The organism is Gimesia sp., from assembly GCF_040219335.1.
Classification (GTDB): Bacteria; Planctomycetota; Planctomycetia; order Planctomycetales; family Planctomycetaceae; genus Gimesia.
Map to the genome: position 1 here is coordinate 1 of NZ_JAVJSQ010000015.1, position 57,671 is coordinate 57,671.

A 57,671-nucleotide genomic window follows, 5' to 3' on the forward strand; every position below is an offset into this window, starting at 1 on the left:
GCAGTTTCCGCGATCAGGCGGACTTCTGTGACGGCGAGAATGACATCGTCTGTGATCGTCCGCCCCGCAGCGAAGGAAACGGCTACTACTATTAAGCGATCGCGGAACAGCAGTTCTGCTCACAGATAATGTTTCCTCAACAGGAAGCAGGCATGCATCGAGGCGGAGGTCTCCACCTCAGGCACCCTGATCAGCGAATCTGGTCAGGGTGCTTTTTTTATGCGCGGTAGAGATCAGGTAATCCAGGAGCGGCTCTGGTGCGGCTGAGCTGACTGCTCGATTTGATGTGGAGGATGCACGATCGGACCCGACTGTGGTTGACGGGGCTCCTGGGGAGTGCTTTCCAAGAGACGTTCCATCAGTTCGTACCAGGACTCCCGGTGAATTTCCAGAACTCTGATAGCGTTATTGATATAGCTGGCTTCCTGTTTCACATCGGCATGATTCAGATTTTCGTACACGAACACGAACAACGCCTTGAGCTGTTCGATCATTTCGGGTTGTTGACCGGAATCGAGTCCCCCGATCAGTTCAGCAACCAGATCGCGACTGCGGTCCAGGGCAAAGTGAGCCTGTTCAAACTGTCTCAATTCTGTGGCCTCCAGGGCTTTTCGAGCAAAACGCAGTGCGCCGTCGACCACCATCAGATGCAGCTGGTGTGGTTTCGCGGTTAAAACCTGATTCTCCAGGTAGTCATTTCCATTCATCTCCTGTTGGCCCTTCGTTCTTTTGTACTTCAGTCGTTTTTATAAATTCGTATTACTTATCGGAAGATGCATTAAGCCTGTTCAAAGCGGTTTGCTGTGAGTTCAACTGATTCACAAGCGTTTCCTGCAGAGTGAACTGCTCGATCAGGCGTTGTCGTCGTGCTTCCAGAATCTCGTTCAGTTCCGCAACCCGGGTGTTGAGAGACAGGGCAGAAGCTTGTAGAGAATCTGTTTGTGCTTTCAATGTGCCGGTGAACGGGTCAGTCATTGAGGTGATGACTTCATCCATCACCACCGCAAAGCCATGATCTTCCTGCTGGAAGAATTCCGTGATCGCAGTGGGGTCGTCGGCCAGCTTCTGATCCAGCGTGCTTTCTTTGAGTTGCAGTTTGCCGCTGCTGTTGAACACGATCCCCAGCTCGGACAGGCTCTTGATCGAGTTGTTGCTGACGGAAAGTTTTTTCGTCAGCAGACCTTCCAGTCGGGAAGTGATGTTAAAGATCAGGCTGTTCCCGTTGAGAACCCCGCGCTGGTTTGTCTCTGGATCAAAGCCTGTCAGGCTATCAGTCGCATCGACAAAACTGTTGTAGGAGTTCACAAAGCTTTTAATCGTGGTCTTGATACCGGATGTATCGCGGGCCACATTGATTGTGGACGGTGCGTCTCCGACCGAGAGCAGATCGATTTCCAGTCCGGTGATGGCATCATCGAAACTGTTGGTTGATGAAGTCAGCAGGAAGGATGTCTGGGGGTTACTGCCGATACGGATCAACGCGTCTTTGGCTTCGACGGAGGTCGAGAACCCGAAATCATAGTCGCTTTCCAGAATCAACTCGCCGCCTGTACCACTGCGTGAAGATGTGATCGACAGCCGCGATGAATTAAAGGCGGTTCCATCGTCGATGATCGTAGCGGAGGCCACTCCAGAGGCATTGAACTTCTCGGCGATGTCTGCCAGGGTGTCGGTTGCTTCGATGGAAATTTCCGTGGTCTGTCGACTGGTAACACCGGTAGTTCCGGAACCCAGAATACCCAGGCTGGCTGCGACCGAACCTCCTGAAACTTCTTCGATCTTTACATCAAATGAGCTGCCTCCCGTGCTTTCCACGATGAAGCCGTCGCCGGTGTCGTTCAGGCGGGCATTGATCTGGGCGCCCGCGGTCCCTGCGGCATCGTTGATCTTCGTGAGGACATCGCCGATGGTTTTAGTGGTCTCTGTATCGGACAGGTCAACTACGAAGCTGGTACCATCACGGTCGATAATGCGGATACTACCCGAAGGGATCTCGGTCCCGTTTTTTCCGTAGGTTTCCAGTGATGTATTCTGATTGACGTATCGCAGGTCGAGCGAGCCGGAGTCGACCGTGTGTTTGTTATCTGCCAGCAGCGTGTCGATTTTGAGTGTGCTCGCGAGGTTGCCACTCACGTCCTGAATTTCAATCGATGTGCCCGAGGCGGCGGAAGTATCCTTGATGGAAATACCGGTTCCCGCCTGATTCAGACTGGCTTCAATCTGAATACTGCCGTTGCCATTGATGAGATCGATTACCTCGTTCAGCGTTTTTGCGGAAGAGAAATCGATGGTGGCATTTCCTCCCGCCCCATCTTCGATGTATACCGACCCGGCATTTAAAACCGGTCCCCCGGACTGGACTCCCCCATTCAGATTTCTGAGCAGGACTGAATTCAGCCCGCCGCTGAGTGTGCCCGTGATGACGCCGCCTGTACCCGTCGTTTCGATATCCAGTTCCCGGGCCGCCAGTGATCCATTCAGAGCACTGACGGTGAAAGATCCTGCCCCGCCGGTATTATCGGTCAGGGTCAGTTGTCCGCTACTGGAGACGGCTGCAGTAACATTACCACCGTTGGAAGCATGATTATTGATCAGATCGACCACGTCACCGACCGACTGAGCTGTATCCAGGTTGATATCAAAGGTACTGCCATCAGAAGCGAGGATCTGAAAATCATCCAGTCCGCTGACAGTTGTGATACCGTTACCGTCGTTGGTTTGTGACAGTTTGAATTCTTCGGTGATGCGGTAGACAGAATCACCGTCAAAAGAGGGACCAACGACAGATTTCAGAATTCCCAGGTCGGCTGCTGTTTTTCCGCCAGCCACTTCACTGATTTTCAGAGTTCCCGAACCCGAGCTGGTATCGCTGATGACCAGGTGATCATTCTGGATGCTGGCAACCACCGAAGTGGCTGACTGGTTGATCTGATTGACGACATCGTCAATGGTCAGTGTTTTGGAGAGATCAACGATTTCGGTCTGACCGTCACGGTCTGTGATCCGAATGCTGCCGCGCTGCACCCCCGCGCCGTTGTTGAGTTCTTCCAGTAACCTGGACTGATTCAGTTCCCCGCCGTTGGAAATTGTAATCGTGGTCGCGGTCCCGATGGGGGTGGTGTCAGTATCGGGGAAACCATCGGATATGACCTGGTGGTTAGTGGCGGTCTGCAGACCCTGTAGCTGGTAAGTGGCTGCGGTGGCGGTGCTGTTGGCAGCGACGCTGAACTGCTGGGTATCGGAGCTGGTGGCCTTCAGGGTTTCGAAGGTGCTTTTCAGATTCAGTTTCTGAGTTGCGGTCTTGAGAGTCAGCAGGTTGGCTTCGAGGGTTTTGATGCCCCCTTCCGTCGCTTCGAACGCCTGCGCACGGCTGGACAACTTCACCAGCGCGTTTTTCTGCACGCCGATGATCGCATCTACAATTTCATTGATATTTAATCCGGTTGCCAGACCGACACCGGAACTGATGCCTGACATGTTAGTAAATCTGTCTGATTCTACTGAGGTTCGTCATTTTCAAAATCTGTCCGCGCAGGGGATACTACAGACTCACAATATTTATCGGTTAGTTAAAACCTGCTGCTTGAGTCGGCCTGTTTTATCTCAGCCTGTGGAACTTGATCTCAGGTTGAGTTGAGGGGTTGTGTCGGCTGTACTGGCTGACAATGCTGAAGTGATGTAATAAAGCACAGCCTATTCCGGGTAACCAAACTGTGTTACTAGAGGTTTAAAGAACCGGTTTACCATGGCCTGTTCTGATTGAGAAAGTTCATCGCGCCATTTCCCGATCTGCAGTGGTTGTACAACCGAAGTATCCGCGGTATGTTCCTGGTCGATGCGGACCGTCTGTCCCACTACCGGTTCATCCGATTCAGATGAGGCTGGTTGTACAGACAGCTCGCGAACTTCTTCCGCAATACGGGCAACAACATCCAGTTTTAAGAGAACTCCCAGTTGGGTCGCCATCTGGAAGATCAGGGCTTCTGAATGAGTTGCGATATGTTCATAAGGGATGACCATAATGCCCGGCAGGGGCAGTGCATGGTGGATTTCCTGGTACGCGGAAACGGTGGCTTCTACGGCATCTGAAAAAGAAGTCTGATGCAACTGCATCGAAGTGCTGACCACATCCCGTGGATCACGATAGTGGTAAAATGGACGGACAGCACCCTGTTGTGCTGCCTGGATCGCCTCTTCTGTTAACAGATCAAACTTGAGAATCATGCGCTCATGAACATTCATCGTACCGATAATCTGATTCAATTCTTCGATACACGCAGGTTCCTCAACCCGGAAGGTATGGTTCTGGCTTTCCCAGATTTTTTTAAAGACGGCCTGTGACCAGTCCGTACCGGAGTTGGGGATACCGAAATTGAAGATAATCATGTTCTAATCCTGTTTCAGAGCGAGTCTTGAAAATGCCTGCTTACTGGTTCTGATCTGCGTCGATCGAGTCGAGACGTCGTTCTTTTTGTGAGAGAAACTGAGGGCGGGGAATCTGTGAGCCACCGCGGGTTTCTTCACGACGGTAGGGATGGTTATCATCGAAATAGTTGATCAGTTGTCCCTGATACTCGATCAGAATCGTCTCACAGGGAATCTGATTACGCTGAATTTCGAGAACGATGTCCGCGGCCCGCCACTGTGTGGCGATCAGAATGACATCGACCGGATGATCCAGTAACCAGTCGCGGAAGTGAATTTCCTGTCCCGTGCCCGGCACGAATGTGCCAGCTTTATTCATGTCGGAATCGATGACGGTAGGGAAACGTTGCATATCCAACTGGTGCTGGTTGATAAAGGCGGCTGCTTTACCGGTCCCTCCCCAGATGGCAGTCCGTTTGCCGGTATTGGCCAGCTCTTCGAACTGAACTGCCAGTTGAGCAGCTGACTGTCGGGCCTTCTTCTGGAAGGCGATCGCCTGACGTGCCAGTTCGACCTGGTGCTGCTGTGGTTCGAAACTGGCCATACCATAAATGACTTCACCATTGTAGCTGGTTTCGATCAGATCCACATGAGTGGCACAACGGGTCAACAACCGTTCCAGTGACTGTGAAGTGAAGTGAGAATTGTGTTCGTAGAAGAAGTCCACGGTACGACCGGCTGCCAAAACGCCGTCGATACAGGGAACTTCGATAAACAGACGCGTTGCACAATCCGCGACATTGGCGGCGAAGGCCACTTCCTGAGCGAAGCCCAGAGGGTTCATCAGGTGTTCGAAGACATGCCGACTGATAATCAGATCGGGCTGGAGTTCAGCCAGATGTTGTCCGGGTTCAAACAGCATGGTGCGTGCTTCAATCAGTCCCCCCTCGGTTTCGATTTCCGCGTTGGGATCGAAGCCAATGAACTTTCCAGAAGGAATTTTCTTTGCCAGCGAACGGATGAGGTGTCCTTCCCCGCAACCGATTTCGACTACTGTCGGGTTCTCGGGGAGGCTGGCAGCGATCAGATCACAGACTTTCTGCAGGTGCTCAGACCAGATGGCCCCTTTGTTGAACATCAGGTTGGGTTTGTCGGAGTAGGGAACCTTCGCATAATCGAAGGCCGCATTCGAGATATGGCCACAGTCCACACACCGCATAAAATCATGCGGCAGGCGTTCCATGGCCTGTGCTTCTTCCGTGCTTTGAGGCCAGGCCAGTGTGGTTAAAGGCAGCAGTCCACCATCGTAGAACTGAACTGCGATGTGATAACTGCAGGCCGGGCAGGTATAGTTTCGCATAGCCGTATCGTAAATGTTAGAACGATCTAAGTTTTCTGACGGCTGTGATTCAGCATCCATGCCATGGTCCTTTTCAGTATCCGAACAGGTCAGAGTATGTGAGTTTGAACGATCTGTAATGTGGTTTTGCAGTGCGGTCTCGAAAAAACTTCCCAGTTCCCGCACCGCACTGATGTCTTCAAAAATAAGCTGACTTTTAGCAAGTATTTTGAGACGGAGTTGATCGCGGAAGTATTCATCCGAACCGATCCGGCAAGCCAGATCGATATACTCTTCAACCGAAGAGACGATACAGTCCGTGAGTCCCATTTTCTTATACATCGCCAGGGTGACGCGACCTCGCATATAGCTGGAGGGCAGTGTCACAATTGGTGTGCCGATTGCCATTGACTGGTACGATGTATTCCCGCCTCCGAAGTGCAACGGGTCGAGCATGACATCGGAAATATAAATCAGATTCAAAAAGTCGGGTGTCGACATGCCACGCAGAAAGAGAATCCGGCCTACCACGTCGGGGAAGGATTTCTGGAACCGTTCAACGAGCAGATCCTTCCACCGGGAGGTCTGGTCTCGAATCATCACAATGCGTGCCTGCGGATCTTTTCGCAGGATCCCGGCCAGTACCTGATCGAATTCCGGATGAATCTTAAACAGTGTCTGCGGACAGGCATAGACGTGATCGTCATCGGACAGTCCGAACGCAGCCCGTGGTTTGATTTCATCAGGCAGGCCGGGGCGATAATAGTAAGAAGGCAGACTTTTGAGCCGGACCAGCTGCTCTGTGTAATGTTCGTCAGCGTCTTCGGGTTCAATCAGTTCGCTGGAAATGAAGTAATCGATTGTTTTCAAGCCGGTAGTAATGGGATGCCCCCATGTGACGCATTGAACGGGGGCATGCCGCGTCGTGGCCAGCGAGAAGATAAACGGGTCCATACCGATGTCGGCATAAAAGAGGACATCCAGTTCCAGGCTTTGCAGCACCTGGTTGGCCTGCCTCAGATCGACTCCCAGAAAGACATATTCATCCGAATCATTCCGGATTTCTTTTGCGGTATCGTCCGTATATTTCGTGGGAGTGATCGTGATCACATGATATTTTTCCCGATCGAAATTGCGAATGATCCCTTTCATCAGAGAGCCAATAGTGTGATTGTAGAACAGGCTGGAAATGAATCCGATCCGGATGCGTCCGTCTCTGTGGACAGTCGGTTCTTCGGGGGACCAGCTGAGAGTGTTCCTGATCTGGTACAGCTCTGCCATGCGTTCGATAATCGGACGATCATTGAATCCCTGGTACGCGAGGTAGAAGGTTCCAGGTGTGAGTTTGATCGAAGTGTCGATGCACACATTCTCCACATGTAGTGTTTCGATCTGCTCTTCGAACGACTCCCGTACTTCCTGGATCGCTTCCAGAGAGGCGGGGATCGGGGGCAGCAGACTTGCGAGGGCGAGCTTGTATTCGGGGAGCTGATTGAGTTCGTACGCCTTTTCCAGCGCCTCCCGGGCTTCCTCAAACATACCCATGGTCTGGTAGACTGTAGCCAGATTGCAGTATGACGGCACATAGGTGTCGTCATATTTGACGGCTTTGAGGAAACTCTTGAGTGCTTTTTTGACTTTCCGCTGCTGGTTCTGGACATGTCCCTGGTAGTTCCAGAGCACCGCGTTTTCCGGATGGTGTTCCAGGCCGGCGGCAACATGTTTTTCCAGTTCTCTGTTCCGCAGCTGTCGGGAATAGAGTTCCAGCAGGTTTAGTCGTGACTGCAGGTGTTCGGGTTCGAGGGCCACCAGTGATTCAAAGTAACCGACGGCAGAACCAATTTTGTTCTGTCGCATCCTGACGGAGCCCATCCCGAACAGAGACGCTGTATTGGTGGGGTCGCTTTGATAGAGACTCTGGAAAATATCATAGGCATAGTCGAGATCGCCGATCGTAGCGACCAGTGAACCGAGATGAAAAGCGGCACCAGGGTGGTTTGGGTGTTTGCCGAGGACTTCCCGGTACACGATCATAGCATCCTGAATCTGCTTCGATTCTTCCAGTGCTTTTCCGATATGGAACTGGATCTCGATGTTGTCCGGGTTGAGGCGCAGCGCTTCACGAAAACAGGAGAGTGCCTTCTCGAAGTTTTCCTGTTCCGCGTACAGAATGCCCAGGTTATTGAGGATCTCCCAGGAATCCCGCTGTAAGGCTGCTGCTTCTCTCAGGATCTGAATCGCCTGCTCATTTCGATTTTGTGCTGAGAGGAAGACTGCATAGTTTTTGAGCGTATCCAGATTTCCGGGGGCGAGTTCCAGAGCCACCTGATATTCGTCTTCTGCTTCTGGATCTTCTGCTTTCGCCAGGGTGTTCGCCAGATTGAAATGCGAGAGATGCAGTTGCGGAGCCAGTTCCACGACCTGGCGGCAGGTTGAAATCGCTTCTTCGAGCTGATCCGTTTCTGCAAGCAGATTGCCCAGGTTGATCAATGCTTCCCGATAGAGGGGCTTGAGCTCCAGCGCACGCCGGTATGCCTGGATTGCCTGTTCCTGTTTTCCGGCCAGGGCCAGGGTGATGGCCAGATTGTACACAAAAGCGGCATTCTCTGGTTCCAGCTCCCGCGCACGTTCGTAGTTTCTGATTGCGTCGTCCAACCTGCCCAGTCCTTTGCAGGCCGCGCCCCGGTTGGAAAAGAATGAGCCGATTCCATCATTCTGGCAGATCGCTCGGGTGATGAAATCGATGGCTTTCTCGAACTGTTGCAGATGCAGATAAACCACACCCAGCAGGTGTAATGCGTCGACCTGTCCCGGGTCATGCTGCAGCACTTCGCGGTAGAGTTGCTCTGCCAGAGGCAGATTCCCCGCCTGATGCTGCTTGACTGCAGTAGTCAGTAATTCCTGAGGTGAAGGCATGACATCTTCTTTCAATCACGAAGCTGATTGAAACGGTTTTCAATCTGAGCTGAGACTGGCAGCCTGATCTGGATGGGCAGGCTGAGTTTTCCGGTTATTCTGTCTGTATCGGCTAAGCCGGGTGGCAAGATAAGCAGTTTCTAGAACCGGAAGCAAATCCGCCTGAAACAGGGGAAAACACTCCGCATTTGATCGGAGATCAGGCAGGATGGGTAAATGAGAAAAGCACTATCCGCCTTGCGATGGATAGTGCTTTTCTGTTTCGTATCAGATTGTTTTCAGTCGGTAATCGACTTACTCAGGGCTTATCTGAGCAGACTCAATACCTGCTGTGGGTTCTGGTTGGCAATCGAGAGAACCGAAATACCAGCCTGGTTCAGAATCTGAGCTTTGGTCATGTTTGCGGTTTCGACAGCGAAGTCGGTATCCACGATCTGACTACGGGCTTCGGAAATGTTTTCCAGAGCCACACCCAGTGATGAAACGTTGGTTTCGATCACGTTTTTCTGAACCGCACCCAGACGACCACGGAGAGTCGATACACGGTTGATCGATTCTTCGATGATGTTCACCAGGTCGGAACCGGGAACAGAAGGACCGACGTCCAGGAGGCTCTTACCACCGCCCGAACCGATTTCAAACAGCTTACCGGAAACACCACCCAGACGGGCTGTGTTAACCGCTTCGATTCCAATACCAATCTGACCAGCGGCAGAGACGTCCTGACCGATCTGGAACAGCGAACCACCACCGGTGATGGTGAGGCTGGCCGTATTGTCAGCCACGTTGGCAGTGGAGGTAAATGAGAACGAAGCATCGAGCTGCTGCGAACGGATGTTGGCAGTCAGACCGGAACCCTGGGCAACCTGCCCGTTGATCCGAGTCACGATGTCCGAGCCAATGGCCCGTTTCAGGGCATTGCCGTCGGTGATATTGTCCACTGTGTCGAAGCTACCGTTGAGTACATTCACATCGACGAATTCATCAGCACCGTAGTTATCGGCACTGAAAGTCAGGTAAGCGTTGGTTCCGCCGGACAGGGCAGCAGCAGCTTCCACTTCGACGACACCTGAACCATCACCTTCTGCGGCACTGGAGATCAGTGCATTAGCGTCTGCGTTACCATCGAGTAGTGATTTGATCGATGTTGCATTGGATGTGATCGTACCAGTACCGTTTGTAGCCAGGCTGACCACAATCGTAATATCAGTGTTGGTATTATTGAATGTGATGTTGGCTGAAGCACTGTTGGAAGACGGGTCAACAAACTGAACGCGGATATTCTGTCCGGTATCGCCGAGAACACTGTCTGAAGTCCGGGCATCGGTGAAGGTCAGACCGGAGTTCGTCGCGTTGGCGTTGTTGAAGGACAGGTTGCTGGCAACCTTGTTGGTTTTCGTTGCAGTCACACCGGTAATGTCACTCACGCCGTTCACAGCGTCTTTGACGTTATCCAGTGAGCTGGAAGCACCCAGGAACAGCACCTGGCTACCGCTTTTACCACCCACTTCGATGGTGGTTGCGCTGGCCAGACCGCCGTCAACGGCACTGTAATCCAGGCTGGCCTGAGTGGCAGCGGTTACAACGGTGGCATCCAGTGTGATGGTGCTGCTGGTTCCGAATACGGCTTCGTTGACCTGGTAGTCAGACAGTTTGGCAGCATCGGTGGCAGAAGCCTGTGTACGGAAAGCTTTGCTTCCATCGATCAGCTTGTCGCCAGCGAATGAGGTGTTCGCTGAAATACGGTTGATGGCTGATAACGCTGTATCGATCTGGAGCTGATTCGCTTCGATTTCGTCCTGAGACAGAGCGCCTTTGTTCAAACCTTCCTGAACCAGACCACGAACCTGGTTCAGCAGGTTGGTGACTTCGCCCAGAGCCGAGTCAGCGGTGGCAATCACGTTGCTGGCACGGTTTGAGTTTTTGATGGATTGTTCAATCGCGGAAACCTGTGAACGCAGGGTTTCACTGGCAATCAAACCGGAGGGGTTATCTTTACCAGAGTTAATTTTCAAACCGGTGGACAGACGGGTCAATGAGGTGTCCAGCAGGTTGGTAGACTTATTCAAACTACGTAAGCCTCTCAGCGCGGCTACGTTAGTATTAATTCGTGTCATGGCAAACAGCCTTTCTCACTTGTAATGAAAGCTCCCTAGGGGTTTTCAAGGTTAGAGCTACTATATGATTCAGGTTCTCGAGCAGTGCTGAAACCGCCCGCAAACATTAGTTTTCGTTCCTGTCATATCCGAGAAATGTGGATCAATGTCATCTGTCGTGACAGGATGCCTCGAACTGATGTGGCTTATCTTTCCATAACAAAACCATTCCAGATTCAGATGATGCAATGAATGTACAGAGGGAAACTGCGCATTCACGCTCCTTAACTATCGGAATGTTACTTTGGGTAAATTAAGCGACTCTGGTGTTTTTTTGAAAATAAACCGATCTCTCCGTTTTCCCATGCAGGAAGGGATGACCTGTAACTGTTATCCGATCCTTCATCAAAAGTTCGGCTGCACCTGCCGTAACGTGAGAGAGGAAAATGGTGATCATGACAGGCGAAGCGACAGAAAGACCGAGCCAGTCGTCATGATCGTTACGTTTTGCCTGACAGGACGTTGCCTCGGCAGCGAAACGGGCAGGGTTGGACTAACCGTCATATTTTGACAGGCTGCTCGAAAACTGACTCCGCTCAGCTTGATCTGAATAGACTTTCAGAGAGGAGAAAGAGTCAGTCATTCAGCGAGTGACAGACGCTGCCGGCTCGTGTGGATCTCCTTTAAAAGCGGATGGAGAAGTCGTCGTTTTGAAACACCACGAAGTATCCGCTGCGCGCTGCCAGGAAAAACTCTGGGCCGGGAGCGACTCTGGTTGGTGTTGTCTCGACGATTCAACATGTCGAATTGAGGGAGCGCGGATTGACTTACTTACTGGTCGCACTGATCGCAACAATTGCCAGTGGTTCGTTGGTGATTTATTAACGGCGAGAGAGGAATCATTAATCTGTTTCCAGGCAGCGTGCGTTTGCGTTAATACGAATCACGTTCAAAGGCGAAGGTGACAACTTTTTATGCCTGCTATCGCAGAGTTATTGATTATACGGGTTAATGCTGGTTCTTCTGATGAATACAGGTCGTAACAAATGAACTTAGTTCGCGCTATCACTGAAACAGTTCATGCGAAAAGTCTTTGCTTATTGCTCAAGATCGCTGATCGGCAATGACGATCCATTTTTCATATCTTACCAAAAGCGAATCCGCAACCGCAGGTGGTTGAATAGTCAGACAGACGATGTCGCAACGGTTGATGGAATAAATAAGAAGAATCATAGTTCACCTGCACCGGTCCATTCGCTTGCCAGGATTAAATCATCCTCAGCAGACCATAATCATAAATCGCATACCTTAGGGAGCAGCATCGCATGCCTTTGTGTCCCCAACACATCAGTCAGCAGGTTAAGGAAGCCCATTCACGATTAGGAGGATCACTTGTAAAAATTCAGAAAGCCCGTCATGACTCAGCAGTTGAATCTGAAAATCTGAAATCCATGTTCCAGTCCTGGGAACAGAAGTGGATGCATCGTCGCGAACTGATTGCCAGTCGCATTCAGACCATTGAAGCCCAATTGCAAGAACTGGCGGAATCTGAGCTGCCCATGCCCCAGTTCACCATTTTTGACGATCCCGGGGAATAACCCCGGGGCACTGTTCCCTGTGCCTATTCACTTCTAAGCTGGTGCACGACCCTGCTGATCCGGCGGATTGCTTCCTCGATTTCCTCATTTGTATTGAGGAACGAGAGACTCAGCCTGAGAGCAGACTGATAGACCGGCTCGGGACAGCCCATCGCCAGCAGAACCGGAGCGGGATCCCGGGAACCGCTGGCACAGGCACTGCCCAGGGAACAGGAAATGCCCGCCAGGTCCAGGGAGATCAGCAGCGCCTCCCCGTCCAGTCCAGGGAACGAAATATTCAATGTGTTCGGTAACCGGTGCTCCAGCGAACCATTGATCACGACCGGCGGGCAATGTTCCTGGAGGCCCTGTTGCAGGCGATCGCGAAGGGCGGCCATCTGTTCTGATCGCTGTCTGTGATCGCGGATGGCACACTCCAGTGCCCGTGCCATCCCCGCGGCCAGGGCAACAGGTTCCGTACCCGCCCGCTTGCCTCGTTCCTGATGACCGCCGGTGATCTGGGGGAGTAATCGTGCATTCTCTTTCACGATCAGTGCACCCACGCCTCGCGGCCCATGAAATTTGTGAGCTGCCAGACTGACTGCGGTCGCGCCGGAACCGTGGAAATGGAACGGGATTTTTCCAATCGCCTGCACGCCGTCCAGGTGCAGGGGAATCCGGTATTTCTCGCAGAGCGTTGCCAGTGGAGCGACATCCTGAATGACGCCGGTTTCATTATGAGCCAGAATCAGTGTCGCCAGTTGAATCTGCTGCCAGTCGAATTCTTCCAGAGCTGCGACATCAATCCGACCATCTGATTCCAGGGGGATGACTCTCTGCCTGATACCCCGTGGCGCCAGTCTGCGGATGGTATTGACGGTCGCCGGATGCTCTCCCGCGGAGAGTGCAATTTCACCCGCCGTCCCGGGGAGGAAACCCTGGATCGCGAGGTTAATCGATTCGGAGCCTCCGCTGGTAAAGATAACTTCCTGGGGATCAGCGCCCACCAGTGAGGCCAGCAGTTCTCGGGCATCTTCCAGGACGCGTCGCGACTGACGTCCGTCTGCATGGGCACTGCCTGGATTGGCATAGTGAGTCCGGTATTCCGTAGCTACCAGGTCAATGACTTCTTCCAGCGGTGGTGTGGTCGAGTTGTTATCCAGAAAAATCCGTTGTGCAGCGGGAATCGACATGACGGGCCTGTATTCAGGTTACCTGTAACATCAGGCAAAAATGGAGACGTACTCTCGTATTGTTTTACTTAGCGGTGTTAAGCCGTGCTGATTGTCTGATCTCAGCCTTTGGCTGCTTCCTGGGCCTGAACTTTCAGCTGATTGGGAACATGTTCGATCAGCATATCAATAATATCGTCGGTGCCCAGTCCCTGGCTGTCGGCCTGGAAGGTGGTCACGATCCGGTGCCGCAGGACAGCGTGTGCCACCGATTTGATGTCTTCGGTGGATACATGGAAGCGGCCTTCCAGAATGGCCCGGGCCTTTGCTCCCAGAATCAGGAACTGACCCGCACGCGGACCGGCTCCCCAGGACAGATATTCTTTGACGAATTTCGGAGCCGAATCTTCCCCGGGACGTGTAGCTCGTACCAGATCGCGGGCATACACAAAGACATGCTCGGCGACAGGCACTTTCCTGACGACCTCCTGCAGAGCCAGAATCTGACGACCGGTGAGAGCCGCTTCCAACTCGGGTTTCTGATTGCCGGTAGTCTGTTTAAGGATCATCAGTTCTTCGGCAGCGGTGGGATAATTCACCACGACGTTGAACATGAAGCGGTCCAACTGTGCTTCGGGGAGGGGGTAAGTCCCTTCCTGTTCGATCGGGTTTTGCGTGGCCAGTACGAAGAATGGCTCGGGGAGTCGGTAGGTATTGGAGCCTACGGTGACATGGCGTTCCTGCATCGCTTCGAGCAGAGCGGCCTGCGTTTTGGGAGGCGTTCGGTTGATTTCGTCAGCCAGCAGAACGTTCGTAAACAGTGGGCCCTGCATGAACTGGAAGCTGCGATGACCGGTTTCGGGATCGTCCTGCAGCACGTCGGTGCCCGTGATGTCGGAGGGCATCAGGTCGGGGGTAAACTGGATGCGGCGGAACGAGAGATGCAGAATTTTGGCGATGGTGCTGACGAGCAGGGTTTTGGCGAGTCCCGGTACGCCCACCAGCAGGCAGTGACCGCGGCTGAAGAGTGAAATCAGGATTTCGTCGACCACTTCGGTCTGGCCGATGATCACTTTGCCGATTTCGTCCCGCATTAACAGGTAGGCGTTCGCCAGACCGCGAATAGCCTGGGTCTCCAGATCTCGTTGTGCGTCTTCGTCTTCCTGAACCATCAGATGCTCATCAGGGTTGGTCATGTCCACCACAGCCTTATCAAGAAAAATCCAAACTGCTATAAACGCTGTTTATTGTTTATACTTATCAGTAGAACCGATTGGAAGGGGCCGTTTGTCACCTCAGCCCGGTCGGGCGAGATCAGGCCTGGCAGTTCTGATCGGGTTTGATTGTTAAGTACTGCTATTATCCTCATTTAGATCGAAAAAGCGAGTAAAAACGTGTCCCAGTCTCAAGTAGCTTATCTCGTATTTGATGTCGAAGCGATCGCCGATGGGGGCCTGATTTCACGGGTCCGTTATCAGGGCGAAGGGCTCTCACCCGGAGAGGCACTGGCGAAATATCAGGAAGAGCAGATCGAGGCAACGGGCAGCAACTTTATTCCGGCTACATTTATGCTGCCGATTTCCGTGGCGGTGGCCAAGCTGTCAGCCGACTATCGTCTGCAGGATTTGACGGTGCTGGATGCTCCCGAGTATCGCCCGCACGTGATTACGGGCAAGTTCTGGCAGGGTTGGCGACATTATGGACAGCCGACGTTTGTGACCTTCAATGGCAGGGGCTACGACCTGCCGGTGCTGGAACTGGCCGCATATCGCTATGGAATTGCGTTACCGGAATGGTTCAACGTCGACGCCCGCAGCTTCGATCAGTCACGTAATCGTTATAATACAAACGCGCACATTGATCTGATGGACACGTTTACCAACTTCGGCGCTGCCCGCATGACGGGGGGGCTGAATCTGCTGGCGAATCTGATCGGCAAGCCGGGCAAGACCGGCATCGACGGTTCCAAGGTGCAGGAGATGTACGATGCAGGGCAGGCAGATGAAATTAATGACTATTGTCGTTGTGATGTCCTGGATACCTACTTCGTATTTCTCAGATCACGGGTGTTGACCGGTCATTTGAGCCTGGAACAGGAACAGGACATCGTTACCGAGGCTTACCGTTACCTGGAACGCGAGGCAGGGGAAAACGAAAGCAAAGCATATCAGCATTATCTGGAGCACTGGGGTGACTGGGAGCCCCCCGAGGAATAACGGCGGATACGATTTTATTTCGCGTAGTGCACCTGGACGTCCGACAGCAGAAATTCAGAGATACGATCATTCCTGGTCTCACTGATGCGGATGGGCAGGGCCTGTCTGCTGCTGAATTCCAGTTCTACACTTTCCCAGTCGGGCCGGGGGGCATCCGGATGAGGCTTGAGTTTCAAGGTCACAAACCAGGGAGACGCTGCTTCGGCGGACTCTGCATCCAGCTCAATGGTGAATGATTCGATCTGAAAGGATTTCTGATCGACATCAATCAACCAGCCGGGCAGTACTTCCTGCAACGCCTGTTTTTCACTGACCCGCGAGTCTGAAGCACTACCGTAAGTCGACAGCACCTTCCCGTCAGTTTGTCGCTGATTGCGTTTGAAGATGGTAATACCGTTACCCAGCCGTACAGAATCGATACGGGATGTTTCTGTAAGCCAGCGTGTCACCAGTTTCTCGATCTGCAGGCGTTCTGTTGGATTTCGTTCGGTGTCATTGTCACTGGTAAAAGCAACCCGTTTGATCGGGGACTGACCCGCTGGCATCGGTTGTGCAGCGGGGAAAACCGCTTTCGCGACGGTCTGTCTGACGAACTGCGGTTCCGGGCTGGTGTGAATCCGGGTGGTCGGAGTGACTTTCAACGCCGTCAGCTCAATCGAGGCGAACCGGTCTTTCTGGGCTGACTCTCGTGTCAGGAACGTCAGCGATTCCGGCAGCATGGAGCGGGCGTTGATCTGGATTTCAAAAGGGCGACAGAGTCGGCGGGTGAGTGTGTCCTGTGGTTGTCCCTGCAGGACTATTCTGCTCTGAGACTGACTCATCAGCTTCCAGCGGTATTCGGTTTTCAGTTTTGCGAGGGAAATCGGTTGTTGAAACTCAGAGAACAGTGCGAGTTCGTGTCCACTGAAATAAGCCTGGTTTTGCTGTTTGAACTGTTCGACCGCGGACTGTGGTGTGACCGGAGACAGAAAACGCGAAGCGGCCGACCATTGGGTGAGAATGGTATTTACTGGAGTCTGCTCCTCGGCGGCACGAACACGCGCAGAAGAGACGACCAGTAGAATGAGGCTATACGTAAAGATGGGATGACGATGCATCGCTGAACTCTTGGAAAATCAAGGAAAATGAGACTGTGAGAGGGGCAGGGGACATCAGAGGTGCTGACAGAGGTGAGCCGAAATGTAGCACAAAGGCGGATTTGCGGGAACGGCAATCTGCGTTCAGTCTCAGACAAAAAGGGGGGGCTGCGCGCAGTGTCTCTAAGATGTTCGGAGATAGAGGCTTAGCGGGACCGTTATGTCACTGTTTAACGGCGGCAGGTTTCTTCTGAATCTGCTGAACAAGCTTGCGGAAGTCGGGCAGATTCTGCAATTCTGCCAGATCGGGATCTTTCTGCATCCACTCGGCATCGTCAAATCCGAGTTGGGAAGAGAGTGCCAGGTAGTGGATCGCTTTTTTCTGATAAGCGGCGATCTGCTGTTGGACGGCGGGAGTTTGGGGCTGGTCTTTGAGGTTGATCAGCGCCCGACCGAATACGCAGGCAACGTTATAGTGGAAGAGGGCGTTCTGCTCGAACTTTTTCAACTGGCTTTCGACAAACTGAATCGCTTTGTCTTCCTGGTGATTATAGACCATGCAGATCGCCAGTCCGGTGATGGCCTGTGAGTCGTGCTTATCCAGTTCGAATGCATTCTGAAAATCTTCCTGTGCTGCCTTCCAGTCCTGCTTCATCAGGTGGGAATGTCCGCGGCCCGTATAGGCCTGTAACAGGACTTTCTCTGTTTTCTCGTCCGACTGATCGGCCTTTTTCTCCGTTAGCAGGACCCGGTTGAAGACCTGGATTGCCTGGTCCCACTGCTCGACATTGTTGTAAGTCTGTGCCTTGATCAGGTAGAGCTCCATGTTGTTGGGGGCGACATTGATCGCGGCGTCACAGGCAGCGATGGCATCGGCCAGCTGTTTCAGGTCCCGGTAGATGTAGGCCTTGGTGATATGAGCGTAGATCGAATTTTTGTCGACTTTCAGGACATCGTCGCAGGTTGCGATTGCCTGGTATTCCCGATTGAGTTTGCGCAACAGGGCGATTTTTTCAGAATAGGATATCATGTGCCGGGGGTTGGCTTCGATGGCCCGGTCAAACGTTTTAATGGCTTCGTCGGGACGATTCAGGGCAATCTCGAGATCGGCTTTGAAGCCGTAGATTGACATGAGTTTGGGGTTCACTTTAATACAGGCGTCGTAGGTCGCGAGTGCCTTGTCATCCTGTTTCATGCGGGAGTAGTGTGAAGCCAGTACGGTGTAACCGTAGGGATCCTGGGGCGCGATTTCGATGGCCTTCTTCAGCTCAGCCAGGGATTCCTCTACTTTGTCCTGATTGCTGTAAAGTAAACCCCGGGTGACGTACAGGCGGGCGTACATGCTGTCGACTTCCAGACCCTGTTCCACTGCTTTCAGACCGGCGTCATATTCTTTTATGGTGTTCAGCGTATTTGCTTTGGCCAGATAGGCTGGCACGAGCAGAGGATCAATGCTGATTGCAGTATCATACTCCTCAACGGCTTCCTTGTACTCTTTGCGACGATGTGCCTGTTCGCCTTTTTTGAGATAATGATTTCCCGGGGAACGCTGATAAATGTTCTCCAGCGCAGATTGAGCCGCCCGTTTTTTATCTGCATTGGTTCCGGCGACCCGGGCATCCATGATGGTGCGGCGGGCTTCGGGAGTGCCGATGGTGGCCAGTGCGCCGAATATGGAACCCCAGGTCGATGATTTGGTTGTCTTGGCCAGACCCTCCGCGAGAATCTCGACAGCCTGATTGGAATCGGAATTTCGCAGACCGGAGACGGCGCCGTTCACGATCGAATGATTGCTGTCGTCGAGTGCCTGCCTGGCGAGTTCAAAGAACTGCGGCGATTCCAGTTTCTGGAGCGTGGAGAGGATCAGCAGTTTTTCGGTCTGCAGGGCACCGGGGTAATACTTTACAAACCGGTCTTCAACGGATTCATCACCGATGGAAGCCAGCGTTTTGATGAGCAAGACCTTCAAGCCGGCGTCCAGCTTGTCTTTTTCCAGGTGTTGAAACAACAGGGGAATCGCCCGCGGATCTTTCATGCGGTCGATGAAACTGAGCATGTCGCCTGTGGGAAGTGACTGCTGCATCTGCTGCAGGACATATTCCATGGCCAGGGCTTCACTCGCATTGTCCTTACGTTTGATTAATTCCCGGAAGGCGACATTGCGAATTTCTTCTTCGGGGGACTTGAGGGCATCGCTGAGGACTTCAAACAGCCGGGGGTGCCCGTTCAAAACCAGTGCCCGGATGGCTGCCTCACGCAGTTCCCGGTTGTCGCTGTCCAGGAACTCGTAAATCGCGGCGCCCCATTCGGGACGGGGATTGCGGGCAATGACTTCGATGATGATTTTCTGTGACGCCGGTGGATGGGATTTCAAGATTTCCAGCAGCGCCTGTTGTCCGCCTGCATAACGGGACTCAGCCAGGCTGGCGATAGCCATTTCAAACTGGGGGCCGGGGGGCATTTTTGCGACTTCCACCAGTCGTTTGAATGCTCTGGGATCACCCAGAAAACGCAGGGCGTACAAAGCCGCTTCCTGGACGCGGGGGTTCTCATGGGAAGTCAGTTCGAGCACCAGGGGGAGTTCTGCATTGGTCAACTGTCGACCGCCACTGATCAGGGCAGCGGCTTTGATTGCCGGGGAACCAGTGCGGATCTGCTCGGCGATTTTATCACGTGAAAGGACTTCCAGGGCGCTGTCCAGTGCGGCATGGATGGCTGCTTCTTCAGTTGCATGTGTCACCCGGGGAGCGGTCCCGCCGAGGTAGGGGATTGTGACATTTTTAAACGCTTCGCCGGCGAGATGCAGTTCTGTTATGACAGACGGAAAGAGGGGGAAGGGAACACCCAGAACGGCGTTCGATCCCAGAGAAGCGGCGATGCGGGGCAGCCATTGGCTGATGTCGTGTTCAATTTCCACCTTATCTTTGGGGAAGTAGAGTACGAAGCGTTTTACGTTTTTCAGAGTCAGGTCATCGACGACTTTGACAAGGGCGCCGATGTTGATGCTGTTTAGCTCTCCGGTGATGGTCAGTTCTGCCAGGCAGCGACTGGGCCCCAGCAGTTCAATCTGGTAATCCAGTTTTCCCTGTTCGAAGCGATTGACGTTCAACGCCAGCGGCTGCTGGTCGACGGTCGTCCGAAATTCGATCTCCGGAGTCTGGGCGCCTCCGGGCAAATCGCCCAGTACAATCCAGAGGCCACCCGCTTTACCGGGGGGGACGACGACCTCATCTTCAAATTTCAATTGTCTGAGCAACTGACGCTTTTTCCCCAGTAAGACACTTTGGCTATTGAGATTTGAGGGTAATCCAGCGAACGGATGAGGTCGGCCATCGACGAATGCTTTCACCTGCGCGCGTTGCAGTTTAACCGGCTGCGTCGAATCGTTGACCAGAGTGAGTTGCGTCAGTAAGTATTGATACTCGTCCGGGCCCCGATTGTTTCGGGAACCTTTAAGTGATTGATCCAGGGTTAAGAACAGTTTCGTTTTTTCAGTGACCAGCGGCTGGTGTGCCGGTTTCTGGTTGCGGGTTTTTAAGCGGGCCTCGATTTCTCCCAGTTGCTGGCGGACCCGGGCATTGGTTCGTTCCGATTCTTTCTGTGGGCTGCCCGATTGAGGAGCCCGGGCGGACTGTGCGTTGACCAGAGGCGAACAGAGCAGGAACGCAATCAGGCTGCAGACCACCGTGCGGGACAGATCGAATCGAATGGGCATACTGTGTTACTCCGCTTAATCAGACGATCACTTTGCCGGCCCGGATTTCGATCCAGGTTTTGATTTCCGACCCGGGGGGCAGCACCCGCAGCCCGGTTTCCAGCGCTTTTTCGGTCAGGTTGAGGGCGTTGGTCACACAGGTGTAAGGTTCCAGGCAGATGCAGTTCCGCTCGGGTGGTGTGAATACGACAAGCTCGGTGAACAGACTGTCGTAGTCCTGGGTGAGGACCAGACCCGCCTGCTCGTCCATAATCAGGCATTCATACTGATCAATGTCTTCCGGTAAGCCGCTGAGGATGTCATCGGCTTTTAACTGGTCGAACCAGGCTCCCTCACGCAAATCGTGTGCGGGTTGAATCGGCTGCTTGCCTCCGGTGGGCAGGCAGTCAGACAGAATCCACTCCTCGGTGGCCGGCGACTCGATCAGGCAGTTCTTCGGATTTCCTTCTTTGGAGAGCGGCACCTTGAAGTAGGGGTGAGTGCCCAGTCCCCAGGGAATGGGGGTGTCACCCGGATTTCCGATGCGGAAGTCAGCCCGCAGGGTGGCCCCTTTGACTTCGTAGCGGACCTCAATAAAAGCATCGCCGGGCCAGCAGGAAAGGCGGTGTCTGCCATCAATGCTCAGCTGAAACTGGGCCATGGCGAAGTTTTCTTCGTGGGCAATCACTCGCCAGGGAAGGTCCAGGCAGAAGCCATGAATGGCATTACCTGTATTGTCATGATAGGTCTTTTCGGGGGGGAGTTCATATGCGGTTCCCTCCCACTTGAAGCGACCTCCGGCGATCCGGTTAGGGAAGGGGAACAGGATCGGGATCCCGCTGCTGCTGGGGCGTTGTTCTCCGGTCTCGAACTCGGGATGGGAGTCGATCACGTCGATGCATTGGCCGTCGACCATTGCGTGGAACTGATAACAGTTAAATCCCAGTTCGGGCAGGATGCGAGCGGTGGAGCCGGTTTCCGGATCGGTAATTATCAGGGGCGTCATGTGTCAGAGTCGTTTCGTTTCCAGGTGTTATATGTGGTGTCGACTGGGTTGGCAGTTCGTTTCAGTTCCATTCGGGATGGGCGGTTTCCTGTGGAAGAAAACGTCGCTCTTCCATTGCCCGGCCGTGCAGTGTATCCCACAGATCGTAGGGATCAATTTCGAAAATGTCTTCCGCGGTTGCGGGGGTTGTAAGCCAGTCCATCCGGTAGAGTTCTGATTCCAGTTGCGATGGTGCCCAACCGGCACAGCCGAAGAAAATGCGGAAATCCAGATTGGGATCCCCTTCGGAGATCCGCCAGACCACCTGTTCGAAGACCTCGGGACTGCTGCCCATGAACAGGCCGGGAACGATGGCGTCTTTGGCTTTTTCCAGATCGCCGGCATTATGCAGGGCAAACATACCGTTGGGCTCTACAGGACCGCCCATAAAAACCAGGTCTTCCAGCTTGGGCATGTCAAAGTATCTGGAGAGCGCATTGGTGATTGAGAACGAAGATGGACGGTTCACAATCAGACCGGTGGCACCCTCATTGTTATGTTCTACGATCAGCACAACGGAACGGTAAAAATTCTGATCATTCAGTTTCCGGGTGGCGATTAAAAAGTGTCCCTTTAACGATTTCAGCATAAAGCGAATGTTTCTCCTCTGGTTCAGAACTGAATTCCGGACGGTCCGGGAAAATCTCCTCGAGTGAACAGGTAGCATTATATCTGGACAAAAGCTGAAAAAACAGAGTTAGATTTGAGACCCTCCAGCGCCCTTACCGTGTCCAAGCAATAATCTGCGGGTTAGGCAGATTATGCCCCGATCTGTGGGGGAGGGCCCTCATTCGCAGAATTTTCATAAAAACAGTATTTCAACTTGAACAGATGTAGGGTAACCTGTAAGTAGAGTTTGATCTGTTAAATAATGCGCTGACTTTATGTATTCCTGATGCGGGCGGTTTTATCACGATGAATACGAAACAAAAACTCTCTCTGCTGGCCTGTCTACTCTGTACTCTGCTTCTCTCACAGTCGCTGCAGGCAGAAGAAGAAAGTTATGAGCGCTTCGCAGTGCGCACCTGGAACTTCCGGGATGGCTCGGAGGCAAAAGGGAAGCTGATTGTAGTGAAGGGCCCCCAGGCCACGCTGCGTCTGGATGGTCAAGGGACCGTGCGCGTTTCTTTCGATAAGTTGAGCGTCAAAGATCTCAACTGGCTCTACGAGTATCATAAACGCCGCAATCAGTTGAGTTTTCTGCCGGAAGAGTACCGCAAAATTCACACGGAGTCCTCACTCCCGGAAACAAAGAGCGAACCTCCCGCGAAGACAGAGCCCGAGCCTGCCCCCGTTGAAAACAAGCCGTCTATGGAGCCGGACAAGAAAACGGCGACAGCGCCTGAGGCAGGCGGAGAGTCGTACAAACCATTTACACTCCGCGAGTGGAGTTTCAAAGATGGCAGCAGCTTTAAAGCCAAATTTGTCTCTATCAATCCCCAGCAGATTCAATTGATCAAAGAGTCAGGCGAACTGACGATGGTGCCTCTGGATCAGTTAACCATCAATGATATGAAGTGGCTGTTCGAGTATCATCGCCGGAATAAGCTGCTGGGTTTGTTGCCTCCAGCGATGCAGGAGCAAGCCAAAGCACTGGCGGCACAACTGGGGCTGCCTGCGGAAATGGAATCACCGGCGACCGCGATGACCGAACCGGGAACACCTGCGGCTGCGGATGACGATCCGAATGTGATTAAAGCGAATACGGAAATTGACCCTGAACTGGTAGCCGTGTTGTCTGATTACCGGTTCTGGTCCGACAAAAAGGGACAGAAGTCTGAAGCCCGGTTTGCAGGGCTGGAAGGCCGCGAAATCCGCTTTACACCAAGTCCCGGCTCGAACGCGGGCGTCGGAATCATCAGCATTCCCGTGGGAACCCTGAGTGATGAAGATCTGGAGTTACTACGCGAAGCACTGAAGATGCATGGGCGGATGTCTGAGCTTCCCCTGCCCTACCGGGAACCCTTTGATTCCAGCCTCTCAGCCCGCAAACTGAAACAGATGTTACGCGTCAACTTCCACCGCAAATGGACCGACGTTTCCGGCAATTCAGTCGCCGCTTCCTACATCAAAATGGAAAATGGCAACATCTCTCTCTTGATCACACAAAGCAACGCAGTTCAGGAATTCCCTTACGATAAGTTTTCCGAAGAGGATCATCAATACGTTCAGGAACGCCTGCAGAAAGAAGTGGCAGGTCAGTTCTTCCCGGAAAATGCAGAGACGACGCTGACCCCGGAAGAGCAGGAAAAAGAATTCCGAGTCTGGACGGACCGTAAGAATCGGCAGCTCAAAGGGAAATTCGTGCGACTCGCCTATGGCGATTCGGTTACCGTATTGAATACAGGAACAAAAGAAGAACTGTTCATCACGGAATTCTTCAGCGATGGCGACTTAAGCCTGATCAAACCCCGGAAACAGCAACAGCCGGATCAACTGGCGATGAACGAAGGGGGGATACCTGGAATTCCTGGTGCCGCCATGCCCGGCGCTGCCATGCCTGGTTCCGCGATGCCGGGGCCCGGGGGAATGAATTTCCCCGGCATGCAAAATCCGGGCATGCGTAACCCGGCGCTGCCTGAACCCGGTTCGATGATGCCTGCAGAGCCGGCAATGGCGAATCCTGCGATGGAACCTAATCCGGCTATGGAAATGTCAGCCAACATGATGGCGGAAAATTCTGCGCGGAATCCCGGGATGCCTGAACGTCCTGTCATGCAGAATACTTTCGAATGTGAACTGTGTGGTAAAACCCATACCTCGGAAAGCCTGTTGTTTGAACAATGTCCGCACTGTGGTGTGAAGCGGGGGGACATGATCTACCAGTGCGGCCGATGTAACAAGAAGTTCAAATCAGAAGGTTCCGGACTGACGGCCCCCTGTCCCTACTGTAATCCGAATCAGGGACGTAATGAGGTAGCCGCGAACAATAATTTCTCCTCCGATGCGAATGCAGGCGGCGGCGAATCGAGTAGTTCGGGAAGACGATCCAGCAACTATGCTTCCGGATATCGGACAGGCAGGGCGCTGGGCAAACTGTTTTTCTGGGGGCTGGCATTTCTCGGCTTTATTGGTGGTGCCTTGAAAATGCGTGGTTAACGGACAGACCTGATTACAAACAAAAACGCGGACGCCTCTTTGAGAAGCGTCCGCGTTTTTTTGTGAGTCTCAGCTGGGAATCAGGGGCGTTCATTTAGCACAGGCAGCTCTTTGGAGGTCTGCATCTGTTGAGCCGATTCCGGATCGACGTAGTCGCTGTGGCAGGAGGCTTTGTCCTGGTCGCCGGTCATTTCTTTCTTGACCTTGGAGGCCAGCTTGTGAATCTGGTCTGGACTGAGCACGCCCCGTTTTTCCAGAATCTCCTTCTGTTCTGCAGTCAGCGGCAGTGATTTCTTTGCTTTATCCCAGGCATAATCTTCCGATTTGCCCGACATGAACTCTTGAATTTCCTTGGAGATTCGCACGCTGCACCAGTCGTGACCACACATCGCACAGAAGTCGGTGTCGACGTCGAGGTCTTCGTCGTGCAGAGCCCGGGCGGTGTCCGGATCGAAGCTGAGTTCGAAGTGCTTTTCCCAGTTGAGGGCGGCGCGGGCTTCGGTCAACTCGTCGTCACGGTTGCGGGTACCGGGAATTCCCAGGGCGACGTCGGCTGCGTGGGCAGCGATCTTGTAAGCGATACAGCCCTGTTTGACGTCATCTTTCTTGGGCAGACCGAGGTGTTCTTTGGGAGTCACGTAGCAGAGCATGCTGGCACCGTGGTAACCCGCGGCGGTCGCACCGATACAGCTGGTGATATGGTCGTATCCAGGGAAGATATCAGTAACCAGGGGACCCAGTACGTAGAACGGAGCTCCGTGACAGAGTTTCCGCTGGACCTTCATATTGAATTCGATCTGGTCGAAGGAAATATGACCGGGGCCTTCGATCATGACCTGCACCCCTTTTTGCCAGGCACGCTCGGTCAGCTCACCCAGGACGCAGAGTTCTGCCAGCTGAGCCCGGTCGGATCCGTCAGCGAGACCACCGGGTCGCAGACCATCACCAATCGAGAAGCTGACGTCGTATTCCCGCATGATGTCGCAGATGTCATCCCAGAGATCGTACATCGGGTTCTGTTGTTTGTTGTGGAGCATCCACTTGGCCAGCAGTGATCCGCCGCGGCTGACGATGCCGATCAGGCGCTGGGCCACCAGTTCGAGGTGTTCCCGCAGGACGCCGGCATGAATGGTGAAGTAGTCCACACCCTGTTTGGCCTGGTGCTGCAGCATCTGCAGGATGCTGGCGTGATCCAGGTCTTCCAGGCGACGGGCAATGATCATGGAGTAGATCGGCACCGTACCGATGGGGACAGAGCTGTTCTGGATGATGGCCTGCCGACAGCCGTCAATATCGCCGCCGGTGGAGAGGTCCATCACAGTGTCTGCGCCCCATTGCTGGGCCCATTTCAGCTTTTCGATTTCTTCATCGGTCCCCGAGGAAACGGGTGAAGCGCCCATGTTGGCGTTGACCTTGGTTTTGGAAGCACGGCCGATGGCCATCGGATCGAGCTGGTAGCCCAGGTGGACCTTGTTGGCGGGAATGATCATCCGGCCGGCAGCGATTTCATCGCGGATCTGCTCTGCGGTCAGGTGCGGCTCGCGTTCAGCGACCCGTTCCATTTCCGGGGTGATGGTGCCACAACGGGCAAATTCGAGCTGGGTGACCGGCAGAAAGTCAGCCGGAGGCGTCCAGGCATCGGCGTTTTCGTAGTTCTCTTCAAATCCCGGTTTCAGCTCCCAGCCGGCGGGCATGAAATCCCAGGCGGTTTTGTCCGACGCTTCCGGCATTCCCGGGGTATCGGGTGAGGAGAAAGTCAGGGCTCCTTTGACCCCAGGGGCGATCTGGGGCGGATTGGCGAAACTTCCCGGGTTGGTCTGCTGGCCCCGCGTGGATGGGTTTCCGCCAATGGGTGGCAGTGAGTACAGAAGGTCATAAGAAGAAGAGGAGTTGGTCATACTATTAGCATCCTTACAAAATCTGATGCGGTCATTGAGTCTGTTAGATAGTCTGTCAGATTCTGAGCGAATCCGGATCAGAAACGAGATCTGCCAGCAGTTCTACTGCCTCAAACGGAAAATCGTCTTGGTTTCTGGAATATATAGTAGTGACCTGACGGCTTTTTTCAAACTGACTGGATGATAAGTCTGTGTGGTTTCCCATTGAAACGTGCATTGGTTATCATCTGGTCTGTTGAAAAGTAGCTCCAGACAACACATTTCTCTACAACACGTTTCTCTTTGAAAAAACAGATCAGGATCCGCACCCGGGTCCCATGAATTAAGGTTCGACATGCAGTACGACGTTTATGGTGTGGGTAATGCTCTCGTTGATATTCAGGCACGTATTTCCGATGCCACCCTGGAAAAGCTGGGTTACGCCAAAGGGATTATGACCCTCGTCGATGAAGAGGCACAGCAGAAGGTGCTGGGCGAGCTGGACGGTGCACCGCTGTCACAGTGTGCGGGCGGTTCTGCTGCGAATACGATTCTGGGGATCGCCGACTTCGGTGGAAAAGCGGCCTATGCGGGTAAAGTGGGCAGCGACATGCTGGGCGAATTCGACCTGGCAGACATGCGGAAGCTCGGGGTGACGATCGAAGTTCCTCCCGCCGCCGAAGGACAGACCGGAACCTGCGTAGTGCTGATTACTGATGACGCACAGCGGACGATGCTGACCAACCTGGGGGTCTCTGCGACACTCAGCGTGGAAGACATCAACGAAGAACACATCAAGCAGTCAAAATATGTGTATGTCGAGGGCTACCTGTTCACGGGAGAGACCCAGAAGAAAGCCGCCTATCGCGCGATCGAACTGGCCAAGAAGCATAACGTGAAGGTGGCATTCACCGTCTCCGACCCGTTCCTGATTAACCTGTTCCGGGACGAGTTCCAGCAGCTGATTGAAGGTCCCGTCGACCTGCTGTTCTGCAATCTGGAAGAAGCCCGCAGTCTGACCGGCGAACATGACGCCGTCGACTGTGCTCACGTGATTCACCACCACGTTCCGAACCTGGCACTGACGCTGGGCGGCGACGGTTCAATTCTGATGCACGAAGGCAAAGTGATTCCCATCGAAGGAGTCGAGACAGACGCCATCGATACTACCGGTGCCGGTGACATGTACGCTGCCGGCATTCTGTATGGCATTACCAACGGTCTGACCTGGCACCAGGCCGGGCACCTGGCTTCCCATGCAGCCGCCCGCATTGTCTCGCAGCTGGGCGCGCGACTGAAGAATCCTTTCACCGAGGATGAAATCAAGGAACTGCTCAGTTGATATGAAGCAAAACCATTACCCCCTCTTCGTACGACGCGATCTGGACGGTTTTTTCGCACTGATGATCGACAACCTCGTGCAGCTGCTGCTGATTGTGGCACTGTGCGGGTTGTGTGGCATCAGTGCCGATTCGGAAATTCTGCTGCAATACATTCTGCCTGGTGCTGCCCTGAGTATCCTGGTGGGAAATATCTTTTACGCCTGGCAGGCACATCAGCTGGCGAAAAAAGAGAATCGCACCGATGTGTGTGCGCTGCCTTATGGGATTAACACGCCGTCGCTGCTGGTCTATATCTTCTTCGTGATGGTGCCCGTCTATCAGCGGACCAATAGCGCGGAAGCGGCCTGGCAGATGGGGTTACTGGCCTGCTTCGGGAGCGGGGTGATTGAATTCCTGGGGGCTTTCGTGGCGGATCGGGTCCGCAAGGTGACACCGCGGGCGGCCCTGCTGTCGACCCTCGCGGGAATCGCGATCGGGTTCATCTCGATGACCTTTATGCTGAAGATTTATCAGCGGCCCATGATTGCCATGCTGCCGGCGGCGGTCGTGCTGCTGACACTTTTTTCCAAGACGAAGCTTCCCTTTCACATGCCGGGCGGATTACTGGCAATCATCGTGGGAACAATTTGCGCCTGGGGCCTGCCGGAAGTGATTCCGCAGTTGATGGAGGGCGCGCCGATGAGTGTCGAGGCGCTTAAAACCTCCTGGGGTCAGTGGGGCTGGTATCCACCTCACTTTGCGGGTGGCGCTCTCTGGGAACTGCTCAAACAGCCGAGTGAGTGGGTGGGATACATGTCGGTGATTTTCCCGATGGGCCTGTTCAATGTCATCGGCAGTATGCAGAACATCGAATCTGCAGAAGCGGCCGGCGACAGCTATCCTGCGAAGCCTTCGATGCTGGCCAACGGTGCCGGGACGATTGTGGCTTCGCTGCTGGGCAGCTGTTTTCCGACGACGATTTATATCGGTCACCCCGGCTGGAAAGAGATGGGATCGCGGGCCGGCTATTCGACGTTGAACGGGATCTTTTTCATGTTGATCTGCCTGACAGGGACGACCGGCGTGATCAGCAACATCATTCCGCTGGAAGCCGGGATCGCGATTGTACTCTGGATCGGAATGGTGATAACGGCTCAGGCGTTTAATGCATCTCCGTCGCGGCACGCACCCGCGGTAGCGCTGGGGCTGTTTCCGGCGATCGCTGCCTGGGGTATGACGGTGATGCAGGGAACTCTGCTTGTAGGCGGAGGAAAAAATCTGCAGGAGATTTTGACCGCGAATCCGTTTACCGAGGTGAATGGATTTCTGATGAATGGCATGGTGGTGATGGAGCGGGGCTTCATCTTCACCTGTATGATTCTGGCGGCCATCTGTGCCTGCCTGATTGATGGCAAATATCGATCGGCGGCGATCTGGTCCGTCATCGCGGCGATCTTCGCGTTTCTCGGTTTAACGAGCGCTTACGAAGTTGTGGGGAACGACATCCACTTCCGCCTGGCGTTTACCGAAGGGACCAAAGAGGCACTCACTTTCAGTGCCACGGGCATTGGTGTGGGCTACCTGTTGTTCGCGGCGACCTTCCTGATTCTGGGCGGGATTCGCGACGCAGAGCCACCCATCGAAGCGGAAGAAGAACCCAATCCACGGATAGAACCGGGGCACTGACGGGCGCGCGGAAGTTCGCTCATTCTGTGGTTGTTCCGCGGTCTGTGGTTGGACGGTTTACGGCTGGGGCGGGGCTTCGTAGATGCGCACATTGCGGAACTGGCTTTCGGCCCGGGCGATCACATCTTCATCGGCGATGAAGTGCAGGTAACGGTATTTCCCGGTCAGATAGCGGCCTACGCGAATCCGGAACCGTTTCCAGCCCGTTCCCGAATAGGTATTGAGCTGCTGGCCGATGTGCGACCAGGCTTCATAGCCGTAGATCTGGAACGTGTGGTTTTCCCGGTTGTATTCCCGGTCGGTATCGAAGCCGAACCCGTGAATCTGTCCCTGATGAGAGGAACGGAAATCGAACTCGATGACCGTATCGGGAGTGATTTCCTGATTCACTTCCACGCTCTTCCAGGCGTTGCCCCACAGGCGAATACCTTTGCCGTTTTCAATCAATTGATAGTTGGTGGGCAGCTCGTACTGGCCATCCTGAAAACTGTAAGGTTCAATCTTGGTGGAAGCGAAGTCAATCGCCGGGATATCACCGGGGGGATCGGCGACAGAGAACTGGCTGCGGGCGGGAAAAGTTTGCTGGTCTGCGACCAGCCGGTTCTGTTCCCGTCCCTGGCTGTTGAACACAATGGCCTGACCGGCTTCAACGAGGATCGGCTGATCGGGCACCTGTTCCTGGTCGATGTCTTCATCGGGGCGGGAGAGTGAGCGGGTCACCTGCACGCTTCCTTCGAAGACGTGCAGTTCGGATTCGTTGTCCGGATTGACGGCCAGACCGAAGTTGGCGGACTGCGAAAGGATCGTGAGATTGGCCGTGGTGAGGGTAAAGTCATGGTTGCGTGATGTGCCGACGACGGCCAGTCGACCCGATTTCAGGTAAGCGCGGCTGTCTGAATTGAGGCCCAGTTCAGCAGGACCTTCCAGCGCAATCGTGGTGCCTCCCAGAAAGTCAATCAGGGCACGTCCCGATTTCAGCTTGAGCCAGCCGGGAACCAGGGGCTTGCTGACATCCTGAGTCCACTCGGTCCGTTCCCAGACAGCGTCGTGTTCTTCGATGATCATGGCAGCGGGGACGCCATCGCTGGAGTCGATTCGCGCGATGGCCTGAGCGGGCTGGCTCTCCATGAGCAGCAGCATGGCCAGACAGACACAGACGGCCAGTGTGGCAGCGAGTGCATAACGGGTGAAGGCCAGCTGTTTACGCGTCGAAGCGACTTTGAGATCCTGTGCAGGCTCGGTCTGCGTGATGATTTCGGGAGTACAGAATTCCTCGGCCAGGGGGTCGGTCTGTCCCTCTTCCCACTGCAGCAGGGAATCGAGATTCATCATTTCCAGATAGAGTTCGCGTGACGCCTCATCGGACTCGAGTCGTTTCAGAAACTCCTGACTTTCTTCCTCGGTGAGCAGACCGTCGAGGAAGGCAGAAATGATTTCTTCGGGGTCTTTCCGATCCCCGTCAGGATGTTGTGGATTTTGATTCATGACAGACTATTCTCCCTGCTCGCTGGCAAGTGATTTCTGAACGCACTCTTGTAAAAGTTGTCGAATCCGGTACAGCATCTGAGAAACAGCCCCCACGGAGCGGCCCTGTTCCTCGGCGATGGCCTGGACTGACCCGCCTGCAGCATAGCGCTGCTGAATCAGGCGGCGACTTTGTTCCGGCAGCTTGGCCAGACATCGGGACAGTACCCGCTGCATGTCTTTGGAACCTGCCAGTTTTTCTTCATTCTGTTTGGCCAGCATGGATACCAGCTCTACGTTAAACACCATCGAATCCCGTTTGTTATCGCGATAATAAGCCAGAACCTGAAAGTAAGCTACTTTGCAGGCCCAGGCGACGAAGTTGGAACCCGGTTCGAATTCTTCACTGCGCCGCCAGAGCACCAGGTTGGTTTCCTGCAGGACATCCTGGACCGCTTGAGTGTCGGGCAGCAGCGAACGGATATAGGCGTATAGCTTGCTCTGATGCGCTGTGAGCAGTTGAACAAAATTTTCCGTCTCTTCCGGCTTCAAGTCGGGCGCTTTCAGGATCAATGCTATCGGTAACGTCATGATTCTTAGTGTTTCTGCATTAATATACCAGATTACAGAGAATCTCACCCAAAGAGGGGCATTGCCTCAAAAATTTCATAAATTGAAGCATATATGCATTATTCCGCATAAGATCGACGGGGCGACCGGTATATTAGACCAGATCACGTTTTAAAACGCTGTGACTTCTCACCTTGAGAACTGAAAATCAGGAATTGCCCGCAATGAACTACCTGGCATACGTTAAGCGCTCTCTGTGCCTGTTGAGTCTCACGCTCGCTCTGCCCCTGGCGGCGAATCTGTCTTTTGCTGACAAGCAGAACGGTGGTACGTCTACCCCCAGCAGCTATCGGGAGCTGATTCTCGCGGATCAGCCGGCGCTCTACTGGGATTTCACAAAGCCTGCATCGGAAGGCGGTTATGTCAGTGTGACCGCTGACGACAAACAGTCAAAACCGTTATCGGCACTGGTTCGCGGGCAGGCCCCACAGGCTGCAGCCGGTCCTCGTCCTTCCGAGTTTCCGTTGTTCGACAATCAGAACCAGTCTGCCCGGTTCAAGGCGGGAGATGGTTTTCTGCGGGTCGTCGATCCAGGCGAAGAGAGTCCACTGGACTTTGCAGCCGGGGATGAGATGACGATCGAGGCCTGGGTGAATCCTGCGTCGATCAAAGCGGGCCGCTTTCTCTACATCATTGGTAAAGGGCGAACGAACCGCAAAGGGGTTGCTGCGGACAATCAGAACTATAGTCTGCGTCTAACGGGTTCGGAAATCAGTTTTCTGTTTTGCACTCAACCTGAAAAGCAGGGAGAGAAACCGACTTATCACCGCTGGACCTCCACCGGAGCCGGCCTCAGTGCTCAGAGCTGGCATCATATCGCGCTGACCTACCAGTTCAGCAAAAAACAGAGTCTGCAGGCTTACATCAATGGTCAGCCCGTGAAAGGGAAGTGGGATGTGGGCGGCGATACCAGTCGGCCCCCCGTGGTTGATAACGACGAAGTCTGGATTGGCTCTTCGATGGGCGGCTCCGTTTACAGTTCGTTTGATGGTCTGCTGGATGAACTGGCCGTCTATCGTAAAGTGCTTTCTGCCAAACAGATTGCAGCGCACTTCAAATACCTCGCACCAGAAGTGAAGATTGACTGGACCGCGGTTCCCAGTGATCGCGTGCAGGTTGAGATTCACGAAGGCATCCCCAATAAGAAGTCGTGGCAGTTCCGTCCGCCCCGGCTCGCGGAAACTTTCACGGTGCCTCACTTCGCTTTGATTGAGATTCCCAACCGCTATTCTCAGAAAGGCGTCAAAGTTGATCGTCCCGATCCCTTCCTGGTTCGCGCGATGTCAAACCTGGTGATCCCCGTGGGGAAGAAGCGGATCCTGGTGCGGGCCCGTAACGGATCGCGATTGTATATAGACGAGAAGCTGGTCGCTGAAACGGGCTTTCATAAGATTACCAATAGTGGTCACGACAAAGTTTATGATGTCGACCTGAGCCTGGCACCCAACATTCGGCCGCTACACCGGGGCGATCAGGAGAAGGTGATTGAATTCACAGGAGATGGTAAGCCGCATCGCGTGCGGTTCGAAATGATCGTGGGTGGCTCCCGTCATCGACCCGACTTCGGTGAGACGGCGGTCTTCATCGGTGATCCCGGTAAAGACTTTCAACTGCTGACTCCTTCCGATCAGGTGGTGATGCTGACCGACGCAGACTGGACTGCGTTCGAACAACAGTATCGATATGACCTCATCGCCGTGAATGCAGAGCGTCGCCGAAGCGTTTCAAACAAAGAGGACCAGTACTGGGACTGGCGACATAAGCTGGCGAAAGAGGAAGTACTCAAACAGCCTCAGGTCAAAGTCCCAGCGGCAGCGAAAGGACTGCGGGCCAACAATGCCATCGATCATTTTATTAACCAGCGTCTGGCTAAGGAAAATGCAAAACAGTCTGCACCGCTGAGTGATCTGGCTTTTCTGAGACGACTGTCACTGGATACGACGGGAACCGTCCCTGCGCCTGAACTGGTGAAAGAGTACCTGGCTCAGAAGCCGGAGAATCGTCGTAGTTTCGCGATCGAGCGGCTGCTCCACGATCCCGCCTGGGCGGATAACTGGGTCGGATACTGGCAGGATGTGCTGGCAGAAAACCCGAACATTGTTAATCCAACGCTGAACAACACCGGACCATTTCGCTGGTGGATTCACGAATCCTTCTATGACAATAAACCCTTCGACCGTTTCCTGACCGAACTGGTGATGATGGAAGGCAGCAAATACTTTGGTGGTCCTGCGGGGTTTGAGATGGCATCGCAGAACGATGCCCCCATGGCGGCTAAGGCGCATATTATCGGCCAGGCCTTCCTCGGCTTGAACATGAAGTGTGCCCGCTGTCACGATGCCCCGTTCCACGACTTCAAACAACGGGATCTATTCAGCCTGGCAGCGATGCTCAAGCGGTCTCCACAGGGTGTGCCTAAGACCAGCTCGATTCCTGGCTTCGATCCCAAGTCGAACTCGATGCTTGTATCGGTAACACTGCTCCCAGGTGAGAACGTGACTCCGGAATGGACGTTTGAAGAACTGGTCAAGCCGGGCAAGTTCCCGGAGGACTATCTGAGATCCGAGAAAGATACCCGCGAGAAACTGGCGGCGATTATTACGTCTCCTCAGAACGAGCGGTTTGCCAACGTGCTTGTCAACCGGGTCTGGAAGCGCTACCTGGGCCATGGTCTGGTAGAGCCGGTCGATGACTGGGATGGCCAGGAGCCGTCGCATCCTGAGCTGTTGAAGTACCTGTCACAACAGTTCGTGTTACACGGTTATGACATGAAGCAGCTGGCCCGGATGATTTTCGAATCGGACCTCTATCAGCGACAGGCTTCGACAGATCGCGCCACGGTTCAGGCACTCTTGGATACAACTTACAATTTCTCATCGCCGGTATTGCGCCGGATGGAAGCAGAACAGATTGTGGATTCGTTGTTCGCGATTTGTGGTAAGCCTCTGGACGCCGGTCCGATGTGTATCGACATCGACGGGGCGCGTCACTATCACAACTCGCTTGACCTGGGCATCCCGCGACGGGCCTGGCAGTTTACGTCTCCCTCGAATGAGCGTGACCGGCCCAGCCTGGCACTCCCCTTCGGTCAGCCCTTCATCACGCTGATGAAAACATTCGGCTGGCGGGACACGCGTCAGCATCCGATTACGGTCCGCGAATATGCTTCGACGGCGCTGCAACCGGCGATCCTGGCGAATGGTTTACTGGGTCAGCGGTTCACACGTCTGTCGGACGACAGTGACTTTACGGAACTGGCGCTGCAGGAGCAGTCGCTGGAAGCTTTGATTCAGAAAACATTCATGAAGACTCTCACGCGTGAACCGACGGCGGAAGAGCTCGCGCTCTTCACGGATCTGCTACAGTCCGGATATGCAGAGCGGATGAACCCGGGGGCCGAGATCGTCACCCGCGAGCGTCTGCCACGCAACCTGGTGAGCTGGTCGAATCACGTCAGCCCGCGGGCCAATGAAGTCAAGGTCGAGCTGGAGGTTGCCGTCAAGAAAGGTGACCCGCCGACACAGCGTCTGAAGGACGACTGGCGGAACCGTTACGAGGATCTGCTCTGGTCACTGCTGAATTCGCCCGAGTTTTTGTTTCTGCCCTGACAGGCATGTGCACATGTGGTCTGGGGGGCGAGATATCCCTGTTATTCAGGGGTTTCCCTCAAAAATTTCATAAATTGGACAATCAATATATAATTAAGCGTGAGATCGAGATGATGTCCGGTATAGTAATCTGGATCACGAGTTAAATCCTCGTGGCATGCTTGTGTACAGTACGTTTGTCAGTGCCGGCACCTCTGGTTTCTGACGAATCTCGCCTGCTGTGACGTCTCATTTGAGAACCTGATATTCTGGAATTGCCCGCTATGAACCACCTGGCATACATTAAGCGTTCCCTGTGCCTGCTGAGTCTTTCGCTCGTCCTGCCTCTGTCTGCGAGCCCCGCTCACGCTGAAAAAGAAAAACCAGCCCAAGCCAAACCGGCCAGTTACCGGGAAATGATTCTGTCGAATCAGCCGACCCTCTACTGGGACTTTGAAGCCTCCACGCCGGAAGGTTATCCCAGTGTCGCGGCTGATAAAAAGCAGCCCTTGAAAGCCCTGGTCCATGGTCAGGCTCCCAAGTCGGTTGCCGGCCCCCGTCCTTCTGAGTTTCCACTGTTTGACAACAAAAACAACGCCGCTCAGTTTAAAGCTGGCGCTGGTTACCTGCGGGTTGTCGACCCGGGGGAAAAGAGTCCGCTGGATTTCACTGCCGGCGACTCCATCACTGTGGAAGCCTGGATCAATCTGAATTCAACAGACGCTGGTCGTCACTACTATATCATTGGTAAAGGTCGCACCAACCGCAAAGGAGTTGCCCGGGACAATCAGAACTATGCCCTGCGGGTGACCGGTTCGGAGATCAGCTTCCTGTTCCGTGGCAAGCCCGACAAAAAGGATGTGAAGCCCGACTATCATCGCTGGACTTCCACCGGCGCCGGTATCAGTTCCCACAACTGGCATCATGTCGCAGTGACTTATACCTTCGGCAAAAAGAAAAGTCTGAGTGCGTATGTCGACGGTCAGTCGGTCAAAGGTAAATGGGACATGGGCGGCGATACCACCTACGCTCCCGTCGTCGACAATGACGAAGTCTGGATCGGTTCCTCTATGGGAGGATCGGCCCGCAGTTCGTTTGATGGTCTGATGGATGAACTGGCCGTGTATCGCAAGGTGCTGCCCGCGAAAGAAATTACTGCACACTTTAAATATGTCACTCCGAAGCCAACCATCGACTGGACTTCAGTTCCCAGCGATCGCGTGCAGGTCGATATCTACGAAGGGGTTCCGAACAAGAAGTCCTGGCAGTTCCGTCCGCCTCGTCTCGCGGAGACTTTCACTCAGCCTCACTTCACCCTGATTGAAATCCCCAACCGGTATTCGGAAAAGGGTGTGAAAGTGGATCGTCCCGATCCTTTCCTGGTACGGGCGATGTGCAACCTGACGCTGCCCAAAGGGAAAAAACGAATCCTGGTAAGGGCCCGTAATGGATCGCGGTTGTATATTGATGACAAGCTGGTTGCTGAGACCGCTTTCCATAATATTTCCGGCAGTGCTCACGGTACTGTCTTTGATGTTGATCTGAGCCTGGCTCCGAATATTCGTCCGCTGCACCGTGGGGACCATGAAAAAGTGATCGAATACACGGGAGACGGCAAGCCGCATCGCGTACGGTTCGAAATGATTGTGGGTGGTTCGCGTCATCGTCCCGACTTCGGTGAAACGGCTGTCTTCATCGGCGATCCCGGTAAAGACTTCCAGCTGCTGACTCCCTCTGACAAAGTTGTCATGCTGACCGATAAGGATTGGCTGCCGTTCGCACGCCAGTACCGTTACGATCAGATTGCCATCAATGCAGAGCGTCGTCAGGCGGCCTCGAAAAAAGAAGCTGAGTACTGGGACTGGCGGCATAAGCTGGCGAAAGAGGAAGTGCTCAAGCAGCCTCAGGTCAAAGTGCCTGCTGCAGCGAAAGGTCTGCGGGCCAACAACGCCATCGATCACTTCATTAACCAGCGACTGTCGAAAGAAAATGCCAAACAGTCTGCACCGCTGAACGATCTGGCTTTCCTGCGTCGGCTGTCACTCGATACAACGGGGACAATTCCTTCGCCTGAACTGGTGAAAGAGTACCTGGCAGAGAAGCCTGAGAATCGTCGCAGTTTCGCGATCGAGCGACTGCTCAACGATCCCGCCTGGGCGGATAACTGGGTCGGATACTGGCAGGATGTGCTGGCAGAAAACCCAAACATCGTTAATCCAACGCTCAATAACACCGGGCCATTCCGCTGGTGGATTCACGAGTCTTTCTATGATAACAAGCCCTTTGATCGTTTCCTGACCGAACTGGTAATGATGGAAGGCAGCAAATACTTTGGTGGTCCTGCTGGCTTTGAAATGGCTTCGCAGAACGATGCCCCCATGGCTGCTAAAGCACATATTATCGGGCAGGCCTTTCTCGGCTTGAACATGAAGTGTGCCCGCTGTCACGATGCCCCGTTCCATGACTTCAAACAACGGGATCTGTTCAGCCTCGCGGCGATGCTCAAGCGGTCTCCGCAGGGCGTGCCTAAGACCAGTTCAATTCCCGGCTTCGATCCCAAGTCGAACTCGATGCTCGTTTCGGTAACACTGCTGCCGGGCGAGAATGTGACACCGGAATGGACGTTTGAAGAACTGGTCAAGCCGGGCAAATTTCCCGCGAATTATCTGCGATCCGAAAAAGATACGCGTGAAAAACTGGCTGCGATAATCACGTCTCCTCAGAACGAGAGGTTCGCGAATGTGCTTGTGAACCGGGTCTGGAAGCGTTACCTGGGCCATGGTCTGGTGGAACCCGTTGATGACTGGGACGGTCAGGAACCGTCACATCCCGAGCTGCTGAAATACCTGTCCCAGCAGTTTGTGCTGCATGGTTATGATATGAAGCAGCTGGCGCGGATGATCTTCGAATCGGACCTCTACCAGCGCGAAGCATCTACCGATCTGACCACCGTACAGGGGCTGTTTGACACCACCTATAACTTCTCATCGCCGGTACTGCGACGGATGGAAGCGGAACAGATTGTGGACTCATTGTTCGCGGTCTGTGGCAAGCCACTGGATGCCGGTCGGATGTGTATCGACATCGATGGTTCGCGCGATTACCACAGCTCGCTCGACCTGGGTACGCCGCGTCGGGCCTGGCAGTTTACGTCTCCCTCAAACGAGCGTGACCGGCCCAGTCTGGCACTGCCTTTCGGTCAGCCTTTCATCACGCTGATGAAAACGTTTGGCTGGCGGGATACGCGACAGAGTCCGCTGACGGTTCGCGAATATGCCTCCACAGCGCTGCAGCCGGCGATCCTGGCGAACGGCGTACTGGGGCAGCGGTTTACGCGGCTGTCAGACGACAGTGCCTTCACGGAACTGGCGCTGCAGGAGCAGTCGCTGGAAACTCTGATCAACGAAACGGTAATGAAAACACTCACACGCAAGCCGACAGCTGAAGAGCTCAAACTATTTACAGAGCTGTTGCAGCCCGGTTATGCAGAGCGGGTGAATTCCAGTGCCGAAATCGTGAGCCGCGAACGTCTGCCACGTAATCTGGTAGGCTGGTCGAACCACCTGAGCCCGCGGGCGAATGAAATTAAGGTGGAGCTGGAGGCCGCGGTGAAGAAAGGTGATCCGCCGACACAGCGTCTGAATGACGACTGGCGGAACCGTTACGAAGATATGCTCTGGTCACTGTTGAATTCTCCCGAATTTATCTTTGTCCCTTAACGACTACTGCTGATTAGAACGATAAACGAATAACACGCTTTGATCTTTTCAATAAAGAGTGAATCATGAACGAATTTCAGTCAACACGTCGCGATTTCTTAAGACAGGCTTCCGCCACCGGTCTGGCGGCTTCCGCTCTGGGGACTTCCTGGCAGCAGTTACTGGCCTCGGAAAAACATGGTACTAAACCGCACGGTTCTAAAAAACTGGCGATGCCCGTCGGTAAAGCGGAACACTGCATCATGATCTGGCTGGGCGGTGGTTCCTGTCATATCGATACCTGGGATCCCAAACGCAAAGGCGATCCGAAGGCCAAGAAAGCGGGTTCCTATTACGACCCGATTCCGACCGCCATCAAAGGGACCGAGGTCTGTGAGCATCTTTCCAAGTGTGCTCCCATTCTGGACCGGTTCAACATTGTCCGCAGTGTGCACCATGAAGTGATCGACGAGCACGCTGCTGCCACCAACCGGATGCACACGGGGCGTCCCACAACCGGAACGATTACCTATCCGTCTGTTGGATCTGTTGTCGCTCATCAGCGCGGAGCCGTCAGTGATATCGCCCCTGCTTATGTGCTCATCGGTTATCCCAACGTGACCCGTGGCCCCGGCTTTTTGGGCAGCAAGGCCGGTTATGTCTATCTGACTGACACCAACGCCGGCCCCAGCGGTTTCACCCGTTCTTCACGGGTGAACCAGAGTCGCCAGGATCGTCGTGAACGGCTCCTGACTAAGATGCGAGCCGATTACCGTCAGAAGAGCATTGGCGGACAGACGATTCAGGACTACGATCAATCTGTGGCAGAAGCACTTCGCCTGTCCGGTCCTGAATTCATGAAGGTCTTCCAGCTGGACAACGAAAAGAGCGACCTGCGGAATTCGTACGGCGGCGAATTCGGTCAGCGGTGTCTGCTCTCACGTCGTCTGATTCAGTCAGGCGTGCGTTTCATCGAAGTCTCTCACAACCTCAACTTTGTGAATGGGACCGGCTGGGATACACACAATGACGGGCAGCTGAATCAGCATCTGCTGATCAAGGAACTCGATTCCGCACTGTCAGCTTTGGTGCTGGATCTCGAACAGCACAAGCTGCTCGACAAAACACTGATTGTCGTGGCTTCCGAGTTCGGTCGTCCGGCCCGCTTCGATTCGGGCGGAGGACGCGGTCACCAGTCGAAAGCTTTCAGTGTCGTGCTGGCCGGTGGTGGTCTGAAGAACGGGATGACCATTGGTGAAACCAACGAACTGGGCGAAGAAATCGTTTCCCGCCCTGTCTCCGTACCCGATCTGCACGCGACAATTTACGCCAGTCTGGGTATTGATCCTTCTGAAGAACTCTACGCAGGCGACCGTCCGGTGCCCATCACCGACATGGGCGATCCTGTACGCGAGCTGTTCGGTTAAGCGTCAGCTGGCTTGAAAACAGTAACAGCGAGTTGTCACCCAAGGGATGGCAACTCGCTTTTTTTGCGCCGGTGTACAGGAAAGTCATTCGAGACAGACTGGAATTCAGGAAGTAGAAGTGTATCCTTGGGGCAGGAGCATTTACCGCTGGAATTCCATAGAAGGTCTGTTGCATGTCTACCCGGCCCACTCACCATTACCTGATCGTCGTGGCTGTGATTCTGTTTATCGGGATTCTGGCCCTGTTTCTGACCCTCCAGCCGGGAGGTGGTCCGGTGGGGAGCGGCCCCCTCTCATACGACGAAGCGCAGCAACTCTTGCGGCTTAAAAATGAGGGAATCGCTTATCTGGAAAACGAGCGTTACGCCGAGAGTGACCCACTGCTGGAGCGGTTGACCGAAGAACTGCCTGGCGATGTGATCGGCTTTCAGAATCTGACGATCTGTCGGTTGCTGCAACTGACTCCCGAAAAACTGGTCGATCATCAGTCGGGGAAACAACTGGCTGACCAGGCGCAGGCAACGGTAGCACAGTTGATCAAGATTGCTCCGGAATCGAGTGCCAGCTATGTCCTTTCAGCCCGCATTCAACTGGCGCTGGGAAATGAGCCCAAGGCGGAAGAGGCGTTGCAACAGGCGCTGGAAAAAAGTCCCGAGTCTGCAGCGATCTGGTTTGAGTTGTCCCAGTTGCAAAAACAGAATGTGAAGCCCGAGCAACAGGCGCTGGCGAATGCGTCGCTGAAACGTGCCTGGGAACTGCAGCCTGATAACCTGTTTCTGGCGATCGATTATCTGCAGGTCGCCGCTGTGGAGAAGTCAGAGCAGACGAAAGCCGTCTTCGAACAGGTCAAGCAGCTGGCTGCGCCGCTGGCGGAAAGCGTGAAAGATCATACCCGGCTGGATTTGAATGAAGTCATCAAGGCGTCTCTGCAGGCGATCACAGACGGGAAGTGGAATTTCGTTACCCGTAATGCCCGCGTGCTCAGAAATGTGTTAATCGCCGAGGATCTGGTGAAAAGTGATCGCCGTCGGGTTGAACAGAATCCGCTTGAATTTGTGATCCCCGATTTTCCGCCTGCTTTTTATGCGGCCGTCGAGTGGCCCGCTCAGGAGAAACCGCTGTCGGTGAAGTTTGCCGAACCCCGGGCGATTGAGTTCAATGAAGACGTGTTGGCTGACATCAGGGATCTCAAGATCGCGGATTTCGACCTCGATGGTAAACCCGATCTGATTCTACTGACGGCGGAGCGGGTGCAGGTATTTCAGCAGGGAGGGGACGGCCGCTGGTCAGTGATGACCTCAACAGCAGCGGAGGGGGACTTCCATGAAATTCATGCCGTTGATCTGGATGGCGATGTGCAGCAGCTCGCTCCATCGCCGGCTGGTGAGAAAAAAGAGGAGCCCCAGACAATCGCTGCCATCTCACCGGCCCGGGATGCCGATCTCGATCTGGTGCTGGCAGGGAAAGCCGGGATTCGCATCCTGGAAAATCAGGCGGATGATAAACAAGGAACACGAAAACTGGTTCACCGACCGCAGGCCGATTCCCTGGATGCGTTGTCCGATGTGCTGACGGTGAATTTTTCTGACCTGGATCACGATGGCGATCTGGACCTGGTTGCTTCGACCGGGGTGGGAATTTCGCTCTGGTCGAATCGGGGGAATCTGTCGTTTCAGGAAATCAGTGCCAACTCCCAACTGCCGCCCGCGGATCTGGCGGCGACTTCGATTGTGCGCGTGGACTGGGACCGCGATGTCGATCTGGATCTGATTCTCTGCAGCAGAACGACCCGGCAGGCAGGTTACCTCGAAAACCTGCGACATGGCCGGTTTCGCTGGCGGACATTTTCCCAAGTTGAATCAGAGAACGGCCCCACGGCCAATCAGTTCGAAGAGTGCGTACTCACCGACTATGACCGGAACGGTTCCTGGGATCTGGTGGGCGTGCAGCGTCAGGCTCTGGTGCTGGCGGGAACCCGGTTGCTGGGGACAGGAGAAGTGCACGTTGATTCGGTGCAGCAGATCCGGGAGACAAAACTGGCTGATATTCAGGGCACCCTTTTGCAGGCAGGAGATCTGAATAATGATGGCGTAATGGATGTGCTGGCGGTAAGCGGGAACGGCTTGCAGGTGTTGTTAGGCACCGCCGAGCATCGAACCGAGCAGACCGCTTATGTGACCGATGAAGCGGTCGCCAGTAAGAATTCGATCCAACTGTTCCGTGTGGCAGACCTGAACCAGGATGGCAGCCTGGATGTGATTACGGTTGAAGCAGGGAAAGTGATGTTCCTGCAGAATCAGGGGAACGATAATCACTGGATCGATGTCTCACTCCGCGCGGAGCAGGTCAAAGGGGAAGTGAAGTCTGCCAGTGGTCGCGTGAATCATTATGGTGTGGGCAGCCTGGTGGAACTCCGCAGCGGTGCGATTTATCAGCCTCAGATTGTGGCAGGACAGTCAACGCATTTCGGACTGGGGAAACAGACGGTCGCGGAGGCGGTTCGCGTGTTGTGGACGAATGGGATTCCGGTCAACATCATCAATGCGAAAACCGATCAGCGGATTTACGAGAAGCAGACATTGATGGGGTCCTGCCCCTATCTTTATACCTGGGACGGAGAGCAGTTCACGTTTTATACGGATCTGTTGTGGGCGGCGCCGATCGGGCTGCAGTTCGGAAAAGGGATTGTGGCTCCGAGTCGTGACTGGGAATTTCTCAAGATTGACGGCGACCGACTTCAGGAGAAAGAGGGTTACTATGAACTGCGGATTACGGAAGAGCTCTGGGAGGCAGGTTATTTCGACCTGGTTGAACTGACGGCCGTCGACCATCCGGCAGAGGTGGAGATCTTTTCCAATGAAAAGGTGGGGCCACCCGATCTGGCTGAATTCAAGATTCATATGGCGCGCGAAACACAAACGCCGGTCGGGGCCGTCAATCATCGCGGACGGGATGTCCTGCCGGAGATACGAGACGTGGATGACGTGTATGCGAAGACCTTCGACGAAAAGTACCGTCAGGGATTGACCGAGGTGCATGCGCTCGAACTGGATTTGAATCACGCGGCGGTGAAGCAAGCGAAAACACCACGCATCAAGCTGTTTTTGACAGGCTGGCTGTATCCAACGGACACGGGGATTAACCTGGCGCTCGATGAGAATCCCGCGCTGCCTTCGCCACGACCTCCATCACTGGCAGTGCCGGATAACAGCGGTGGCTGGAAAGCGATCCAGCCGTTTATGGGTTTTCCGGGAGGCAAGACAAAAACGATTGTTGTGGACCTGGCAGATCAGTTTCTGACGGATGACTATCGCGTGCGGATTGAAACCAACATGGAGTTCTACTGGGACCAGATCTTTTTTACGGTCGACGAGAGTCCGGCTGAGTTCATGACACACGTCTGTCCCCTCGAAACTGCGGACTTACAGCACCGGGGTTTTTCAACGCCGATCATCCACCCGGGGAATGGTCCCGAGCGGTACGATTATCAGAAGCTCACTGAGCAGATCCAGTGGCCGCCGATGCAGGGGGGCTTTACCCGTTATGGGGATGTGAAACCGCTTGTGGAAAAAGCCGACAACCGGCTGGTGATTCTCGGTGCCGGGGATGAGATGCGGCTGCGATTTCGCGTTCCCGCTGGTCCCCCGCGTCCGGGTTGGAAGCGGGACTTCATTCTGCATAATGTGGGTTGGGACAAGGACGCGAACCTGCACACGATTCTGGGCCAGGCGGTGGAACCGCTGCCGTTCCGGGAGATGCGGAGCTACCCGTATCCGAGTGAGGAATATCCTGAGGGATCTGTGCTCAAGTCTGATCGGGAGAAGTACCATACCCGTCGGCAGGACAGTGCCGCTTTCTGGAAACACTTGTCCCGTCCCTGATGTTTTCAGAAGTGCAATTGCCCGCGGCCTGCGGTAAGATACGAACTGAACTTCATTTTTATTCAAGCAGGTATTGAGCCACGATGCAGATTATTGTTCAGACGTTATCCTTACTGCTGTTGTTATTGGTGTCCACTCACGCTGGTCTCGCAGCAGAGATGTCATATCCACTCTCCGTTGTCGCAGCTGAGAAAGGCCCCGTTTATGTCGCGGATCGCAAGCTGCCTGGAATCTGGAGTGTCCAGGACGGGAAAGTCAGTGAGTTTTACAAAGGCTCCAAGGTGTTTCGGACGCCATTGAATGCGGTGCGGTGCGTGACCCTGGATGACCAGGGGCGAGTGCTGGCCGGAGATTCCTCGACACGCGAAGTCTACCGGTTTGCTAAAGCCGGCGCAAAACCGGAAGCCCTCACCAAAGGGGGAATAGGTATCCCCATGGATGTGGTGGTGACCAAAGCCGGCGACCTGCTGGTCTCTGACCTGGAACTGCATCGGATCTGGAAGGTGCCCGCAGCAGGTGGTAAGCCGACGCTGTTTGCAGAAGTCAGTGCACCACGAGGACTGGCCCTGGATCAGGAAGAAAATCTGTGGGTTGTTTCAGGAACGGCAGACCAGTTGCTGAAAGTGACTCCGGACGGGAACGTCAGTGTCGTCGTGAAAGGGCGCCCGTTCAATTTTCCTCACGATGTCGTCGTTCTGGATGATGGCACTGCCGTTGTCAGCGATGGTTATGAAAAGGCGCTCTGGAAAGTAACGCCCGATGGCAAGACCGAGAAATGGGTCTCCGGTGAACCATTCAAAAATCCAGTTGGCATAGCGGTGCAGGGGAAGAATGTGCTCGTCGCTGACCCGCATGCGAAAACCGTATTCTCTGTGGATCCGGAGAAGCAGGTAACGGACCTGGTGAAGAAACAGGACTGAGCTCATTCTGATTGAGCTGACCTGGATCCTTTGTTCCACCAGATGGAAAACCATTCACTCTGATCGGCCTGGTCTGTTTCGCGGGCTTCGAAGTTTCCGGCGGCCAGGTCGGGCTTGCCATCGCCGTCAAAGTCACCTGCGGTAATTATCGGGTGCTGTCCCCGGGAGTAGTCGAGCGGATGAGGCACAAACTGGCCGGGTTTCGTCTGTTCGTACCAGACGATTGTGTTGCGACGTTGATCGTAGTTCCAGGTCATGGTGCAGGCGGCGAGATCGATGTCGCCATCCTGGTCAAAGTCGCCATGGGTGATGCCATACGCGCCTGTGAGTGGGGCGAGGTGATGCGGCTTGAACGGGAAGCGACCCTGGTTTTCCAGCCATTGCACGGAGTGACTGGGACGCAGCTCGAAGCTGTCCATCGTGTCGCCGTTGGTATAGAGCAGGTCCTGATCTCCGTCCTGATCGAGGTCCGCCAGGTCGATACACGACGAGCCGTAGGCGGGGTCCGGGGCCTGGAAGATGGTTTCGGTGCGAAACTGGCCTTTTCCCTGGTTGAGAAAAGCGACGATGGTTTCATGTTCCTGGGAGAAGAGGGCGACAAAGTCGGGCAGGCCGTCCTGGTTCCAGTCGGTGATCAGCAGATGGCTGGCGCCGTGGCGGGGATCAAGTACCTGTAACCGATATTTCAGATCGTCTGTTGCTGGCGAGACATTTTCCAGGTAGAGCAGGCGTCCGGTTTTGTGCCAGCCGAACTCGGCGACGATCAGGTCAAGATCCCCGTCGGCATCGAAGTCGGCAGCTTTGGCGTCGGCAACCCGTCCCAGTCCTGCCTGGAGTGTCTGCTGTTGATAACTGTCTGATTGCGGGTTGAAGAGCAGGGCTTCGACTGAGCCTCGGTCATGGTCTTCCGGCCCAAAGCTACCCAGGTCAGCGATGAGGTAATCGTCGTGCTGGTCTCCGTTGAGGTCGATGCGTTCAATGTGAGCCGGATGATGTAGTTTAGCCAGCGGTTCGAATTTGGGTTGTCTGTCTAAAAAGCGGATGCGGCCGACACGTCCGGAGCCCAGATCGGTGAGCAGCAGTTCGTGAGGTGTCTTGCCAGCGACCCAGTTGAGATTTGAAACTCCGGGCAGGGGATCGCCGTCGAGGCGGGGAAAGGGCTGCCGCTGAAAATCAACCGGGCCGGGAGCGAGGTTCTCGATTTGTGAAGGCAGCTCATGTTGTTCGGGAGCCTGCGCTTCAAAGTAACGGATGACTTCGGGCATGGGCGGGACGCGCAGGCTCTGATCGGGGGACTGTTCGTAGTGCGCGTATTCGCGGGGAATCTGCATCCTCCAGGCAGCTTTGGTCAGCACACCGGGATCGGGACAGGCATGACAGTGGCCACAGAAGTTTTGGATTTCCGTTTCAAATTCCGTGTGCCGTGTCTCTGTAGTGAAGGTGTCCTCGGGAGGCGGGGACGATTCCTGTTTCCCGCACGCCATGAGCAGTGCGAGAAACAGAAAACAACAGCTGCGGGCCGGCATTACTGTGCCTGCTCCTGCTGTTCCAGAATCGGTCGCAGTGCTTCTTCAAAGGCGTCGGCCTGACGGAAGAAGCCCAGGTCGGTGGGGTGAGAGCTGTCGACGGTACCTTCGTAATCATCGCCGAGCAGATTGTCTCCTTCCAGGTAATAGAGGTTTTTGACGCCTTCTTTTTTGAGCTGCTCGTAGCCCGCTTTGAGTGCTGCGCGGCTGGTACGATGACGTTCCTGGCTGCTCGGTTTGAGATAAGCGTTGGTGTAGGTCCGGTCTTCGACCAGCAGGATTGGCGTATCGGGATGTGCGGCCCGCAGCGTTTTGACGAGAGGGACCGTCTCTTTTTTGACGGTGTCAGCGGTGACGTTGGGGAGGCAGTCCATGATGAAGACGCTGGCATCGAGCTCGGCTATGAGCTTAGCGACTTCCGGTTCCATTTTTCCATTGCCGGAGAAGCCGAGATTGATCACCGGGCGATCGAGACGCCGTCCGAGGATCGCAGTGTGGACCATTCCGGTGCGTGAGGCACAGCCTCCCTGGGTAATGGACGTTCCCCAGAAGACCAGTGGTTTATCTTTACCGGGTTCGCGGGCGGGGGCTTTCCAGAGCTGACTGGATTCGGGAATGCCAATCTCCACCGATTTGACACCGTTATACAGGGGCAGGTAGAGCATATATTCCCGTTTGCCGGGGATGATGCCTGAAACCAGTGTGGCGGTTGTTGTCTGCTGGGCAGGACGACCAACGCCGAGCCAGCGCCATTTTCCCGATTCGGTTTTGACATAGAGGTCCAGGCCGCTGACGCCGGTGGCTGCCATGTGATTCATGGCCAGCGAGGCGGAAGTGAGAGTCCATCTGGCTTTGATCGTGGTGGCATCAGTGACGAAGCGAACGGCCATGCCGGCGGAGTGTTTGGAAAGCGACCAGACCGGAGGACGGACGACGCCTTTGGCTTTTTGGGGCAGGCGATCGTAAAAGCTTTCCGTGTCGGTCCAGCCTTTGCCTTCCACATCCAGGTTCTGGATATCAAACCAGTGGGTTTTGTCTTTTTCGTCCGTGGTAAAATCTGTTACCGGCTGATCGGCGGCCTGCAGGAGCGTTGCCGATGCCAGCAGACAGACCAGGGAAAAGACGCGCAGCCAGATGGTTCGTTGATTCACTCTCATTGCTGTTCCTGTTTATGCTCTTAGATGCGGAAAAGATGGTTGGTATTTCACCATCTTAACAGGAGCCAGCGGGAAAAAGAAAGCGGGGGTCGAACGATTGCCGGTTAGAATTCGCCGATGACTTCACCGTTCATCCGGGTACCCAGCGCCCTCCAGATTTCCAGCGAGATGTTTTCACTGATCGTGCGGACGGACCCATCGACGAGCACCGCGTTCACAACCCCTGTATGGAAACTGCGGGAGGTGATAATCGCGTAGGTGGGGGAACCAGCGGATCCGTTCTTCCCTTCCTGCCAGGAGTTGAAATCGGCGTCGTATTCGGTGCCGCCACTGGTGTAAGGAACGTAGGTGTTGGGATTCATGGTTACGGTAAACCCGGTGTGATGCACTCGACCATCGGGCCATTCGGTGTGCCCGGTATTGGTTTTAAAGTCGGCTCCTGAAGCTACGATGGTGGCCGCTTCGGAGGCTGTGCCGGGAATGGTTGTCGTCGATGGACCGCCGTTACGTGTGTAGGGCTGCCAGCCTTTGACTTCGGCTGCGAGCAGTGTGTTGCTGGTACCGTCGGTGAAGCTGGCCATGGTCAGGCTGGCGTTCGGATAAAACGCGCCGTTGCCGCTACTGCCGTTCGTGGGATCAAATACGAACCAGGTTCCGTAGTTAAATCCGTAGTTGGTGGGATAGAGTTTAACTTTTCCGCCACCGGGGTCACGGACTCTGTCACTGTTGGGATCACTGGGGCAGGCGTAGACGGGAATTTTCAGTCCATCAATGGCGGCCTGGAAGTCCCAGGCGGTCGAGAGATCGACATTGTCGTAGAGGTTGCCTTGTTCCAGCATGGGCAGAATCCGACCATGCACGCCCCAGGAACCATTGTTGCCTGTGGAAGTCACGGCAAGATCGACACTGGCGCCCGGAGGGAGATAGCGATAGCTGCTGACGTAATTGTGAATCGCGAGCCCCAGCTGTTTCAGGTGATTTTTGCATTGGGTGCGACGCGCGGCTTCCCGGGCCTGTTGAACGGCGGGTAAGAGAAGGGCGATCAGGATCGCGATGATGGCGATGACCACTAGAAGTTCGATCAAGGTAAATCCACGGCGGGGACGCATAACGGTGTTTCCAGCTTACTTTGTACGGCGGGTATTGAGAAGCACGATTCTATGGATGAACTGCAGGCAAAGAATATACCAAAGCCTTGAATTTCACTGACTTTGCTGCACGTTCAGGTGTTTGAGCGTGAATAAAATGGCTGAAGCAGGAAGAGGTGTCGCACTGAGCGACATGGGGGTCGAATAAAGCGACATTGCGATTGGTGAATTCTGGCCTCGAGCGGAGCCCCGGTTCTAAAAAACGAGGTTGTCAGAGTGGTTTCAAAGTATTTTATGGTCTCAGTTTCTCCTAAAATGGGAGGAAACTCTCGTCTCTGATTATTCATGTGCAGGAAAGTTCCCGTTATGCGCTGGCCGTTACGGTACCAGATTTTGATTCCGATGGTCGGCATCATGGTGTGCGCGATTGTGGGTGTGACTTTATTGCATGCCTGGCTGGCGACGCATCAGATCAAGGTACAGGTGCGGGATCAGTTTCGGCAGATTGCGCATACGTTGAACGATGCCACGTTTCCGTTGACCGTGGCAGTGTTAAACCAGACGAAAGGATTGTCGGGAGCCGACTTTGTTCTTGTGGGGGCGGAAGACCAGGTGCTGTCGTCCACGCGTCCTGACTTTACTCCCGCTCCTATACAGGGGACGCCTCCCAGCTGGGATGAGCTACAGATTTCGGACGTGATCGAAGCCGGGGATGCTCCCTTTTTTCATTCCGTAGTGAAACTGCAACCCCGAATACCCGGTGAAGGTGTACGTTACCTGCATATTTATTATCCGGTTCGGCAGTATCGTGAGGCGATTGCGAACGCCGTATATCCGTCGTTGATCGCCGGGAGTCTTGCGCTGATTGTGGTTGCGATTCTGGCAACGGTGATCGCTGCCCGGGTGACACGACCCTTACAGCGCCTGGACCGTAAAGTGGTACAGATTGCCCGGGGAGATTTCCAGCCGATGATGCTGCCGGAACGCGATGATGAAATTCGCGACTTGAGTACTTCGATCAATCAAATGGCGGAACTGCTGGGAGATTACGAAGACGAAGTCAAACGGAGTGAGCGGCTGAAAACGCTGGGGCAGTTGCGGGGGGCGATTGCTCACCAGCTGCGGAATGCGGTGACCGGTTGCCGGATTGCGCTGGATCTGTATCTCCGCAAATCATCCGAGTACCAGGAGGACGAAACGCTGCAGGTTGCAAACCGTCAGCTGTGCATGATCGAGCAATACCTGCAGAGCTTTCTGGAGAACAAGGGGGGGCACTTCTCCAGTTTTGAACCGGTCAGTCTGAATGAGCTGGTGGCGCGGGTTGTCAGTCTGGTGGAACCGACGGCGCGGCATGTGGGCATCGCTTTGAAGGACGAAACCGGTTCCGAGCCTCTCGTGGTGGAAGGAGACGCGGAATCGCTGGAGCAGTTGATTTCCAATCTGGCGCTGAATGCGATCGAGGCTGCGGTTGCTGTGCAGGAAGCGCAGGGCATCTCGGGAGAGGTTTGCGTCAGGTTATTCCCAACGGGGGAAGAGTCTGTTACTTTGGAAGTGTCTGATACGGGCCCCGGACCGGAGTCGTCGATCGTGAATAAAATGTTTGAACCGCTGGTGACCGCCAAGCGTGACGGGACCGGCCTGGGTTTATTTGTGGCCAGAGAGATCGTGCAGAATCACGGCGGCGAGATCCGCTGGGAACGGCGCGAGGAGCGTACCTGTTTCATGGTCGAGTTGCCGCTGGTGCAGTCGGAGAAAGCGTGTGTCGAAACTATTGATCGTAGATGATGAAGAATCCATCTGCTGGGGGCTGAGTCAGTTGGGCGAAAGCCACGGCCACGAGGTGATGATGGCTTCAACAGCCGAACAGGCATTGAGCCTGGCAGAGAAAGACCGCCCCGATGTGGTGGTGATGGATGTGCGCCTGCCCGGGATGGATGGGCTGACGGCGATGCAGGGACTTTACGAGCGGATTGGTCCGGTGCCGGTGATCGTGATTACCGCTTATGGTGATCTGCAGACCGCTGTGGAAGCGGTGCGAAACGGAGCGTTTGACTATATCGTAAAACCATTTGATCTGGCTCAGATGGAACAGGTACTGGAGAAAGCGGTCAAGGAAGCGGGACGTGAGGAGCTGCAACCGGGTGAACCGCGGCAGCTGGAAGGGCTCGTGGGTTCAACACCTGAGATGCAGCAGGTCTTCAAATCAATCGCGCTGGTGGCGGCTTCGGATGCGAGTGTGATGCTCACAGGAGAAAGCGGGACCGGTAAGGAAGTGGCGGCGCAGGCGATTCACCGTTTCAGCGATCGTGCTTCGGGACCGTTTGTCGCCGTGAATATTGCTTCGCTCAGTGAGAGCCTGGCGGAGAGTGAACTGTTCGGTCATGTGCCGGGTGCGTTTACCGGCGCGGAGTCGGGGCGGATGGGTTTTCTGGAACAGGCCAACGGAGGTACGCTGTTCCTGGATGAGGTGGCTGACATTCCGCTGTCGATTCAGATCAAACTGCTGCGGGCCCTGGAAGAAGGCGAAGTACTGCCCGTGGGTTCGACGCAGCGCGTGAAGACGAATTTCCGCGTGATCACCGCTTCGCATCGGAACCTGGAATCGCTGATCAAGCGGGGCAAGTTCCGTCACGATCTTTATTTCCGCCTGTGTACGTTTGAGATCGACATTCCCCCCCTGCGGAAGCGGGTGGGAGATATTCGTCTGCTGGCCGAGTTCTTTCTGGAACGCTTTGTGGATCGGCAGACGGGGATGCAGCATCGGCTCACCGCAGAGACGATTACCGAACTGGAACGTCGTCCCTGGTATGGTAATGTGCGCGAGTTACGCAATGCAATTGAACACGCAGCCTTACGGGCGCGGGGCGGAACAATACTTCCCGAAGATCTGCCTGCACCGGTATCGCAGTCCTTTCTGGGGCTGGAGGAGTCTCAAGTCGGGTCGGATGCGGAGATCAACGAGTTGCTCAAGCAGTGGGCCGAACAGCAGTTGCGAGATCCGGAATCTGCGGCCGGGATTTATGAGAAACTGCTCACCCTGGTTGAGCCGCCGGTGATGGAAGTGGCTTTGGAGAAATTTCATGGGCAATGTGCGCCCGCGGCCCGCTGTCTGGGCTTGCATCGGACTACCCTGAGTAAGAAACTGAAACAATACGACATTGAAAACAGCTGACACTGAAATCCAGAGGTGAACCTGCATGAGACTGATGACGCGCTCCCTGATTCTGCTGGCTTTGATCTTAGTGGCTGGTCCCGGTTTGCAACTGAGGGCTGCCGAGAAATCCAAACCGCTCAACTTCGTCTTTATTCTGGTGGACGATCTGGGCTACATGGATGTGGGCTGCAATAACCCGGACACCTTTTACGAAACGCCACACATTAACCGGCTGGCGAAGTCCGGCATGCGGTTCACCAATGGTTACGCTGCGAACCCGGTCTGCAGTCCCACGCGATACAGCATCATGACCGGAAAATATCCGACTCGCGTAGATGCGACAAATTTCTTTTCCGGGAAACGCGCGGGTAAGTTTCTGCCGGCTCCCCTCAATGACCGGATGCCTCTGGATGAAGTGACAATCGCCGAAGCACTCAAGGAGCATGGGTACTCCACATTCTTTGCAGGGAAGTGGCATCTGGGACCGAGTGAAGAGTTCTGGCCGGAGAAGCAGGGTTTTGATGTTAACAAGGGAGGCTGGTCGCGCGGTGGTCCTTATGGAGGCAAGCGATACTTCTCGCCTTATGGTAATCCACGTTTGAGTGACGGTCCGGATGGCGAGCATCTGCCCGATCGCCTGGCGACGGAGACAGCGGAGTTTATCGACGCGCATCGCGAGCAGCCGTTCTTTGCGTACCTTGCTTTCTATTCGGTGCATACCCCGTTGATGGGACCGAATGCACTGGTCAAGAAATACAAAGAGAAGGCGCAGCGACTGGGGCTGGAAGGCAAAGTCGAATTTGCTGACGAGGAACAGGTCTTCCCCACAGATGAGAAGCGAAAGGTGCGAATTCTACAGAAACATGCCGTGTATGCGGCAATGGTGGAATCAATGGACCGGGCCGTGGGGAAAGTGCTGCAGCAGCTGGAAGCATCCGGCGTGGCGGACAATACCGTGGTGATGCTGACAGCCGATAACGGGGGCCTGAGTACCTCGGAAGGGTCTCCGACTTCCAATCTGCCTCTGCGGGGCGGTAAGGGCTGGTTGTATGAAGGAGGGATTCGCGAGGTCTTTCTGATCCGCTGGCCGGGAGGTACGCAACCAGGAAGTACCTGTGACGAACCCGTCATTACTACCGACTTCTATCCGACAATTCTGGATCTGGCCGGGTTGCCTATGAAGCCGGAACAGCATCTGGATGGTGTGAGTCTGAAACCATTGTTGCAGGGTGAGAAGTCACTGAACCGTGAAGCGTTGTTCTGGCATTACCCGCATTATTCCAATCAGGGTGGGATTCCCGGTGGTGCAATCCGGATGGATGACTGGAAACTGATCGAGCGTTTTGAGGATGGACAGGCTCACCTTTACAATCTGAAAACTGATGTGGGCGAGAAACAGGATCTGGCAGCGGCAGAGCCGGAACGCGTGAAGCAGATGCGTCGTCGATTACATCAGTGGTACACCGAAACGGATGCGAAGTTTCTACAGGCGAAGCCCGGGGGACCGGAGCCCTGGCGTCCCGAAAGATAAAAACATTGGAGAGGGAACCGCGCCTGAGCGGGGCCATAGTGAGGCGCGGTATCCTGTATTGTAACTGTTTGATAAGGGGTTCATGAAAAATTCAAATTTGACCGAACTGGTTGGGAATTCTTGATATGTAGTCCTTTTATTTCCCTCGGATCTGCTATAATCGAGCTGTCACCCGACGTCAGTGATATCGCATCTACTTTTCGATGTCTCCGTTGAATTCTGCATTTCCCCGATCAAACTCTAATGATGATTGAGATAGTCGTATGGCACAGTCCACGCTGCCGGAACAGAGCGAAAAATACGTTCAGAAGTTAAACCTGTTGAGAGACAATCTGAGCGGCGTGATCCGGGGCAAATCTGAGAGCATCGACATGATGATGGTCGCGCTGCTTTCCAACGGTTCGGTGCTGATGGAAGATGTGCCCGGGACTGGAAAGACAACGCTGGCCAAAGCACTGGCCCGTTCGCTGGATGTTCCCTTCAATCGTGTGCAGTTTACGCCCGACCTGCTGCCGACCGATATCCTGGGATCCTCAATCTATAACCCGGTAGACGGCACCTTTCATTTTCGGCAGGGACCGATCTTCTGTAATATTCTGCTGGCTGATGAAATTAACCGGGCATCGCCCCGTACGCAGTCCGCGCTGCTGGAAGCGATGAGCGAATCGCAGGCGACGATTGAAGGCGTGCGGTATGAACTGCCTTCCCCGTTCTTTGTATTGGCGACGCAGAACCCCGTTGATTTCCACGGGACCTATCCACTGCCGGAAGCGCAGCTGGACCGCTTTCTGATTCATCTGCAGCTGGGATACCCGGATGCGGAAAATGAAATGGAGATCCTGTTCGCCCAGTCGACAGAGCACCCGGTCGATCATCTGGAGCGGGTGTTGAACCACGAAGAGGTGGTTCAGATGCAGGAGCAGGTCAAAACGGTGCACGTTGATCAGAGTGTCGCCCGCTACATGATTGACCTGGTCCAGGCGACGAGAAACGATCCGCGGTTGAAGCTGGGCGTGAGCCCCCGTGGTTCTTTGATGCTGTTTCGGGCGTCCCAGGCGGTTGCCTATCTGAAATCGAGAACCTACGTGCTGCCGGATGATGTGCAGCAGATGGCAGACTATGTGCTGGCGCATCGTCTGATTCTGACATCGAAAGCAAAATACAGCAGTATCACCAAAATGGATGTGGTGTCCGATATTGTCAGCAAAGTGAAAGTTCCAAACTAACCGGGAAACACGTTACCAGAGTATTCCTCTGCCGGAGCGGGAGTGTTGCTGATTCCTGCGATGGCAGTCCAGTCATGTTGAATCCGTTATGCACGTCTCGGAATACGATCCTTATTCGCCCACGATTCGCAAGAAAGACTCGTTCACCAACCGGCTGCTGCTGGTGCGGATGCACAAGCATTACTGGTATTACCGGGTGACTTATCCCGGGAAGGTGTTACTGTTCGGTTTCTTTCTATCAGGCATTGGTACGATTTCAGTGTCGGTGCCGATTTATAACCTGTTCAGCATCCTGATGGCGTTGATCCTGGTAGACGGGCTGGCTTCCTGGTTTTTTCGTCCCCGTTGTGAACTTGAGGGGGACTTCCCATCACAGACGACAGCCGGACAGCCAGCGGTGGGACACTTCACGGTGACGAATCGGGGCTGGCTGCCCGTGTATGATATGGCGGTCGCTTTCCGTTGGCTGGAGAAGCCACTGGCCCAGATCGACCGGGATGATACGCTGAATTATCTGCCCAAAGGCGAATCAGCCGAGGTGACTGTTACCATCGATGCACCGCAGCGGGGCTTTTATGCATTGCCCAAGCTGGGCGTGCACACACTGTTTCCCTTTCACCTGAACCGGTCGGGGAGTGCCGCACTGCCGGGGAAATCGCTATTGGTGCTGCCGGCATTTCATAAGCTGACGAGTGTGGATTTACCGGTGGGGAGCAAGTTTCAGCCGGGTGGAATTGCGTTGACATCCAACGTGGGGGAATCTCCCGAGTATGTGGGCAACCGCGAATATGTACCTGGTGAACCGGCGCGGCGACTCGACTTCCGCTCCTGGGCGCGACTTGGTAAACCGGTGGTTCGCGAATACCAGGAAGAATATTACTGTCGCATCGCACTGATTCTGGATACCTATATGCCGACGGAGCCGTGGCTGAAGCGAAAGTGGAAGTCGCTGGGGCAGCGGACCGGGTTGGGAACCCCCACCGCGGAGACGACGAACGTACTGGAAGCGGGGATCAGCCTGACGGCATCGATTGCGGATGCACTGGCGCGGGGTGAGTATCTGATCGACCTGTTCGCGGCGGGACCGGAGTTGTATGTATTTCGAGCCGGTCGGCATACGGCCCATTTTGATAACGTGCTGGAGATTCTCTCCTGCGTCGATCGCTGTCCCGACGATCCATTCGAGACGATTGGGCCTGCGGTATTTGAAGAGCTGTCGAATGTCTCGACGGCGGTCTGCCTGTTCCTGGACTGGGATCATCAGCGGGAAAAGATGGCGCGGGCAGTACTCGATTCCGGTGCGAGTCTGAAGACGATTATTATTCACGACGGTCCGACAACGGTGCCTTACAACGCAGACGAATTCGGCGAAGCATATCATTTCACACCTGAAGAGATCTCCCGTGGGAAGGTGGAAACGATATGAATGCGCAGCGGACGATTGCTTTTACGATGCTCAGCCTGGAATGCGCGACGTTTTCGATTCTCTCGGAGACGCTGTTTTTCTCCTTCAGCATTATCGTGCTGGCGGCGTTGTCGTATTTCTCCGTATTGCGTTATTCGTTTTCCAAACGGCAGGTATTCTGGGTTACCAGTGCTCTGGCGGTACTGTTTATTGTGAAGTACATGCTCTATCAGCATGATTTTACGCTCGACCGGCTGGCGATTCGCACACCATTGGCCTACGCGGCGGCACAGTTTGTGATGACGGTACAGTTACGGCAGCTGTTCGACAGTCAGTTTGAACCGTTTCTGCCAGCCTCCTTTCCGCTGCTGGGGGTGATCGTATTTATTTTGACCGGCGATATCCTCGTGTATGGATCGAAGGGGCTTTACTACCAGGTGCTGGTTTTCAGCTATGCGTTGCTGACGGGCGTTTATTTCCAGATCGGACATGCGGCGCGTAAACCTCGAGAAACCGAACGCTCTCTCTGGTCGGTCTATGTCATTCGAGCCGGGTTCTTTGCCATGATCTGGCTGCTGGGCTGGCTGACAGCCACGGGCATGGACCGCTACGAACGGGAGCTGGATCAGCTGTATTACCGGCTGATTGAACCCCGCACAGCCGGTATCGCTTCGCGGGCCGGGTTCTCGACCATTTCCCGGCTGGGAAGCATGACATCTCACTTTGACCAGGGAGCCGATCAGATTCGGTTACGGGTCAAGTCGACCGATGAGCCGGGCTATTTCCGCGGTCGGGCTTTCGTCCAGTTTCTGAATTCAGAATGGCATTCGGAAGTGGGGAGTCATAATGTTCCGATCATTGCGATGCCACCGGCGGGGGTGCAGGCCAGTGTTCCCGATGATGGCACCTGGTTCCTATTGGGGCAGGCGAAGTCACCCGACTGGATTGAGTACCAGGTCTGGTCCCAGGATTCTGGTCATATTTTTGCACCGTTGAATACGCCGCTCGTGTATGCCTTCGCTGACAGTATTCAGTTCGACAGCCAGGAAGTGCTGACTTCGCGGACGATGGCCAGTGGCTTTCCTTATTCGGTCTTTTATCCCCGCCAGCTGCTGCCACAGCGTCCCGAACACGATGCAGCGCTGCAGCGATTGTTGCAGTTGCCGGATGAGATCGACCCCGCAATCAAGCAACTGGCGGAAGATGTGTTCGCGGGCTGTGAGACTTCCGAGGCGAAGATCCAGCGGGTGCAGGCTTACTTCCAGAACAACTATGAGTATGAACTGGGAATTAACGTACCGTATGGAGAAGACCCGTTGACCTACTTCCTGCGGGAGAAGCCGGCGGCCCATTGTGAATACTTCGCTTCAGGAACGGCTCTATTGCTCAGACTAGCGGGAGTGCCCTGTCGTTACATTACGGGGTATGTGGTTCGCGAACGGAATGCCTACGATCAGTTCTGGGTCGCTCGCAGCCGTCATGCGCATGCGTGGGTGG

At 54.5% G+C, this 57,671-nt stretch carries 33 protein-coding genes (1 of these 33 running past the window's edge); 16 read left to right on the plus strand and 17 right to left on the minus strand.

Going from position 1 to position 57,671, the window contains the following annotated elements; all coding sequences use genetic code 11:
* Positions 1-233 precede the first annotated feature (233 nt).
* From RID21_RS12825 to RID21_RS12845, 5 genes are all read right to left on the minus strand, one after another.
* Positions 234-707 carry a flagellar export chaperone FliS gene (locus RID21_RS12825; RefSeq protein WP_350189393.1) on the minus strand — a complete coding sequence of 158 codons (474 nt, stop codon included), beginning with the start codon at positions 705-707 and terminating at the stop codon, positions 234-236.
* A gap of 52 nt (positions 708-759) precedes the next feature.
* A complete protein-coding gene (fliD, locus tag RID21_RS12830) occupies positions 760-3,477 on the minus strand; it encodes a flagellar filament capping protein FliD (protein ID WP_350189395.1) in 2,718 nt (905 codons plus the stop codon).
* Positions 3,478-3,693: 216 nt separating this feature from the next.
* A complete protein-coding gene (locus RID21_RS12835) occupies positions 3,694-4,386 on the minus strand; it encodes a hypothetical protein (RefSeq protein WP_350189397.1) in 693 nt (230 codons plus the stop codon).
* Positions 4,387-4,426: 40 nt separating this feature from the next.
* Positions 4,427-8,620 carry a tetratricopeptide repeat protein gene (locus RID21_RS12840; RefSeq protein WP_350189399.1) on the minus strand — a complete coding sequence of 1,398 codons (4,194 nt, stop codon included), beginning with the start codon at positions 8,618-8,620 and terminating at the stop codon, positions 4,427-4,429.
* A 305-nt stretch (positions 8,621-8,925) separates the two neighbouring features.
* Complete coding sequence (locus RID21_RS12845) at positions 8,926-10,737, minus strand: flagellin N-terminal helical domain-containing protein (protein ID WP_350189401.1); 1,812 nt, start codon at positions 10,735-10,737, stop codon at positions 8,926-8,928.
* A 1,304-nt stretch (positions 10,738-12,041) separates the two neighbouring features.
* On the opposite strand from RID21_RS12845, the gene RID21_RS12850 reads away from it, so the two are divergent.
* Positions 12,042-12,314 carry a hypothetical protein gene (locus RID21_RS12850; RefSeq protein WP_350189403.1) on the plus strand — a complete coding sequence of 91 codons (273 nt, stop codon included), beginning with the start codon at positions 12,042-12,044 and terminating at the stop codon, positions 12,312-12,314.
* A gap of 23 nt (positions 12,315-12,337) precedes the next feature.
* Here RID21_RS12850 and RID21_RS12855 read toward each other — a convergent pair whose 3' ends face one another.
* Complete coding sequence (locus tag RID21_RS12855; RefSeq protein WP_350189405.1) at positions 12,338-13,486, minus strand: cysteine desulfurase family protein; 1,149 nt, start codon at positions 13,484-13,486, stop codon at positions 12,338-12,340.
* 101 nt (positions 13,487-13,587) lie between these two features.
* A complete protein-coding gene (locus RID21_RS12860; RefSeq protein WP_145035820.1) occupies positions 13,588-14,661 on the minus strand; it encodes an AAA family ATPase in 1,074 nt (357 codons plus the stop codon).
* Positions 14,662-14,859: 198 nt separating this feature from the next.
* On the opposite strand from RID21_RS12860, the gene RID21_RS12865 reads away from it, so the two are divergent.
* On the plus strand, positions 14,860-15,681 hold the full coding sequence (locus RID21_RS12865; protein ID WP_350189407.1) for a 3'-5' exonuclease: 822 nt from the start codon (positions 14,860-14,862) through the stop codon (positions 15,679-15,681).
* Positions 15,682-15,695: 14 nt separating this feature from the next.
* On the opposite strand, the gene RID21_RS12870 is transcribed toward RID21_RS12865, so the two are convergent.
* From RID21_RS12870 to RID21_RS12885, 4 genes are all read right to left on the minus strand, one after another.
* The gene (locus RID21_RS12870; RefSeq protein WP_350189409.1) at positions 15,696-16,778 is read right to left on the minus strand and encodes a hypothetical protein; all 1,083 of its coding nucleotides are present in this window, start codon (positions 16,776-16,778) and stop codon (positions 15,696-15,698) included.
* A 202-nt stretch (positions 16,779-16,980) separates the two neighbouring features.
* Positions 16,981-20,472, minus strand: a complete 3,492-nt coding sequence (locus tag RID21_RS12875) for a HEAT repeat domain-containing protein (RefSeq protein ID WP_350189411.1) — start codon at positions 20,470-20,472, stop codon at positions 16,981-16,983.
* 19 nt (positions 20,473-20,491) lie between these two features.
* Positions 20,492-21,457 carry an aldose 1-epimerase gene (locus RID21_RS12880; RefSeq protein WP_350189413.1) on the minus strand — a complete coding sequence of 322 codons (966 nt, stop codon included), beginning with the start codon at positions 21,455-21,457 and terminating at the stop codon, positions 20,492-20,494.
* 61 nt (positions 21,458-21,518) lie between these two features.
* Positions 21,519-22,085 (minus strand): YqgE/AlgH family protein, encoded by a 567-nt coding sequence (locus RID21_RS12885; protein ID WP_350189415.1) that lies wholly within the window; start codon positions 22,083-22,085, stop codon positions 21,519-21,521.
* A 326-nt stretch (positions 22,086-22,411) separates the two neighbouring features.
* Here RID21_RS12885 and RID21_RS12890 point away from each other — a divergent pair, with 326 nt between their 5' ends.
* The gene (locus tag RID21_RS12890) at positions 22,412-24,595 is read left to right on the plus strand and encodes an SHD1 domain-containing protein (RefSeq protein ID WP_350189420.1); all 2,184 of its coding nucleotides are present in this window, start codon (positions 22,412-22,414) and stop codon (positions 24,593-24,595) included.
* Between the two features lie 80 nt (positions 24,596-24,675).
* Here RID21_RS12890 and thiC read toward each other — a convergent pair whose 3' ends face one another.
* A complete protein-coding gene (gene thiC, locus RID21_RS12895; RefSeq protein WP_502892612.1) occupies positions 24,676-26,493 on the minus strand; it encodes a phosphomethylpyrimidine synthase ThiC in 1,818 nt (605 codons plus the stop codon).
* Between the two features lie 334 nt (positions 26,494-26,827).
* On the opposite strand from thiC, the gene RID21_RS12900 reads away from it, so the two are divergent.
* Entirely contained in the window at positions 26,828-27,814 is a 987-nt protein-coding gene (locus tag RID21_RS12900; RefSeq protein WP_145180162.1) for an adenosine kinase, read from the plus strand.
* Between the two features lies 1 nt (position 27,815).
* The gene (locus tag RID21_RS12905; protein WP_350189422.1) at positions 27,816-29,480 is read left to right on the plus strand and encodes an NCS2 family permease; all 1,665 of its coding nucleotides are present in this window, start codon (positions 27,816-27,818) and stop codon (positions 29,478-29,480) included.
* A gap of 57 nt (positions 29,481-29,537) precedes the next feature.
* Here the strand turns inward: RID21_RS12905 and RID21_RS12910 are convergent, their stop codons facing one another.
* Complete coding sequence (locus RID21_RS12910; RefSeq protein ID WP_350189424.1) at positions 29,538-30,965, minus strand: hypothetical protein; 1,428 nt, start codon at positions 30,963-30,965, stop codon at positions 29,538-29,540.
* A 6-nt stretch (positions 30,966-30,971) separates the two neighbouring features.
* On the minus strand, positions 30,972-31,535 hold the full coding sequence (locus RID21_RS12915; protein ID WP_145035841.1) for a sigma-70 family RNA polymerase sigma factor: 564 nt from the start codon (positions 31,533-31,535) through the stop codon (positions 30,972-30,974).
* A 203-nt stretch (positions 31,536-31,738) separates the two neighbouring features.
* On the opposite strand from RID21_RS12915, the gene RID21_RS12920 reads away from it, so the two are divergent.
* The 5 genes from RID21_RS12920 to RID21_RS12940 all read left to right on the plus strand — a co-directional run bounded on the left by RID21_RS12920 (position 31,739) and on the right by RID21_RS12940 (position 45,087).
* Positions 31,739-35,182 carry a DUF1553 domain-containing protein gene (locus RID21_RS12920; protein WP_350189426.1) on the plus strand — a complete coding sequence of 1,148 codons (3,444 nt, stop codon included), beginning with the start codon at positions 31,739-31,741 and terminating at the stop codon, positions 35,180-35,182.
* A 263-nt stretch (positions 35,183-35,445) separates the two neighbouring features.
* The gene (locus tag RID21_RS12925; protein WP_350189428.1) at positions 35,446-38,880 is read left to right on the plus strand and encodes a DUF1553 domain-containing protein; all 3,435 of its coding nucleotides are present in this window, start codon (positions 35,446-35,448) and stop codon (positions 38,878-38,880) included.
* A 65-nt stretch (positions 38,881-38,945) separates the two neighbouring features.
* Positions 38,946-40,286, plus strand: a complete 1,341-nt coding sequence (locus RID21_RS12930; RefSeq protein ID WP_145035847.1) for a DUF1501 domain-containing protein — start codon at positions 38,946-38,948, stop codon at positions 40,284-40,286.
* A 173-nt stretch (positions 40,287-40,459) separates the two neighbouring features.
* The gene (locus RID21_RS12935) at positions 40,460-44,167 is read left to right on the plus strand and encodes an FG-GAP-like repeat-containing protein (protein WP_350189430.1); all 3,708 of its coding nucleotides are present in this window, start codon (positions 40,460-40,462) and stop codon (positions 44,165-44,167) included.
* A gap of 158 nt (positions 44,168-44,325) precedes the next feature.
* The gene (locus RID21_RS12940) at positions 44,326-45,087 is read left to right on the plus strand and encodes a Vgb family protein (RefSeq protein WP_350189432.1); all 762 of its coding nucleotides are present in this window, start codon (positions 44,326-44,328) and stop codon (positions 45,085-45,087) included.
* 2 nt (positions 45,088-45,089) lie between these two features.
* Here RID21_RS12940 and RID21_RS12945 read toward each other — a convergent pair whose 3' ends face one another.
* From RID21_RS12945 to RID21_RS12955, 3 genes are all read right to left on the minus strand, one after another.
* Positions 45,090-46,613, minus strand: a complete 1,524-nt coding sequence (locus RID21_RS12945; protein ID WP_350189434.1) for an FG-GAP-like repeat-containing protein — start codon at positions 46,611-46,613, stop codon at positions 45,090-45,092.
* Positions 46,613-47,770, minus strand: coding sequence for an SGNH/GDSL hydrolase family protein (locus tag RID21_RS12950; protein WP_350189436.1), 1,158 nt, complete (start codon positions 47,768-47,770; stop codon positions 46,613-46,615). Before RID21_RS12950 ends, RID21_RS12945 begins: the two co-directional genes overlap by 1 nt.
* A gap of 104 nt (positions 47,771-47,874) precedes the next feature.
* Positions 47,875-48,879: a DUF1559 domain-containing protein gene (locus RID21_RS12955; protein ID WP_145180184.1), complete on the minus strand. Its 1,005-nt coding sequence runs from the start codon at positions 48,877-48,879 to the stop codon at positions 47,875-47,877.
* A 345-nt stretch (positions 48,880-49,224) separates the two neighbouring features.
* Here RID21_RS12955 and RID21_RS12960 point away from each other — a divergent pair, with 345 nt between their 5' ends.
* The 6 genes from RID21_RS12960 to RID21_RS12985 form a co-directional block, all read left to right on the plus strand.
* A complete protein-coding gene (locus tag RID21_RS12960; RefSeq protein ID WP_350189438.1) occupies positions 49,225-50,643 on the plus strand; it encodes a sensor histidine kinase in 1,419 nt (472 codons plus the stop codon).
* The gene (locus RID21_RS12965; RefSeq protein WP_350189440.1) at positions 50,618-52,030 is read left to right on the plus strand and encodes a sigma-54-dependent transcriptional regulator; all 1,413 of its coding nucleotides are present in this window, start codon (positions 50,618-50,620) and stop codon (positions 52,028-52,030) included. The genes RID21_RS12960 and RID21_RS12965 overlap by 26 nt, the downstream gene beginning before the upstream one ends.
* A 34-nt stretch (positions 52,031-52,064) precedes the next feature.
* Complete coding sequence (locus tag RID21_RS12970; protein ID WP_502892616.1) at positions 52,065-53,543, plus strand: sulfatase; 1,479 nt, start codon at positions 52,065-52,067, stop codon at positions 53,541-53,543.
* Between the two features lie 263 nt (positions 53,544-53,806).
* Complete coding sequence (locus RID21_RS12975) at positions 53,807-54,769, plus strand: AAA family ATPase (protein ID WP_350189444.1); 963 nt, start codon at positions 53,807-53,809, stop codon at positions 54,767-54,769.
* 88 nt (positions 54,770-54,857) lie between these two features.
* The gene (locus RID21_RS12980) at positions 54,858-56,195 is read left to right on the plus strand and encodes a DUF58 domain-containing protein (protein ID WP_350189446.1); all 1,338 of its coding nucleotides are present in this window, start codon (positions 54,858-54,860) and stop codon (positions 56,193-56,195) included.
* A protein-coding gene (locus RID21_RS12985) for a transglutaminase domain-containing protein (RefSeq protein ID WP_350189448.1) crosses the window boundary here: on the plus strand, positions 56,192-57,671 show its 5' portion. It continues 539 nt past the right edge of the window; only the first 1,480 of its 2,019 coding nucleotides appear in the window; it begins with the start codon at positions 56,192-56,194; its stop codon lies off the right edge, out of view. The genes RID21_RS12980 and RID21_RS12985 overlap by 4 nt, the downstream gene beginning before the upstream one ends.

Coding starts and splice junctions, on each gene's coding strand:
- RID21_RS12825 (WP_350189393.1), bottom strand. CDS start 707: ATGAATGGAAATGACTACCTGGAGAATCAGGTTTTAACCGCGAAACCA.
- fliD (WP_350189395.1), bottom strand. CDS start 3,477: ATGTCAGGCATCAGTTCCGGTGTCGGTCTGGCAACCGGATTAAATATC.
- RID21_RS12835 (WP_350189397.1), bottom strand. CDS start 4,386: ATGATTATCTTCAATTTCGGTATCCCCAACTCCGGTACGGACTGGTCA.
- RID21_RS12840 (WP_350189399.1), bottom strand. CDS start 8,620: ATGCCTTCACCTCAGGAATTACTGACTACTGCAGTCAAGCAGCATCAG.
- RID21_RS12845 (WP_350189401.1), bottom strand. CDS start 10,737: ATGACACGAATTAATACTAACGTAGCCGCGCTGAGAGGCTTACGTAGT.
- RID21_RS12850 (WP_350189403.1), top strand. CDS start 12,042: ATGCCTTTGTGTCCCCAACACATCAGTCAGCAGGTTAAGGAAGCCCAT.
- RID21_RS12855 (WP_350189405.1), bottom strand. CDS start 13,486: ATGTCGATTCCCGCTGCACAACGGATTTTTCTGGATAACAACTCGACC.
- RID21_RS12860 (WP_145035820.1), bottom strand. CDS start 14,661: ATGACCAACCCTGATGAGCATCTGATGGTTCAGGAAGACGAAGACGCA.
- RID21_RS12870 (WP_350189409.1), bottom strand. CDS start 16,778: ATGCATCGTCATCCCATCTTTACGTATAGCCTCATTCTACTGGTCGTC.
- RID21_RS12875 (WP_350189411.1), bottom strand. CDS start 20,472: ATGCCCATTCGATTCGATCTGTCCCGCACGGTGGTCTGCAGCCTGATT.
- RID21_RS12880 (WP_350189413.1), bottom strand. CDS start 21,457: ATGACGCCCCTGATAATTACCGATCCGGAAACCGGCTCCACCGCTCGC.
- RID21_RS12885 (WP_350189415.1), bottom strand. CDS start 22,085: ATGCTGAAATCGTTAAAGGGACACTTTTTAATCGCCACCCGGAAACTG.
- RID21_RS12890 (WP_350189420.1), top strand. CDS start 22,412: ATGAATACGAAACAAAAACTCTCTCTGCTGGCCTGTCTACTCTGTACT.
- thiC (WP_502892612.1), bottom strand. CDS start 26,493: ATGACCAACTCCTCTTCTTCTTATGACCTTCTGTACTCACTGCCACCC.
- RID21_RS12900 (WP_145180162.1), top strand. CDS start 26,828: ATGCAGTACGACGTTTATGGTGTGGGTAATGCTCTCGTTGATATTCAG.
- RID21_RS12905 (WP_350189422.1), top strand. CDS start 27,816: ATGAAGCAAAACCATTACCCCCTCTTCGTACGACGCGATCTGGACGGT.
- RID21_RS12910 (WP_350189424.1), bottom strand. CDS start 30,965: ATGAATCAAAATCCACAACATCCTGACGGGGATCGGAAAGACCCCGAA.
- RID21_RS12915 (WP_145035841.1), bottom strand. CDS start 31,535: ATGACGTTACCGATAGCATTGATCCTGAAAGCGCCCGACTTGAAGCCG.
- RID21_RS12920 (WP_350189426.1), top strand. CDS start 31,739: ATGAACTACCTGGCATACGTTAAGCGCTCTCTGTGCCTGTTGAGTCTC.
- RID21_RS12925 (WP_350189428.1), top strand. CDS start 35,446: ATGAACCACCTGGCATACATTAAGCGTTCCCTGTGCCTGCTGAGTCTT.
- RID21_RS12930 (WP_145035847.1), top strand. CDS start 38,946: ATGAACGAATTTCAGTCAACACGTCGCGATTTCTTAAGACAGGCTTCC.
- RID21_RS12935 (WP_350189430.1), top strand. CDS start 40,460: ATGTCTACCCGGCCCACTCACCATTACCTGATCGTCGTGGCTGTGATT.
- RID21_RS12940 (WP_350189432.1), top strand. CDS start 44,326: ATGTCATATCCACTCTCCGTTGTCGCAGCTGAGAAAGGCCCCGTTTAT.
- RID21_RS12945 (WP_350189434.1), bottom strand. CDS start 46,613: ATGCCGGCCCGCAGCTGTTGTTTTCTGTTTCTCGCACTGCTCATGGCG.
- RID21_RS12950 (WP_350189436.1), bottom strand. CDS start 47,770: ATGAGAGTGAATCAACGAACCATCTGGCTGCGCGTCTTTTCCCTGGTC.
- RID21_RS12955 (WP_145180184.1), bottom strand. CDS start 48,879: ATGCGTCCCCGCCGTGGATTTACCTTGATCGAACTTCTAGTGGTCATC.
- RID21_RS12960 (WP_350189438.1), top strand. CDS start 49,225: ATGCGCTGGCCGTTACGGTACCAGATTTTGATTCCGATGGTCGGCATC.
- RID21_RS12970 (WP_502892616.1), top strand. CDS start 52,065: ATGACGCGCTCCCTGATTCTGCTGGCTTTGATCTTAGTGGCTGGTCCC.
- RID21_RS12975 (WP_350189444.1), top strand. CDS start 53,807: ATGGCACAGTCCACGCTGCCGGAACAGAGCGAAAAATACGTTCAGAAG.
- RID21_RS12980 (WP_350189446.1), top strand. CDS start 54,858: ATGCACGTCTCGGAATACGATCCTTATTCGCCCACGATTCGCAAGAAA.